At 65.9% G+C, this 56,613-nt stretch carries 49 protein-coding genes and 1 tRNA gene (1 of these 50 running past the window's edge); 24 read left to right on the top strand and 26 right to left on the bottom strand.

All coding sequences use genetic code 11. The features are described from left to right. The coding region (locus ACR80S_RS11220; RefSeq protein WP_435403215.1) for a nitrilase-related carbon-nitrogen hydrolase at positions 1-308 on the top strand (308 nt) is incomplete at its 5' end. After that, a complete protein-coding gene (locus ACR80S_RS11225) occupies positions 308-1,006 on the top strand; it encodes a pseudouridine synthase (protein WP_435403216.1) in 699 nt (232 codons plus the stop codon). The genes ACR80S_RS11220 and ACR80S_RS11225, both read left to right, overlap by 1 nt. A 100-nt stretch (positions 1,007-1,106) precedes the next feature. Here the strand turns inward: ACR80S_RS11225 and ACR80S_RS11230 are convergent, their stop codons facing one another. The 6 genes from ACR80S_RS11230 to gloB all read right to left on the bottom strand — a co-directional run bounded on the left by ACR80S_RS11230 (position 1,107) and on the right by gloB (position 8,953). Continuing rightward, positions 1,107-2,711 carry an ABC transporter ATP-binding protein gene (locus ACR80S_RS11230; protein WP_435399779.1) on the bottom strand — a complete coding sequence of 535 codons (1,605 nt, stop codon included), beginning with the start codon at positions 2,709-2,711 and terminating at the stop codon, positions 1,107-1,109. Beyond that, a complete protein-coding gene (locus tag ACR80S_RS11235; RefSeq protein WP_435399778.1) occupies positions 2,704-3,810 on the bottom strand; it encodes an ABC transporter permease in 1,107 nt (368 codons plus the stop codon). The genes ACR80S_RS11230 and ACR80S_RS11235 overlap by 8 nt, the downstream gene beginning before the upstream one ends. 4 nt (positions 3,811-3,814) lie before the next feature. Next, positions 3,815-4,885: a microcin C ABC transporter permease YejB gene (locus tag ACR80S_RS11240; RefSeq protein WP_435399777.1), complete on the bottom strand. Its 1,071-nt coding sequence runs from the start codon at positions 4,883-4,885 to the stop codon at positions 3,815-3,817. A gap of 34 nt (positions 4,886-4,919) precedes the next feature. Then, entirely contained in the window at positions 4,920-6,785 is a 1,866-nt protein-coding gene (locus ACR80S_RS11245) for an extracellular solute-binding protein (RefSeq protein ID WP_435403217.1), read from the bottom strand. A gap of 127 nt (positions 6,786-6,912) precedes the next feature. Next, complete coding sequence (locus ACR80S_RS11250) at positions 6,913-8,109, bottom strand: transglycosylase SLT domain-containing protein (protein WP_435399775.1); 1,197 nt, start codon at positions 8,107-8,109, stop codon at positions 6,913-6,915. 76 nt (positions 8,110-8,185) lie between these two features. After that, positions 8,186-8,953, bottom strand: coding sequence for a hydroxyacylglutathione hydrolase (gene gloB, locus ACR80S_RS11255; RefSeq protein WP_435400085.1), 768 nt, complete (start codon positions 8,951-8,953; stop codon positions 8,186-8,188). Between the two features lie 68 nt (positions 8,954-9,021). On the opposite strand from gloB, the gene ACR80S_RS11260 reads away from it, so the two are divergent. The 4 genes from ACR80S_RS11260 to nudC are packed head-to-tail and all read left to right on the top strand — an operon-like array spanning position 9,022 to position 11,872. Then, positions 9,022-9,825 carry a class I SAM-dependent methyltransferase gene (locus ACR80S_RS11260; RefSeq protein ID WP_435399774.1) on the top strand — a complete coding sequence of 268 codons (804 nt, stop codon included), beginning with the start codon at positions 9,022-9,024 and terminating at the stop codon, positions 9,823-9,825. Further along, entirely contained in the window at positions 9,818-10,309 is a 492-nt protein-coding gene (rnhA, locus tag ACR80S_RS11265) for a ribonuclease HI (protein WP_435399773.1), read from the top strand. The genes ACR80S_RS11260 and rnhA overlap by 8 nt, the downstream gene beginning before the upstream one ends. A 43-nt stretch (positions 10,310-10,352) precedes the next feature. Then, on the top strand, positions 10,353-11,102 hold the full coding sequence (gene dnaQ / locus ACR80S_RS11270) for a DNA polymerase III subunit epsilon (protein WP_435399772.1): 750 nt from the start codon (positions 10,353-10,355) through the stop codon (positions 11,100-11,102). Next, a complete protein-coding gene (nudC, locus tag ACR80S_RS11275; RefSeq protein ID WP_435403218.1) occupies positions 11,102-11,872 on the top strand; it encodes an NAD(+) diphosphatase in 771 nt (256 codons plus the stop codon). The genes dnaQ and nudC overlap by 1 nt, the downstream gene beginning before the upstream one ends. An 80-nt stretch (positions 11,873-11,952) precedes the next feature. Here nudC and ACR80S_RS11280 read toward each other — a convergent pair whose 3' ends face one another. Continuing rightward, on the bottom strand, positions 11,953-12,264 hold the full coding sequence (locus ACR80S_RS11280) for an SCP2 sterol-binding domain-containing protein (RefSeq protein ID WP_435399770.1): 312 nt from the start codon (positions 12,262-12,264) through the stop codon (positions 11,953-11,955). 164 nt (positions 12,265-12,428) lie between these two features. Here ACR80S_RS11280 and sohB point away from each other — a divergent pair, with 164 nt between their 5' ends. Next, positions 12,429-13,469, top strand: a complete 1,041-nt coding sequence (sohB, locus tag ACR80S_RS11285) for a protease SohB (RefSeq protein WP_435403219.1) — start codon at positions 12,429-12,431, stop codon at positions 13,467-13,469. Here sohB and ACR80S_RS11290 read toward each other — a convergent pair. After that, positions 13,466-13,789 (bottom strand): ArsR/SmtB family transcription factor, encoded by a 324-nt coding sequence (locus ACR80S_RS11290; protein WP_435399768.1) that lies wholly within the window; start codon positions 13,787-13,789, stop codon positions 13,466-13,468. The genes sohB and ACR80S_RS11290 overlap by 4 nt on opposite strands. A gap of 277 nt (positions 13,790-14,066) precedes the next feature. Here ACR80S_RS11290 and ACR80S_RS11295 point away from each other — a divergent pair, with 277 nt between their 5' ends. The 3 genes from ACR80S_RS11295 (at position 14,067) to ACR80S_RS11305 (ending at position 17,678) form a co-directional block, all read left to right on the top strand. Further along, complete coding sequence (locus ACR80S_RS11295; RefSeq protein ID WP_435403220.1) at positions 14,067-15,977, top strand: propionyl-CoA synthetase; 1,911 nt, start codon at positions 14,067-14,069, stop codon at positions 15,975-15,977. A 203-nt stretch (positions 15,978-16,180) separates the two neighbouring features. Continuing rightward, the gene (locus ACR80S_RS11300; protein WP_435399766.1) at positions 16,181-16,864 is read left to right on the top strand and encodes a 7-cyano-7-deazaguanine/7-aminomethyl-7-deazaguanine transporter; all 684 of its coding nucleotides are present in this window, start codon (positions 16,181-16,183) and stop codon (positions 16,862-16,864) included. Between the two features lie 34 nt (positions 16,865-16,898). Next, entirely contained in the window at positions 16,899-17,678 is a 780-nt protein-coding gene (locus ACR80S_RS11305) for an alpha/beta fold hydrolase (RefSeq protein ID WP_435403221.1), read from the top strand. On the opposite strand, the gene ACR80S_RS11310 is transcribed toward ACR80S_RS11305, so the two are convergent. Together ACR80S_RS11310 and ACR80S_RS11315 are read right to left on the bottom strand one after the other, a co-directional pair. After that, a complete protein-coding gene (locus ACR80S_RS11310) occupies positions 17,675-19,093 on the bottom strand; it encodes a 3'-5' exonuclease family protein (RefSeq protein WP_435403222.1) in 1,419 nt (472 codons plus the stop codon). The genes ACR80S_RS11305 and ACR80S_RS11310 overlap by 4 nt on opposite strands. Next, the gene (locus tag ACR80S_RS11315; protein ID WP_435403223.1) at positions 19,093-20,415 is read right to left on the bottom strand and encodes an ABC transporter substrate-binding protein; all 1,323 of its coding nucleotides are present in this window, start codon (positions 20,413-20,415) and stop codon (positions 19,093-19,095) included. The genes ACR80S_RS11310 and ACR80S_RS11315 overlap by 1 nt, the downstream gene beginning before the upstream one ends. A gap of 149 nt (positions 20,416-20,564) precedes the next feature. Between ACR80S_RS11315 and ACR80S_RS11320 the strand changes: the two genes are divergently transcribed. Then, on the top strand, positions 20,565-22,271 hold the full coding sequence (locus ACR80S_RS11320) for a potassium/proton antiporter (protein ID WP_435399762.1): 1,707 nt from the start codon (positions 20,565-20,567) through the stop codon (positions 22,269-22,271). Here ACR80S_RS11320 and ACR80S_RS11325 read toward each other — a convergent pair. After that, on the bottom strand, positions 22,265-22,819 hold the full coding sequence (locus tag ACR80S_RS11325; protein ID WP_435403224.1) for a YaeQ family protein: 555 nt from the start codon (positions 22,817-22,819) through the stop codon (positions 22,265-22,267). The two genes, ACR80S_RS11320 and ACR80S_RS11325, sit on opposite strands and share 7 nt — an antisense overlap. A gap of 265 nt (positions 22,820-23,084) precedes the next feature. Between ACR80S_RS11325 and ACR80S_RS11330 the strand changes: the two genes are divergently transcribed. The 4 genes from ACR80S_RS11330 (at position 23,085) to ACR80S_RS11345 (ending at position 28,455) form a co-directional block, all read left to right on the top strand. Further along, positions 23,085-25,796, top strand: a complete 2,712-nt coding sequence (locus tag ACR80S_RS11330) for an EAL domain-containing protein (protein ID WP_435403225.1) — start codon at positions 23,085-23,087, stop codon at positions 25,794-25,796. A 54-nt stretch (positions 25,797-25,850) separates the two neighbouring features. Beyond that, the gene (locus ACR80S_RS11335; RefSeq protein ID WP_435403226.1) at positions 25,851-26,954 is read left to right on the top strand and encodes a sensor domain-containing diguanylate cyclase; all 1,104 of its coding nucleotides are present in this window, start codon (positions 25,851-25,853) and stop codon (positions 26,952-26,954) included. Positions 26,955-27,030: 76 nt separating this feature from the next. Beyond that, positions 27,031-27,588 (top strand): YqhA family protein, encoded by a 558-nt coding sequence (locus ACR80S_RS11340; RefSeq protein WP_435403227.1) that lies wholly within the window; start codon positions 27,031-27,033, stop codon positions 27,586-27,588. A 111-nt stretch (positions 27,589-27,699) separates the two neighbouring features. Next, the gene (locus ACR80S_RS11345) at positions 27,700-28,455 is read left to right on the top strand and encodes a phosphatase PAP2 family protein (RefSeq protein WP_435399757.1); all 756 of its coding nucleotides are present in this window, start codon (positions 27,700-27,702) and stop codon (positions 28,453-28,455) included. On the opposite strand, the gene ACR80S_RS11350 is transcribed toward ACR80S_RS11345, so the two are convergent. Both ACR80S_RS11350 and ACR80S_RS11355 read right to left on the bottom strand, forming a co-directional pair. After that, complete coding sequence (locus ACR80S_RS11350; protein WP_435403228.1) at positions 28,441-36,936, bottom strand: GH36-type glycosyl hydrolase domain-containing protein; 8,496 nt, start codon at positions 36,934-36,936, stop codon at positions 28,441-28,443. The two genes, ACR80S_RS11345 and ACR80S_RS11350, sit on opposite strands and share 15 nt — an antisense overlap. Before the next feature lie 725 nt (positions 36,937-37,661). Next, a tRNA-Ser gene (locus tag ACR80S_RS11355) sits at positions 37,662-37,749 on the bottom strand. 119 nt (positions 37,750-37,868) lie between these two features. Between ACR80S_RS11355 and ACR80S_RS11360 the strand changes: the two genes are divergently transcribed. The 7 genes from ACR80S_RS11360 to ACR80S_RS11390 all read left to right on the top strand — a co-directional run bounded on the left by ACR80S_RS11360 (position 37,869) and on the right by ACR80S_RS11390 (position 41,194). After that, entirely contained in the window at positions 37,869-38,315 is a 447-nt protein-coding gene (locus tag ACR80S_RS11360) for an NUDIX hydrolase (protein WP_435399746.1), read from the top strand. A gap of 93 nt (positions 38,316-38,408) precedes the next feature. Further along, positions 38,409-39,077: a Bax inhibitor-1/YccA family protein gene (locus ACR80S_RS11365; protein ID WP_416140616.1), complete on the top strand. Its 669-nt coding sequence runs from the start codon at positions 38,409-38,411 to the stop codon at positions 39,075-39,077. A 76-nt stretch (positions 39,078-39,153) separates the two neighbouring features. After that, on the top strand, positions 39,154-39,546 hold the full coding sequence (gene tusD / locus ACR80S_RS11370) for a sulfurtransferase complex subunit TusD (RefSeq protein WP_435400084.1): 393 nt from the start codon (positions 39,154-39,156) through the stop codon (positions 39,544-39,546). Positions 39,547-39,555: 9 nt separating this feature from the next. Continuing rightward, on the top strand, positions 39,556-39,939 hold the full coding sequence (locus ACR80S_RS11375) for a DsrE family protein (protein ID WP_435403229.1): 384 nt from the start codon (positions 39,556-39,558) through the stop codon (positions 39,937-39,939). Positions 39,940-39,970: 31 nt separating this feature from the next. Then, positions 39,971-40,261, top strand: a complete 291-nt coding sequence (tusB, locus tag ACR80S_RS11380; protein ID WP_435399744.1) for a sulfurtransferase complex subunit TusB — start codon at positions 39,971-39,973, stop codon at positions 40,259-40,261. Next, positions 40,261-40,614 carry a TusE/DsrC/DsvC family sulfur relay protein gene (locus ACR80S_RS11385; protein WP_435399743.1) on the top strand — a complete coding sequence of 118 codons (354 nt, stop codon included), beginning with the start codon at positions 40,261-40,263 and terminating at the stop codon, positions 40,612-40,614. The genes tusB and ACR80S_RS11385 overlap by 1 nt, the downstream gene beginning before the upstream one ends. A 7-nt stretch (positions 40,615-40,621) precedes the next feature. After that, positions 40,622-41,194: an acyl carrier protein phosphodiesterase gene (locus ACR80S_RS11390; RefSeq protein WP_435399742.1), complete on the top strand. Its 573-nt coding sequence runs from the start codon at positions 40,622-40,624 to the stop codon at positions 41,192-41,194. A gap of 12 nt (positions 41,195-41,206) precedes the next feature. Here ACR80S_RS11390 and ACR80S_RS11395 read toward each other — a convergent pair whose 3' ends face one another. The 11 genes from ACR80S_RS11395 to ACR80S_RS11445 form a co-directional block, all read right to left on the bottom strand. After that, positions 41,207-42,412, bottom strand: coding sequence for a molybdopterin molybdotransferase MoeA (locus tag ACR80S_RS11395; RefSeq protein WP_435403230.1), 1,206 nt, complete (start codon positions 42,410-42,412; stop codon positions 41,207-41,209). Further along, entirely contained in the window at positions 42,405-42,926 is a 522-nt protein-coding gene (gene moaB / locus ACR80S_RS11400; RefSeq protein ID WP_435399740.1) for a molybdenum cofactor biosynthesis protein B, read from the bottom strand. Before moaB ends, ACR80S_RS11395 begins: the two co-directional genes overlap by 8 nt. Further along, positions 42,926-43,243 carry a DUF1244 domain-containing protein gene (locus ACR80S_RS11405; protein WP_435399739.1) on the bottom strand — a complete coding sequence of 106 codons (318 nt, stop codon included), beginning with the start codon at positions 43,241-43,243 and terminating at the stop codon, positions 42,926-42,928. Before ACR80S_RS11405 ends, moaB begins: the two co-directional genes overlap by 1 nt. A 124-nt stretch (positions 43,244-43,367) precedes the next feature. Beyond that, positions 43,368-44,429 (bottom strand): formate dehydrogenase subunit gamma, encoded by a 1,062-nt coding sequence (locus ACR80S_RS11410; RefSeq protein WP_435399738.1) that lies wholly within the window; start codon positions 44,427-44,429, stop codon positions 43,368-43,370. Between the two features lie 9 nt (positions 44,430-44,438). Further along, positions 44,439-45,053 (bottom strand): formate dehydrogenase FDH3 subunit beta, encoded by a 615-nt coding sequence (gene fdh3B / locus ACR80S_RS11415; protein ID WP_435399737.1) that lies wholly within the window; start codon positions 45,051-45,053, stop codon positions 44,439-44,441. Between the two features lie 29 nt (positions 45,054-45,082). Beyond that, positions 45,083-47,935: a formate dehydrogenase subunit alpha gene (locus tag ACR80S_RS11420; RefSeq protein ID WP_435403231.1), complete on the bottom strand. Its 2,853-nt coding sequence runs from the start codon at positions 47,933-47,935 to the stop codon at positions 45,083-45,085. A gap of 28 nt (positions 47,936-47,963) precedes the next feature. After that, entirely contained in the window at positions 47,964-48,170 is a 207-nt protein-coding gene (locus ACR80S_RS11425) for a twin-arginine translocation signal domain-containing protein (RefSeq protein WP_435399735.1), read from the bottom strand. A 19-nt stretch (positions 48,171-48,189) separates the two neighbouring features. Then, positions 48,190-48,792, bottom strand: coding sequence for a TorD/DmsD family molecular chaperone (locus tag ACR80S_RS11430; RefSeq protein ID WP_435403232.1), 603 nt, complete (start codon positions 48,790-48,792; stop codon positions 48,190-48,192). 2 nt (positions 48,793-48,794) lie between these two features. Further along, a complete protein-coding gene (locus ACR80S_RS11435; RefSeq protein ID WP_435403233.1) occupies positions 48,795-50,504 on the bottom strand; it encodes a 4Fe-4S dicluster domain-containing protein in 1,710 nt (569 codons plus the stop codon). A gap of 30 nt (positions 50,505-50,534) precedes the next feature. Then, positions 50,535-51,119, bottom strand: a complete 585-nt coding sequence (locus ACR80S_RS11440) for a DUF3306 domain-containing protein (protein ID WP_435403234.1) — start codon at positions 51,117-51,119, stop codon at positions 50,535-50,537. Beyond that, complete coding sequence (locus ACR80S_RS11445) at positions 51,116-51,547, bottom strand: DUF3305 domain-containing protein (protein ID WP_435399731.1); 432 nt, start codon at positions 51,545-51,547, stop codon at positions 51,116-51,118. The genes ACR80S_RS11440 and ACR80S_RS11445 overlap by 4 nt, the downstream gene beginning before the upstream one ends. Before the next feature lie 121 nt (positions 51,548-51,668). Between ACR80S_RS11445 and ACR80S_RS11450 the strand changes: the two genes are divergently transcribed. Next, the gene (locus tag ACR80S_RS11450; protein WP_435399730.1) at positions 51,669-52,520 is read left to right on the top strand and encodes a formate dehydrogenase accessory sulfurtransferase FdhD; all 852 of its coding nucleotides are present in this window, start codon (positions 51,669-51,671) and stop codon (positions 52,518-52,520) included. 1 nt (position 52,521) lies between these two features. On the opposite strand, the gene ACR80S_RS11455 is transcribed toward ACR80S_RS11450, so the two are convergent. Both ACR80S_RS11455 and ACR80S_RS11460 read right to left on the bottom strand, forming a co-directional pair. Continuing rightward, a complete protein-coding gene (locus ACR80S_RS11455) occupies positions 52,522-53,154 on the bottom strand; it encodes a helix-turn-helix domain-containing protein (RefSeq protein ID WP_435399729.1) in 633 nt (210 codons plus the stop codon). 147 nt (positions 53,155-53,301) lie between these two features. Further along, the gene (locus tag ACR80S_RS11460) at positions 53,302-54,255 is read right to left on the bottom strand and encodes a histone deacetylase family protein (protein WP_435399728.1); all 954 of its coding nucleotides are present in this window, start codon (positions 54,253-54,255) and stop codon (positions 53,302-53,304) included. Positions 54,256-54,370: 115 nt separating this feature from the next. Between ACR80S_RS11460 and ACR80S_RS11465 the strand changes: the two genes are divergently transcribed. After that, positions 54,371-56,613 carry the 5' portion of a bifunctional acetate--CoA ligase family protein/GNAT family N-acetyltransferase gene (locus tag ACR80S_RS11465; RefSeq protein ID WP_435399727.1) on the top strand. The gene runs 505 nt beyond the window's last position, so only the first 2,243 of its 2,748 coding nucleotides appear in the window; its start codon is at positions 54,371-54,373; the stop codon falls past the right edge of the window.

Raw genomic sequence — 56,613 nt, forward strand, 5'->3', positions numbered from 1 at the left:
TGTGCGTGGCCAACTGGCCGGCGCCGCGGCGCCACCCCTGGCGCACCCTGCTGCAGGCGCGCGCCATCGAGAATCTCTGCCCGGTGATCGCCGTGAACCGCGTCGGCGAGGATGCCAACGGGCTGCCCTACGCCGGCGACTCCATGCTGATCGACGCCAAGGGCGAGGCGCTGATCGACGGGCCGGAGGGCAAGGCTTTCGTCACCACCGGGACCCTGTCGCTGGACGATCTCAGGGGTTTCCGCGAGAAGTTCCCCGCCTGGCGGGATGCCGACCACTTCACCCTTTCCGATGGAGTCGGCTTCTGATGCGTCTGGATCGTTTTCTCGCCGAGACCACCGAACTGACCCGCAGCCTGGCCAAGAAGGCCCTGCACCGCGGCGAGGTCAGCATCGACGGCGAGATCGTCAAGAACCCCGCCCTCCAGGTCGATGAGGCCAGCCGAGTGACCTGGAACGACGAGCCGCTGGCGCTGGTGGGACTGCGCTATCTGATGCTGCACAAGCCCTCCGGGGTGGAGTGCACCGCCCGGCGCACCCTCTACCCCCGGGCCATCGATCTGATCGAGCTGCCCAAGGGGGAGCGTCTGCAGACGGTGGGCCGCCTGGACGTGGACACCACCGGCCTGGTGCTGCTCACCGATGACGGCCAGTGGTCGCACCGGGTCACCTCACCGAAGCACCGCTTCGGCAAGGTCTACCGGGTGACCCTGGCCGAGCCGCTGGAGGGCGAGGCCCTGGAGTGGGCCGCCGCGGCCTTCGCCGAGGGCGTGCGGCTGGATGGCGAAGAGAAGCCCACCCGCCCGGCGGAGCTTTCCATGCGCGAACCGACCGTGGCCGAACTGACCCTCTTTGAGGGCAAGTACCACCAGGTGAAGCGCATGTTCGCTGCCATCGGCCACCACGTGGTAGCCCTGCATCGGGCATCCATTGGCCCGCTGGCGCTGGGCGACCTGCCCGCCGGCGAGTGGCGCGAACTAACGGCCGACGAGATCGCCGCGTTCTAGGCTCTTGTTCTTATACCGTTATCTTCAGATTCTCTTCCCAGTTCAAACAGCGTTGCCGTCTTGCCGCCAGCACCGTGGCAGTAATCAAAAACCACCGCGATCAGGCGCCAGCGGGCGAAAGCCTCGCGGCGGCCACCAATGCGCGGGTGTAGTCGCTCCTGGGATTCTCCAGCACCTCCAGGCAATCGCCTCTCTCCACCACTTCTCCCTCCTTGAGCACCATGATGCGGTGGGCCATGGCGCGCACCACGGCCAGGTCGTGGCTGATGAAGAGATAACTCAGGCCGCGGCGTGCCTGTAGGTCGCGCAGGAGGGACACCAGCTGCTTCTGGACGGTGCGGTCCAGCGCCGAGGTGGGCTCGTCGAGCACGATCAGTTCGGGTTCGAGGATGATCGCCCGGGCCACGGCGATGCGTTGGCGCTGACCGCCGGAGAACTCGTGGGGGTAGCGGTCGGCGCAGTCGGCGGGAAGCCCCACCTCGGCCAGGGTCTCGGCCACCCGGCGAGCCACCGCGACCTCCGTGAGCCTCGGCTGATGAAAGCGCAGCCCCTCGCTGACGATCTCCGAGACGGGAAGCCTGGGCGAGAGTGACCCGAAGGGGTCCTGGAAGACGATCTGCACCCGGTGGCGCAGCCGGCGCAGGGCGCCGCCGCTGAGGGTGTCCAGACGAGTGTCGCCGAAGGTGATCTCGCCGTGGCTCTGGGTAAGACGCAGCAGCGCCAGGGCCAGGGTCGTCTTGCCGGAACCGGATTCGCCGACGATGCCCAGGGTCTCGCCGGGGGCCAGGGTGAGGTCCAGCGGCATGACCGCTTCAAACGCCGGCGGGCGCTTCATGAACAGCTTCTTGGGGCGCTGGAAGCTGACCCCGAGGCCGCGGGCCTGAAGCAGCGGCTTACCGCTCGGTACCGCCACCGGGCGGCCCTCCGGCTCGGCGTCGAGCAGGGTGCGGGTATAGGCGCTGGCCGGTGCGTCGAAGACCCGCGCCACCGCTCCCGTCTCCTGCTCGCGCCCCTGATAGAGCACGCAGACTCGATCGGCGTGGCGCCGCACCAGATTGAGGTCGTGGGTGATGAACAGCATGCCCATGCCGTGACGGTCGCGCAGCTCCGCCAGCAGGGCGAGAATCTCCTGCTGCACGGTGACGTCCAGCGCCGTGGTGGGCTCGTCGGCGATCAGCAGCGCCGGGTCATTGGCGATCGCCATGGCGATCATCACCCGCTGGCGCTGGCCGCCGGAAAGCTGATGGGGCCAGACGTCGATCAGCTCCTCGGGGCGCTGCAGCTTGACCTGGGCCAGCAGCTCGATGATCCGGGCGCGGGCCGCGCGACCGTTGAGCCCCTGGTGCAGGCGCAGGGTCTCCCCGATCTGCTTGCCCACGGTGTGCAGCGGGTTCAGCGAGGTCATCGGCTCCTGGAAGATGAAGCCCACCCGACCGCCCCGCACCCCCCGCCAGTCGCGTCGCCGCAGCCGGGAGAGGTCGGTGTCGCCTAGCCAGCGAGCGCCGCTGACGGCGGCATTGCCCGGCAGCAGGTCCATGGCGCCCAGCGCCGAGACCGACTTGCCGGAGCCGGATTCGCCCACCAGCGCCAGGGTCTCTCCGCGGTTCACGATGAGCGAGAGCCGGTCCAGCACGGTGACGCCGTCGAAGGCGACGGAGAAGTCTTCAAGGCGCAGCAGCGGGGAGCGGGACGTGGGTTCAGGCATCGGTCTGGCTCCTGGCGACGGCCGTGGGGGTGGCGGCATGCTGGACATGGCGGGGGTCGAAGGCGTCGCGCAGCCCCTCGCCGATGAACACCAGCAGCGACAGCATCAGCGACAGGCTGACGAAGGCGGTGATTCCCAGCCAGGGGGCGTGCAGGTTGTTCTTGCCCTGGGCCACCAGCTCGCCCAGTGACGGCGAGCCAGGGGGCAACCCGAAGCCCAGGAAGTCCAAGGCGGTCAGGGTGGTGATGGCGCCAGTGAACAGGAAGGGCACGAAGGTGAGGGTGGCCACCATGGCGTTGGGAAGCACATGGCGCCACATGATCAGCCGTGGTGGCAACCCCATGGCCCGGGCGGCGCGCACGTACTCCAGGTTGCGGGCGCGCAGGAACTCGGCACGCACCACATCGACCAGTCCCAGCCAGGAAAACAGCAGCATGATGCCGAGCAGCCACCAGAAGCCCGGCTGCACGAAGCTGGCCAGGATGATCAGCAGGAAGAGCACCGGCAGCCCCGACCAGATCTCGGTGAAGCGCTGGCCGATCAGGTCGGTCTTGCCGCCGAAGTAGCCTTGAATGCCGCCTACCAGCACCCCCATCACCAGTGAACCGGCGGTGAGTACCAGGGCGAAGGCCACCGAGAGCCGGAAGCCGTAGATCACCCGGGCCAGCACGTCGCGGCCCTGGTCGTCGGTCCCGAGCCAGTGGCGGGCGTCCGGCGGTGCGGGCGAGGGCTGCATCATCTGCATGTCCAGGGTCTGGTAGGAAAACGGGATCGGCGGCCACAGTGCCCAGCCGTTCTCCTCGATCTGCGCTTGGACGAAGGGGTCGTGGTAGTCCGCAGTGGTGGGCAGGAACCCACCGAACTCGGTCTCCGGGTAGTCCACCAGCAGCGGCACGTACCACTGGCCGTCGTACTGCATCACCAGCGGCTTGTCGTTGGCGATCAGCTCGGCGCCGATGCTCACCACGAACAGCACCAGGAACAGCCACAGCGAGACCCGGGCGCGGCGGTTGGCCTTGAACACTGCCAGGCGGCGGCGGGTGATGGGAGAGAAGCGGTCCGTTCGGAACGTGAAAAGGGTCTGGAAGAAAGCGGCCATCGGCTCAGGACTCCCTCGTCTCGAAGTCGATGCGCGGGTCCACCCACACATAGGTCAGATCGGAGACCAGCTTCAGCAGCAGGCCGATTAGCGTATACAGATAGAGCGTGCCGAAGATCACCGGGTAGTCGCGCTGCATTACCGCCTCGAAGCCGAGCAGGCCCAGCCCCTCGAGCGAGAAGATCACCTCGATCAGCAGCGACCCGGTGAAGAAGATCGCGATCAGGGCGCCGGGCAGGCCGGCGATGATGATCAGCATGGCGTTGCGGAACACGTGGCCGTAGAGCACGACGCCGTCGCTTGCCCCCTTGGCCCGGGCGGTGAGCACGTACTGCTTGTGGATCTCGTCGAGGAAGCTGTTCTTGGTCAGCATGGTCAGGGTGGCGAAGCTGCCGATGGTCATGGCCACCACCGGCAGGGTGATGTGCCACAGGTAGTCCTTGACCTTGCCCCAGGCAGTGAGCTCGTGGAAGTCCGGCGAGGTGAGCCCGCGCAGCGGGAACAGATCCCAGTAGCTGCCGCCGGCGAACAGCACGATCAGGAGGATCGCGAACAGGAAGCCGGGGATGGCGTAGCCGACGATCACCAGCCCCGAGGTCCAGACATCGAAGCGTGATCCGTGGTGGAGCGCCTTGCGGATGCCCAGCGGAATCGAGATCAGGTAGACCAGCAGCGTGGTCCATAGCCCCAGCGAGATCGACACCGGCAGCCGCTCGATCATCAGCTCCACCACGGGGCGGTCGCGGAAGAAGCTCGTGCCGAAGTCGAAGGTGGCGTAGTCGCGCATCATGCCGAGGAAGCGCAGGTGGGCGGGCTGGTCGAAGCCGAACTGCGACTCGAGCTGTTCGATGAAGCGCGGGTCGATGCCGCGGGCGCCTCGGGATTCATCGCGCACCATCACCTCGCCGCCGGCCTCCAGTCGCGTGCTGGCCATGGCATCGGCGCCCTCGAAGCGGGCCAGCATCTGGTCAATGGGGCCACCCGGGGCAGCCTGCACGATGATGAAGTTGAGCAGCATGATCCCGAACAGAGTGGGGATCATCAGCAGCAGGCGACGCAGAATGTAGCGACTCACGAGGGCGGCTTCCTTGTTCGTGTCCGGGGCGGCGTCAGCGGCGACGCAGGCGCTGGTTGATCTCGTCTTCCTGCTCGGCGTCCACCCACCAGGCGGCGAGGTCCATGCCGTACTCGGGGAAAGGCTCGGGCCAGCCGAACTTGTCCCAGATGGCGATGCGGGTCTCGCCGGAGTAGTAGTGGGGGATCATCGGGAAGCGCCAACGCAGCACCCGGTCCAGGGCGCGGGCGGTGTCGTTGAGTTGATCGCGGCTGTCGGCGCGGATCAGCCGATCCACCAGGTCGTCCACCACCGGGTCGGCCAGGCCCATCAGATTGCGGCTCTGGGGCGTCTCGGCGGCGGCGCTGGTCCAGAAGTCACGCTGCTCGTTGCCGGGGTTGTTCGACTGCGGAAACTGACCGACGGTCATGTCGAAATCGAAGCTGCGCAGGCGGTTGAGGTACTGGTTGATGTCGACGATGCGGATGCTGCCGCGGATGCCCAGGCGCGCCATGTTGCGCAGCATCGGCTGGGTGACCCGCTCCATGCCGGTATCGAACAGCAGCACCTCGATGGTCAGCGGCTGGCCCGTCTCGCTGTGCACCAGGCGATCCCCTTTCACCCCATAGCCGGCTTCGCGCAGCAGGTCCAGCGCCAGACGCAGCCGCTCGCGCAGCTCAAGCGGGTGGTCGAAGGGCAACGATTCATTGAACAGCCGCTCGGGCAGCTCGTCCCGCCAGGGCTCAAGCAGGGCCAGCTCGTCCCCCTCGGGCAGCCCGGAGGCCGCCATCTCGGAATTCTGGAAATAGCTCTCGGTGCGCCGGTAGGCATCGTAGAAGAGATTGGCGTTGAGCCAGGGGAAATCGAAGGTCAGCGAGAGCGCCTCGCGCACTCGGGGATCGCTGAAGCTGTCGCGGCGCAGGTTGAAGATGAAGGCCTGCATGCGTGCCGGCTGGCCGTCCGGCACGGCCAGGCGCTTTACCAGGCCGTCGCGGTAGGCGGGGAAGTCGTAGCCAATCGCCCAGGTGGCGGCGCGGGCATCGATGCGGTAGTCCAGCACGCCGGCCTTGAAGGCCTCCCAGGCGATGTCGCGGTCGCGGTAGTAGTCGTAGACCAGCCGGTCGATATTGTGGCGGCCGCGCTTCACCGGCAGGTCCCGGCCCCAGTAGTCGGGATCGCGCTCGTAGACGATGCGCCGGCCCGGGTCCATCTCGCCGATGCGATAGGGACCGGAGCCGGGGTGGGCGGCCAGCGTCGGGGCGGTGAAGTCGTGCTCCTGCCAATAGTGCCTGGGCAGCACCGGCAGCTGGCCGACGATGAGCGGCAGCTCCCGGGAGTGCACCTCGGCGAAGTCGAAGCGCACGGTGTGGTCATCGAGTGCCGTGACGCGCTCCACGTCGGCGTAGTAGGCGCCGTAGAAGGGGTTGCCCTGCTCGGTGAGCAACTCGAAGCTGAACACCACGTCGTGGGCGGTGAGCGGTTCGCCGTCGTGGAAGCGTGCCTCGGGGCGCAGGTCGAACTCGATCCACTCTCGGTCCGCGTCGAGGCGCATGCCGGAGGCGAGCAGGCCATAGACCGAAAAGGGTTCGTCGGGATTGCCCTCTACCAGGGTGTCATAGATCTCGAAAAGCCCCGCGGCCGGGGTGCCACGGATGATGAAGGGGTTGGTGGAGTCGAAGCTGCCGCCCACGGCCGCCTGAGTCAGGGTGCCGCCGCGGGGCGCCTCGGGATTCACGTGGGGGAAGTGGGCAAACCCCTCCGGCAGCGCCGGCTCATCGTAGAGGGCCAGACCGTGAACGGTGGGGATTTCGTCCGGGGTGGCCGCCGCCGCCGGGTGAGTCGAGACAGCGGCCATGAGAACGGCCACAGAAGCCGCCGTCAGCAGGTAGGCCAGGGGCAGGCGGCGCAGGGCGACGGGCATTGGCGACATCCTTGGTCGGTGGCAGCCGGCCCGCAGTGGGACCGGCAGTAGTCGGCCAATAAGGTGTCAGGCCCTCGACGGCTTGGCAAGCCTCTCGACGCCGCTCCCGTCGTTGCTCCCCTCCTTGCTAGCGAGAGGCAATGCTCTCACGGGGCAGGTCGAGGACCTGGCCGGGCTGTAGGACGTCGCCGCTGAGACCGTTGGCCTGACGGATCTGGGAGACGCTTACGCCCTGGCGGGAGGCGATCGCCGACAGGCTGTCGCCGTTCTGCACCACATAGGTGCCTTCGCCGCTGCCGGCCGGCGAGGAAGGTGTCACCAGGCGGGCCATCAGGGTGTCGGCACGGTCGGCCGGCACCAGCAGGACCCTGGCCTGACCGGGGTGGGCGGTGCCGTTGCCGAGGGCGGGATTAAGCTCGGCCAACTCGCCGCGGCTGGCGCCGGAGAGGCGGGCTGCCTCGTCCAGGCCGAGCGGGCGGTGCACGGGGATCTTGGCGAAGGCCGGCGCGTCCTCGATATCGGGGAGGGCGACCCGGTATTGGTCAGGATCATCGATGATGGCGGCGATGGCCTTGAGCTTGGGGACGTAGTTCATGGTCTCCCGGGGCAGGGAGAGGCTCCAGTAGTCCCCGGCCTTGCCGCTGGAGACGGCGTTGCGGCGGGCCCGGTTCACGGTGCCGGCACCGGCGTTGTAGGCGGCCAGCGACAGCTCCAGGTCGCCTTCGTACCACTGGTCGGCCTGAAGTTCGATGTAGTCCAGGGCGGCGCCGGTCGAGGCGACCACGTCGAGGCGGCCGTCATAGCCCCGTGCCCGACGCAGGCCCAGGGCGTCGCCGGTGCCGGGCATGAACTGCCAGAGCCCCGCGGCGCCACGGTGGCTGCGGGCGGTGGGGTCGAAGGAGCTCTCCACAAAGGGAATCAGGGCGATTTCGCCTGGCAGGCCGCGTGCCTCGACCTGCTCGACGATCCAGGCCAGCCAGGGGCGGGCGCGCTCTGTGATCTCGACGATGTTGTGCGGGCTGGCGCGGTAGTGGTCGATCCACTGCTGGACCCGCGGCTCATCGAGGCTCTCCTGCCACTGGAAGCTGGCGCGCAGCCGGCTCCAGGCATCGCGCGGCTCCAGCGCCAGGGCATCCCAGAAGTGCTGTTCAGTCGGCAGTTGGCGGGTCTGGTGTGTCGATGTCGCGGCGAACGGGGCGTTCTGGCGCTGCTCGGGGTTCAGGGTCGCGGCCTGGCTGTAGACGCTGCCGGCCAGCAGTGAGCCTAGCAGGGTAGTGGTGCTGGCAAGGCCTATCAGCATGCGTCGCTTGGTGTGGTAGGTCATCCGGAAGAATACCTCCTGGTCGTGTGCGGTCCCGCCGACAGCGGGGCAAACCGCATGACGTCCAATCGGGGCAAGGTCAAAAACTGTCTTTCCAGCGTCGCAGCGTGGCGAAGGTAGCCACGTCGCTGTCGGTGTCGCCATGGGCCGAGGCGGACTGTCGCACGCCGACATCCTGGCAGCGCAGGAAAGGATTGATGCGCTTCTCGCGGGCCAGGGAGCTCGGCAGCGTGGGGCGGTCGAGTTCCCGGGCGCGCTGGCACTCATCCATTGCCTTGGCCACATCCGAATTGTGGGGATCCGCGGCCAACGCGAAGCGCAGGTTGGCCAGGGTGTATTCGTGGGCGGCGAACACCAGGGTGTCATCGGGCAGCGCCGCCAGCTTGCCGAGCGATTCGTGCATCTGCTCAGGAGTGCCTTCGAACAGTCTACCGCAGCCGGCGCTGAACAGGGCATCGCCACAGAACAGCAGCGGAGGAATGCCGGCGGTGAAGAAGGCGATATGATCCAGGGTGTGCCCCGGCACCTCATGCACCTCGAACAGCCGGCCCATGGCGCGAAACTCATCATTCTCGCCCACTCGCTCGTCGATACCGGCGAGTTTGGGGTTGTCGGGGCCGATGACACGAGGCGCATAGCGCTCGATCAATGTCGGCAGACCGCCGGTGTGATCCTGGTGATGATGGGTGATCAGCACCGTGGAGAGGGTCAGTCCCTCACGCTCGATCAGCTCGATGACAGGGGCGGCATCGCCCGGGTCAACCACGCAGATTTCGGAACTCGTATCCTGGCGTAGTAGCCAGATATAGTTGTCGCCAAAGGCGGGAATCGGTGTCACGCTCAACATGGGAATGGCGTCCTGAATGGGCATGAACGGGTCGCAAAATCCGTCCAGAATGGAGGAGCCTGCTGTCGATGTCAATTTCCCCTACGGTTTCGTCTCTGGCCGCGCTGGTGCGTGAGGGTCGCCGCTTCTGGGTAACCTCCGGCGGTCAGGCGGTACGCCAGGCCGAGCGCGCCTGCCTGGGCCCGGTCTGCGAGCGACTGTTCGGCGTCCACAGCCTCGAGCTCGGCATGGATGGGCCCCTGGCAGACATGTGTCCGGTGCGCCATCCCATGGCCTGGGCCCCGACCCGGGAGTTGGCGGAGCATCCTGCCACCCTGGTCTGCTCGCTGGAGGCGCTGCCCCTGCCCGATGCCTGCCTGAGCCTGGTGGTGATCCACCATCTCCTCGAGGTGGCACCCGACCCCCATCGCGCGTTGCAGGAGGCCGCCCGGGTAACCCGTGACGACGGACGGCTCATCATCTTCGGCTGGATGCCGCTCTCGGCGGGGGCCTTGCCGCGGGTCATGCCCGGCCGTCGGCGTCGCCTGCCTTGGCGCGGCCAGTGGCGCACCCCGGCGCGCCTGCGCGACTGGCTGACATTTGTGGACTTCGAGATCGAGCGGGTAGACTACTGCGGCTTCCATCTGCCTGGCGCGCTGCCCTGCAACGCGGCCCTCGAGACCCTCGGGCGGCGCCACAATCTGCCGCTGGGCGACAGCTACATGATCCAGGCGAGTCGGCGCCCCCAACTGGCGCAGAGCCAGGGCTCGCGGCTCGGATTCGCCACGCCCTTCGGCGGCTCCGCCTTGGGCGCGACCCGGCTGGGCCAGTCGCGTTCCCTGCCCGACCCCTACCCCTCCAACGATCAGGAAAGGATGACAGAGGTTGACTGAGACGGTTATCGAGACAGTTAACGAGACGGGGGCCGACGCCTTGCCCGAGGTGATCATCTATACCGACGGTGCCTGCCGCGGCAACCCCGGCCCCGGCGGCTGGGGCGCCCTGCTCAAGAGCGGGCAGCATGACAAGACGCTGAACGGGTTCGAGGCCCGCACCACCAACAACCGCATGGAGTTGATGGCGGCGATCATGTCGCTGCGCGAGCTCAAGCGACCCTGTCGCGTTCAGCTGTGGACCGACTCGGAGTACCTGCGTCGTGGCATCACCGAGTGGATTCACAACTGGGTCAAGCGTGGCTGGAAGACGGCCGGCAAGCAGCCGGTGAAGAACGCCGAGCTGTGGCGCGAGCTGCTCGAGGAGACTCACCGTCACCGGATCGAGTGGCACTGGGTCAAGGGCCACAGCGGCCATCCCGGCAACGAGCGCGCTGATCAGTTGGCTAACGAGGCCATCGATGAGTCTCGCACCCGGGCCTGAGCAGCGCGTCGTAGTCCCTATTTCTTGAGGCAGAGAGTTCGTCATGCGTCAGATCATTCTCGATACCGAGACCACTGGCATCGACCCCCGGGAAGGCCACCGCCTGATCGAGATCGGGGCGGTGGAGATGGTCAACCGCCGGCTCACCGGCAACTCCTATCACCAGTACATCAACCCTGAGCGGCAGATCGAGGCCGAGGCGGTGGGGGTGCACGGCATCACCGACGAGCGGGTGGCGGGCGAGCCGCTGTTCGCCACCATCGCCGATGCATTCTGGGCATTCATCGAGGGCGCGGAACTGGTCATCCATAATGCTCCCTTCGATGTCGGGTTCATCGATCACGAGTTCGATCGGCTCAACCGGGCGCGCGGCGAGCCGCGGCTGGGGCCGGTCGCGGCGCACTGCGGGATACTCGATACCCTGGTGATGGCCCGCGACAAGCACCCGGGCCAGCGCAACAGCCTCGACGCCCTGTGCAAGCGCTACGAGATCGACAACGGTCACCGGGTGCTGCACGGCGCCCTGCTGGACGCCGAGATCCTGGCCGATGTCTATCTGGCCATGACTGGCGGCCAGACCGCGCTCTCCCTGGACGCCTCCGGCGCGGGCGAGAGCGGCGCGGCCGGCAGCGGCGGGATGGCGATTCGCCGCCTCGCGTTGGCGCCGGGTCGCCTGACGGTGCTGTCCCCCAGCGAGCAGGAGTTGGTCGCCCATCGTGCCAAGCTGTCGAAGATTCGCGAGGCGGCCGGTGAGTGTCACTGGGACCGCATGGGCGAGGGGGTGGTGCACTGATGTTGCGCCGTGAGCTGCCCCTCCAGGCGTCGGCCGGGCGGGTCATTCACCTGGCCCAGGGGCGCATCGCCCCGGGGCCGGATGGCGACCTGCTGCAGCCGCTGCAACCCTGGACAGTGGCCATGCAGCCGCTCTGCTACTGGAATGACGAGCCGGTAGCGCTGTTGCTGGAGGCGGTGCCGGGGGAGGGTTGGCAGGACGGGCGGGGCTGGCTGGCCACGTTACCGGAATCGCACTTCGCGTTGCTCTCCACTGCCCTGCAGGTGGGGGCCTGGCTGCGTGATCACCGCTTCTGCGGGCGCTGTGGCGCCCCGGCCGAGCGTCTCGATGCCGAGTTCGCCATGCACTGCCAAGGTTGCGGCCATCGCAACTACCCGCGCATCTCGCCCTGCATCATCACCCTGGTGACCCATGGCGATGCCCTGCTGCTGGCGCGCAGTCCGCGCTTTCCGCCGGGGCGTTATTCGACCCTGGCCGGCTTCATCGAGCCCGGCGAGTCCGCCGAGGAGGCGGTGCGCCGTGAAATCTTCGAGGAGGTGGGGCTGCAGGTGGGCAGGGTCCGCTACTTCCGCAGTCAGGCCTGGCCCTTCCCGCATTCGCTGATGCTGGGCTTCTTCGCCGAGGCGGCCAGTCGCCGAATCCGCATCGACGGCGTGGAGATCATTGACGCGGCCTGGTACTCGCCACGGCGCCTGCCGTCGCTGCCGCCGCTCTATTCGATCTCGCGGGCGCTGATCCAGACGCACCTGGACGAGGTGGCGGCGCACTAGACGTATGGCGTCAAGAGCGTTGCGCCAGAAATGCATCGGTCCGCTGGTGGCGGCCCGAATGGGGAGTCCAACAGCGGGGCTCAGCTTGCGGGGAACAGGCTGGTCAGCTTGGTGGCCAGCATGACGTTGCCGGTGGCCTTGAGCTTGCCGGTCATGAAGGCGGTCATGCCGTTGACCTCGCCGTTCATGATGCCCTTGAGAGTGTCGGTGTCCATGCTGAGGCTGACGGAGGGGTCGTCATGCTCGCCCTCCTGGACCTCTAGGGTGGCGTCCTTGATCACCAGGTAGTGGCTGCCGGCATCGCAGAAGTGAAACTGGAAGACGTCATCCATGCCCTGGGCGGCCTGGGCGTCAAAACGGGAGGTCAGCTTGTCGAGGGTGGAGAGGCTCATCGGGATTCCTGGCGTGTGGGGGGGGGGGGGTTGCCTTTCAGGTTATTTCAAACGATTGTTTCATTCAAGTGCCTTGACGCCGACGAGAGCGCCTGGCGTCTCGGTCCGCTCAGGAAGAGACGCCCGGACGAGACCATTCGCCCGAACAGGGAGAGGAGAGACGCATGAACGATTGGCTGGCCGATTTCGGTATGTTTCTGGCTCAGCTGGTGAGCCTGGTGGTGATCATCGCCCTGGCGGTGGCGCTTGTGGCCCGGTTGCGCGGCGAGGCCACCGATCGCACCCGGCTGCGCCTTGATGAGCTCAACGACACCCGCGACTACCGCCGCCGGCGCCTGACCCTGGCCGCCTGTGAGCCCGGGGCGCGCAAGCGTCTCATCAAGGGCTTTCGCCGCGAGGACAAGGCCCGCGACAAGACCGGTCGCAAGGGGGAGGCGGGGCGGAAGCCCATCGCCTGGGTGATCGATTTCCACGGGGATATCCGCGCCAGTGCCACGGGGCGACTGGCCGAGGAGGTCTCGGCGCTGATCGAGGCCGCCGACAACGGCGACGAGGTGATCGTCCGGCTGGAGTCGGCCGGCGGTCTGGTGCACGCCTACGGGTTGGCGGCCGCCGAGCTTGACCGACTGCGCGAGGCGGGCCTCAGGACCACGGTGTGCGTGGACAAGGTGGCCGCCAGCGGCGGCTACCTGGTGGCCTGCGGCGCCGACCAGCTGCGCGCTGCGCCCCTGGCGGTGGTGGGCTCCATCGGCGTGGTGGCCCAAGTGCCCAACGTGCATCGCCTGCTCAAGCGCCACGATATCGATGTGGAGGTGCTGACCGCCGGACGCTACAAGCGCACCCTCACCGTGTTCGGGGAGAACAGCGAGGAGGGACGCGAGAAGTTCGTCGACGAGCTGGAGGGCGTCCACGAGCTGTTCAAGCGTCACGTGGCCGAGCGGCGCCCGGCGCTGGATATCGAGGCGGTGGCCACCGGGGAAACCTGGTATGGCCGCGACGCCCTCGAGCAGGGCCTGGTGGATGCCCTGGGCACCAGCGAGGCCTACCTGGTGGAGCGCATGAAGGACGCCCGGGTCATCCGGCTGCGCCTGGAGCCCCGCCGCCGACTGGCGGATCGGCTGGGGGCAGCGGTCTCGATTGGCGTGGAGAGGGCGCTAGAGAAGGGCCTCGAGGTGCTGGAACAGAGCCCGCTGCGCCGCCATTAGTCGGCCAGCCCCAACTGGCCGAGGGCATCGATGATTGTCCGGGCGCTGTCGCCCTGCCAGGAGTAGTAAATGGTCTGGGACGCCCGCCGGGTGGTGACCAGGTTCTCCCGGCGCAGTATCGCCAGATGCTGGGAGAGTGCCGACTGGCTGAGGGTCAACTGGTTGTTGAGCTCGGTCACCGAGAGCTCCCGCCCGTCGAGCAGACACAGGATGCGCAGCCGGTTGTCGTTGGCCATGGCCTTGAGCAGCGCCGTGCTCCGGTCGATGGCGGCGTCACCCCCGGCGAGGAGGCGCGCTGATGTGCTGTTGGAATTGCCCATGTCGATTCCCCGCGCTGGTCAGGCCATCCTTTCTGCTCGATGGCGAGCGTGCTTTCCTGATTTAGCACTTGATTAAAGCATAGACCAACTGACTGGGAGAGGGAGGGGGGCTCCTCACCATTGAGTGAGGGTTGGCTCAACGCCATGTTGTTGACAATGTGGCTCGGGATATCTCCACCTTTTGTCGAAAGTTAGCCTATCGTATGAGGGCGTCGGCGGCGAAGTGCATTACAGTGTCAACAATCATTCGATGTCACTGACCTGCCACGGGACGATCATGAGCACCTACGCCAACGAATTTCGCCGCTCCATCGAGCAGCCGGAGAGCTTCTGGGCCGAGCAGGCCCATCGTATTCCCTGGTTCAAGGCCCCTACCCAGATTCTTCACTACGACGAGGCCAACCACGCGCGCTGGTTTGCTGACGGCGAGCTGAACATCTGTCACGCGGCGCTGGACCACCACGTGGAGCAGGGGCTCGGCGATCAGCCGGCGATCCTCTGGGACTCGCCGGTGACTGACAGCAAGCGCACCCTGACCTATCGGGAGATGCGCGATCAGGTCGCCAGCTTCGCCGGTGCCCTCAAGGGCCTGGGCGTGGAGAAGGGCGACCGCGTGGTGATCTACATGCCCATGGTGCCGGAGGCGCTGGTGGCCATGTATGCTTGCGCGCGCCTGGGGGCCGTGCACTCCGTGGTGTTCGGCGGCTTCGCCCCCCACGAGCTCGCCGTGCGCATCGACGACGCGACGCCCAAGGTGGTGGTGGCGGCCTCCTGCGGGGTCGAGGTCAACAAGGTGCTGCCCTACAAGGGGATCATCGACTCGGCCATCGAGCAGAGCGGCCACAAGCCCGATGCCTGCGTGATCTTCCAGCGCCAGCAGTACACCGCCGAGCTGGGGGCTCGCGACCACGACTGGGCGACCCTGATGGCACAGGCCGAGCCGGCCGACTGTGTGCCGGTGAAGGGCACCGATCCGCTCTACGTGCTCTATACCTCCGGCACCACCGGCAAGCCCAAGGGCGTGGTACGCGATACCGGCGGCTACGCGGTGGCACTGGCCTACTCCATGGACGTTATCTATGACGTGGCGCCCGGCGAGGTGTTCTTCTCGGCCTCGGACGTGGGCTGGGTGGTGGGCCACTCCTACATCGTCTACGCACCGTTGCTGCGCGGGGCCACCAGCGTGGTCTACGAGGGCAAACCGGTGAAGACCCCGGATGCCGGCGCCTTCTGGCGGCTGATCAGCGAGTACCAGGTGAAGAGCTTCTTCACCGCGCCGACGGCGTTTCGGGCCATCAAGAAGGAGGATCCGGACGGCAAGTTGCTCGAGCAGTACGATATCTCTTGCATGAAGGCGCTGTTCCTGGCCGGTGAGCGCCTCGACCCGCCCACCTTCCACTGGCTCGACGACCTGCTCGACGTGCCGGTGATCGACCACTGGTGGCAGACGGAGTCCGGCTGGCCCATCGCCGCCAACCTGCATGGCCTCGAGCCGATGCCCACCAAGGCGGGCAGTGCCACCGTGCCGGTGCCGGGCTTCGACGTGCAGATCCTCGACCGCGAGGGCGAACGGATGGGGCCAATGGAGCAGGGCAGCGTGGTGATCAAGCAGCCGATGCCGCCGGGCTGCCTGGTGGGGGTCTGGGGTGACTCGCAGCGTTTCCACTCGGCCTACATGGCGGCCTACCCGGGCTACTACCTGACCGGGGACGGGGGCTACGTAGACGAGGACGGCTACCTGTTCATCATGGGCCGGACCGATGACGTCATCAACGTGGCCGGCCATCGACTCTCCACCGGGGAGATGGAAGAGGTCGTCGGTGCCCATCCGGTGGTGGCCGAGTGTGCGGTCATAGGCATCCACGATGCCCTCAAGGGGCAGCTGCCCATCGGCCTGGTGATTCCCAAGGATGGGTTCGAGGGCCGTGAGGAGGACCTCGAACAGGAGCTGATCGCCCTGGTGCGTGAGAAGATCGGCCCCATTGCCTGCTTCAAGCAGGTATTGGTGGTGGATCGCCTGCCCAAGACCCGCTCCGGCAAGATCCTGCGCAAGTTGTTGCGCAGCATCGCCGACGGCAAGGAGTTCGGCATCCCCTCCACCATCGACGACCCGGCCAGCCTGCAGGACGTGCACGAGGCGATGAAGGCCCGCGAGGTGGGCGCCGCCCACGAGGCGCGCCAGGTCTGATCGCTCGGCAGCCGTCTCGGTATCCGCCCCCGACGGCATCCGCGATAGCCGTACCCTCCATGACGCCGCCCTTCGGGGCGGCGTCTGCGTGGATGGGCATGGCCAGCGGCGGGCGCGGTCCGTATAATGCCCGACCGCACGCTGCCCCCGGCAGCCCGTTCCACGAGGGTTCCCTCACCCCTCCTGAAAAAAAGGATGCCGCCATGTTTGTGCTTTCCGATACCCAGCAGCGCCGCCTGCTGGTGATGCTGATCACCTTCCACATCGCGGTGATCGCCGCCAGCAACTATCTGGTGCAGTTGCCGTTCACCCTGTTCGGCTTCCACACCACCTGGGGGGCCTTCAGCTTTCCGTTCATCTTCCTCGCCACCGACCTGACCGTGCGGCTGTTCGGCAAGGATCCCGCCCGCGCCATCGTGATGCGTGTCATGCTGCCGGCGCTGGTCATCTCTTACGTGGTGTCGGTGGTGTTTCCGCGGGGCAGCTACGCCGGCCTCGAAGCACTGGGGGAGTGGAACCTGTTCGTGGCGCGCATCGCGGTGGCCAGCTTCATGGCCTACCTGCTGGGCCAGCTTCTCGATGTGCACGTGTTCGATCGCCTGCGCGGCCTCAAGGCCTGGTGGGTGGCGCCGGCGATCTCCACGTTATTGGGCAACCTGGCTGATACCTTCGCCTTCTTTTCGATCGCCTTCTACAACAGCCCCGACCCCTTCATGGCGGCCAACTGGCTGGAGATCGCCTGGGTCGACTATGTCATCAAGCTGATCATCAGCCTGCTGTTCTTCGTGCCGCTGTACGGCGTGCTGCTGGCGACCCTGAGCCGTCGGCTAGTGGCGGCCACCGAAGCCCAGGCGTCGGCCGCCTCGGTGGCCCGACCCCGTAACTGACGTTGGCCGGGGAACCGGCCGAGGAGATAGTGCCATGCCCGTAGAGCTCAACTATCAGGACACCGGCGGCGATGGTGTGCCGCTGGTGGTCATCCATGGCCTGTTCGGCAGCGCCGACAACTGGCGCTCCCACGTCAAGGCGTGGCAGGAGACGCTCCGCGTGGTCACCGTGGACCTGCGCAACCACGGCCGCTCCCCCCACGCCGAGGGCATGGGCTACGACACCATGGCCGAGGATGTGATCCAACTGCTGGATCGCCTGGCGATACCGCGCGTCCATCTGCTCGGCCACTCCATGGGCGGCAAGGTGGTGATCACGCTGGCCCGGCTGGCGCCTGCGCGGGTGGCCTCGCTGATCGTCGGCGACATCGCCCCGCTGGCCTATGGCCACGACCACGACACGGTGTTTGCCGGCCTGCGCCGCCTGGAGGATGGCCGGCCGGCCAATCGCCACGAGGCCGACGCCCTGCTGGGCGAGCATGTCAAGGAGCGGGCGGTTAGGCTGTTCCTGGCCACCAACCTGGAGCGTGTCGAGCAGGGCGGTCTCAAGCTTCGCCTGGGACTCGACGAGATCCAGGACGACTACGAGACCATCATGGGACCGCCGGCGGGCGAGGGCACCTTTCCGGGGCCGACTCTGGTGCTGCGTGGCGCTCATTCCCACTACGTCACCGATGAGATGCTCCCTGCCCTGAGGGAGGTGCTGCCAGAGGCCGAGGTGGTGACCCTGGACGCGGGCCACTGGCTGCATGCCGAACAGCCCGAGGCCTTTCGCGAGTCGGTGGAGGTCTTTCTCGCCCGGCACGCGGCCTAAGCAAGGGGGGCGGGCCCGGTCTGGCGGGGCAGGGTGACCAGCGTCAGCCGTTCGGCGCTCTCACCGTCGAGGAATCGGCGCAGGATCCGGTAGGTGTCCACGTCGAAGCGCCCCCTAGCGTCATCGGGCTCGGCAATCTCGTTGAGCCCCGCGAGGGAATCGGTGCTGGCCAGGTGGCACCAGTGGTCCACCAGGTGCCAGGCCTGCGCGTCCGTGGGACCCCGCTCGCCGATGGCCAGGCGCCCCTCCCAGGGCCAGTGATGGATCTGTAGCCGCGACAACGCCTCCCTGGCGCGTGCGGCGTGCTCTGTCGGGGACTCAACGCCCCGGCAGGCGCCTCGGCAGCGGCCCAGCTGGCTGGCAAAGCATGCACCGCGTCCCGCTTCAAGCCCAAGCAGGCGGAGGCAGAGTCGCTGGTCGGCAGCGATCTGGCGCAACGCCTCCTTGGCATCCCGGGCGCTGCGGAACAACCCCATCATCTCCTCGGCCTCCCTGCCGGTGAGGGCATGGGCGCGACGCAGTTCGGGGCGGCTGGCGCCTTGCGGCCAGGACCACCCCGTCAGTCGCCCGGCGCGGCGCAGGCGCCGGTTCAGAATCGGCTGGCGCTCCTTGACCAGTCGCGCCTCGAGCAGCTGTGCGCCCAGGTCGCCGGCCGTCTCCTGCCAGTCGATGCGACGCACCTGCTGGGCCAGACGCATTTCGCGCTCCTCGCGATGGTCGGCTTGGAAATGGCTCATGACCCTGGCCCGCAGGTTCACGCTCTTGCCGATGTAGAGGGGCAGGTCGTTCTCGCCATGCATCAGGTAGACCCCGGGGGTCTGGGGGAGAGCCTGGATCATGCCCGGGTCGAGGTGGGCCGGCAGGCTGGGTAGGCGGCGCTGGCGCTGTGCCTCTTCCTCCAGCCGCGCGGCGGAGTGCTCCCTTTGCCAGCACTGCCAGAGGGCGAGCAGGGCCTCGGCGTCGGCCATAGCGTGGTGGCGGGTGGCTGACGCGATGCCGTGGCGTTCCAGCAGGGCTGCCAGATTGTGCTCGCGATGCTGTGGCGCCAGGCGCCGCGAGAGCCGCAGCGTGCAGATCACCTCGGCGCTGAAGTCCCGACCGGCCCGCCGGTAGGCGTTACGCAGGAAGCCATAGTCGAAGCGGGCGTTGTGGACGACCAGCGGGGCGTCCGCCAGCCACTTACTGAGCTCTGAGGCGATCTCGCTGAAGGTGGGGGCATCCTCGACCATGGCGTCGTGAATCCCCGTCAGCTCGCTGATGGGCGCGGGGATGCGCATCTCGGGGTTGATCAGGCGGTGCCAGCGGGCGGTCACCACGCCCTGCTCGAGGCGCAGGGCGGCGATCTCGGTGATGCGGTCCCGGGTGGTGCGTATCCCGGTGGTCTCGAGGTCGAGGAAGATCAGTGGGCCATGCATCAGGGCGCGCCCAGGTCGACGGCAAGCTTCTCCACCGGCGTGAGGGTCTCGAGCAGGCCCCGCTCGTGCAGGAAGGCCTCGAAGCTCGCGTAGCCGCCATGGTCCAGGGCGGCAGGGCGGGCACTCAGGCGCAGCAGCATGGCCAGCCAGGTGTCCCGGTTCGCCGGGGTGTCCAGGGTAGGCTCGTTTTCGGCCAGCAGCGCCCAGGCCGCCTGTGGATGCTCCAGGATCCAGGCGGAGGCCTCGGTCAGGGCCTCGAGCAGCCGCCGCAGGCTCTCCTTCTGGGCACCGAGCCGGTCGCGGTTGGCCACCAGGATCAGCCCCTCATGGCGCGGTATGCCGTGCTCCTCCAGCGCCAACAGCCGCGTGGTCACGCCCTCGTCGCCCAATCGCCGTGGCAGCGCGAGGCGCTGCGGTGTCATCACGCCGTCCAGTTCCTCATCGACCATCTGGATGACGGCACTGAAATTGACGTCCACCAGCTCCAGCTCCTCGAGGGTAATACCGTGGGGCTTGAGCAGTGCGGGCAGCAGCAGCTCCCGACTCTCCTCCATTGAATAGCCGATTCGCCTGCCCGCCAGCTGGGCCGGCGACTCCATGATGCCGTCGTCTCGCAGCAGCAGCCCCGCCAGGGGAAGGTCGACCAGGGTGCCGACCCGAAGTAGCGGCAGCCCGCGATCCACCTGGAGATGCAGCAGCGGCTGGCGACTCACGGCCAGGTCGATGCGGCCGGAGGTCAGCAGCCGGGTCGGCAGGGTGGGGTCGGCGGGGGTGGTCAAGGTGACCTGCAGGCCATGTCGAGTGAACGTGCCCCGGTGCTGGGCGATCAGCAGGGCGGCATGCTGGGGGCCGGGATACCAGTCGAGCATGATCTCCAGGGGTTTGAGCGGCGGCGGCTCGAGTGGCTGGGGGGGCATGAGCGTCACCCTGGGGCCCTGCTCGACGACCGCGGCCGGCGCGCTGACCTCGTGAACCGGCGCTGTGCCATCGGGTGCCATGGCGGCGTCGGCGTCCCTCTCGCCGGTATCGTCGGCAGGGGATGGATGCGTCTCGGCATCAGCCTCCCGGGGGAATACCTGGGCCATCTCCGTGATCTGATCGTCGATGTCTGCCTCAAGCGCCGGGATCTGGAATACCCTGACGCGGGTATTCAGCCCGTCCGGGCGGCGTTCTGGCACGGTCAGGGGCTCGGCCTCCCTGGCCTCCTCGGCCACCACGGTCGGGGCTCTCGTCATCAGCGCCGCTGCGGTCAGCGTTGCCATCAGCAGGGTGAGGGCGGAGACGACGACGGACGGGAACCTGGGAGGGGCGGGATCGGGCATGCGGGGGCTCCGGCAGTGATGTCGGTACGCGACCGGCCGACGGCAGCAAAGTGTATCCGTTGCCGGGAAGGGCTGACCAGTCCTGCCGGCGGCGTCGCACCGCTGCGGGCCTCGTGCGATAATGCCCGGTAAGCCGCAACGAGGATGCCATGGATACCGTCAATACCCTCTTCATACTCAGCGGCCTACTGATCGGGCTCAGCGTCCTGGCCAGCCGTCTCTCCAGCCTGGTGGGATTCCCCCTGCTGCTCATCTTCCTGGGGTTGGGCATGCTGGCGGGGGAAGAGGGCTTGCTTGGCATCCAGTTCGACGACTATTCCCTAGCCTTCGTCATTGGCCACGTGGCGCTGGCCATGATCCTGCTGGACGGTGGGCTGCGTACCCGCCTCAAGACCTTTCGGGTCGGCTTTCGCCCGGCCCTGTCCCTGGCCACATTGGGCGTCTTCATCACTAGTGGGATCGTCGGCGTATTGGCCATGTGGATCTTCGACCTCAGTCTGATGCAGGGACTGCTGGTCGGCGCCATCGTGGGCTCCACCGATGCCGCGGCGGTGTTCTCGATGCTCAGTGGCCGCGGTGTCAACCTCAATGAGCGGGTGGGCGCGACACTCGAGATCGAGTCCGGCACCAACGACCCCATGGCGATCTTCCTCACCCTGGTGCTGGTGGAGATGCTGGTCGGGGAGCTGAGTGGCACCGTTGATACCCTGCTGCTGCTGGTTCGGCAGTTCGGCCTGGGGATGGTGATCGGGGTGGGCGTGGGTTGGCTCAGCGGCAAGCTGCTGCGTTGGGTAGACCTCGCCCCCGGCCTCTATTCCCTGATGGCCCTCGCCCTGGGCTTCGGTGTGTTCGGCATCACCAGCTTCCTTGGCGGCAGCGGCTTCTTGGCGATCTATCTGGCGGGGCTGATGATCGGTAACCAGCCCGGGCGGCATATCAACTTCATCCTGCCGGTTCACGACGGCCTGGCCTGGCTGAGTCAGATCGGGCTGTTCCTGGTGCTTGGCCTACTGGTCAACCCCCATGAACTGTTCGCGGTTGCGCTTCCCGCCAGCCTGGTGGCGCTGGCGCTGATCTTCGTGGCCAGACCTCTGGCGGTGCTGATCAGCATCAAGCCCTTCTTCAAGTTTCGTTGGCGGGAAATCGGTTTCATCTCCTGGGTGGGCCTGCGCGGTGCCGTGCCTATCGTACTCGCGATCTTCCCGGTGATCGGCGGGGTGGAGAACGCCTCGCTCTATTTCAACGTGGCCTTTGCGGTGGTGCTGCTCTCGCTTCTGATCCAGGGAGGCACCCTGGGGTGGATGTCGAGGCTGATGCGGGTGCAGGTGCCGACCTCCGTGACCCCGAACCGGCGTGGCCCGCTGGGCATTCTCCCGGAGAACGACTTCGAGATGTTCGTCTACGAGGTGGAGAACTCAGACCTGGAGGATGTGCCGATTCGCCTGCTGCGCTTTCCGTCCGGCGCACTGATCTCGGCACTGTTCCGCGATCATGTGATGTTGCACCCCAAGGGCAGCACCCGCCTGCAGCTGGGCGATGTGATCTGCGTGATCGGCCGCAGTGAGGATCTGCCGGCGCTGAATCGACTCTTCAATGGTGATGCCAAGCTCAAGCAGGAGCGCGCCTTCTTCGGTACCTTCACCTTCGACGGTGAGGCCCGCATGCAGGATATCGGCGACGCCTATGGCTTGACGCTCAGCCCGGCGGAGAAAGACATGACCCTGGCGGAGTTTATCTCCCTGCGGGTAGGCGGGCACCCGGTGGTGGGGGATGACGTGGACTGGCACGGCATTCACTGGGTGGTCAGCGAGATGGAGGGCAACCTTGTGACCAAGGTGGGCCTGAGGCTCTACTGAGTCGTTGCTGCCTGCTGGCGAATCTCGACGCTGACTTCCACGGAGGCTTCCGGCGTCGCCAGCCACATCATGCCATCCTGAAGCGTCGCATTGAGTTCCATTCCCCTGGCCGCCAGGCGGCCGAGCTCGGTTACGCTCTGCGAATCGACGTCGATGACGGTGAGGTTGGACAGGCTGCTCAGCTTGCCTTCCAGCGGTTCCCACCAGAGTCGCGATCCCTGGCCGCCATAGGTGTAGATCACCACCTGGTGCGCACGGCCGCAGGCCCGGCGAATCTCCCGTTCATCCGGTTGACCGAGCTGAATCCACAGCTCAATCTCGCCAGTAAGACTCCTTCGCCACAGGTCCGGCTCGTCATCGGCGCTGACGCCGCGCCCGAAGGCCAGGTCCGGATGGGCGTGACGCGCAAACGCCAGCAGACGCAGCATCATGCGCTCGTCGGTCTCGGACGGGTGGCGGGCGACGGTCAGCACATGCTCGCCGAAATAATGACGGTCCATGTCGGCGACCTGCAGCCGCGCCTTGCAGATGGTTGCCTTCAGCGCCATGGCGAACTCCTGAAAATGGTGGGCAGTATACGCGAAAACGTAACAGGCACCTGAGGCGCGCTGACGTGATATTCCGCCTTGTCGGCTGGGCGGATCAGGGGCACGGTGTCCTGCTTGTGCTCGGGGTAGAGCGACAGCATACCCGAGCCGGGTAGCTGGAGGCGATGCAGACGTTTTTTCCATTGGTCCCTATTGCCTTGCTTCGTGATAGCGTTGGCGTTGAAGCAACGATAATCGAGCTATCAACCGACATGGATGCCGTGCCATGAAAGCCCGCATGACCGCCGAGGAAGCATTTCGCCTCCTGGCCGATGGGATGTCGCGTACCGGAACGGAGGCGTTCTTTACCACCCTGGTGGAGCACCTGGCGGCGATTCTCGATGTCGACCATGCGCTGATTGCGCGAGTCGGCGATGACCGGCGGGCCCATACCCTGGCGGTGTGGTCCCGGGGCGCTTGCCGCCCCAACTTGAGCTATGACCTGGCCGGTACCCCCTGTGAAACCGTCAGCGGTCGGCAACCATGTCTCTACGCCTGCGATATCCAGCAACGCTTTCCGGATGATGCCCTGCTGAGGCAGCTCGACGCCGAGAGCTACCTGGGAGTGCCGCTGTTTGCCCTGGAGGGTCGACCACTGGGGTTGTTGGCGGTGCTCAAGAACACCCCGATGTCGCTTTCCGGGCTGGAGGAGGAGATCCTTCACATCGCCGCTGCGCAGGCCGGGGCGGAGATGGAGCGGGCTCAGGCTACCCTGGCGCTGCGCGACAGCGAGGCCTGTGCCCGAGAGAGCGAACGGCGTCTGGATACGCTGCTCAACCACCTGCCGGGCATGGCCTATCGCTGCCAGAACGATCATGACTGGACGATGCTGGTGATCAGCCAGGGAGCCTTAGCCCTGACCGGCTATGCGCCGGACGCGCTGCTGCATAACCGCGTGGTGAGCTATGCCTCTCTGATCTACCCGCCCGATCAGCAGAAGGTGGTCGACGCCGTGGCGAGCGCGGTGGCACAGCAGACTCCCTTTCGCGTCATCTACCGGCTGCGGACGGCGAACGGTCAGCTGCGCTGGATGCTGGAGCAGGGGCAGGCGATCTACGACGCCCAGAGGGCGGTCACCTGCCTGGAGGGTTTCGTCACCGATATCAGCGAGCAGTACGAGGCCCAGCGCGTGCAGGCTGCCGTGGCGAGGGTGGCCTCGGCGGTCACTACGCGGATCGGCGATGACTACTTCCACCATCTGGTGCGCCACCTGGTGGAGATCCTGGAGGCCGATGCCGGGGTCATCGCCACCCTGGACACTACCCCCGAGACCGTGCTGGCGACAGGAGGAACCCCACCCAGCCACCTGAGCACCGTGAGTGCGTTTGCCGAAGGGCGCCCCCTCGACAACTACGCCTTCGACCTCATCGGTTCGCCCTTCGAGAGGCTGGTCGACACTCAGGAGGTCGCCGATCGGGAGGAGAAGCCGGCCTGGCTGCCCGGTGTGCACGGTGAGTATTCCGCCTGGATCGGGCGCCGTCTGGAAAATGCCCGCGGTCAGCCGGTGGGGGTGATCATGGTGCTCTACCGCGAGCCACCGGATACCAACGCCTTCGCGACCTCGGTGCTGCGCATTCTGTCGACGGGCGCCGCGGCGGAGGTGGAGCGCCGCCAGGATCATCGCCGCATGCGTCAGCTGGCCTACTTCGATGGCACCACGGGGCTGGCCAACCGGGTGCGTTTCATGGAAGACCTCCAGCAGATGCGCCGCATCGCGGAGCGCTGTCAGCAGCCCCTGGCCTTGCTGCTGCTGGATCTCCGCCGCTTCAAGGAGATCAACGACTTGCATGGCCACCAGTTGGGTGATCAGCTGCTGGCTACGGTCGCCGGCCGCCTGCACCGGGCGGTAGCCACGGGCGAGGCGCTGGCGCGGCTCTCGGGAGACGAGTTTGCCCTGCTGGTCCCGACCGCATCGCCCGAAGTCGTGGAGGCCAGCGTGGCCCGCATGCGCGATACCATTGGTCGGCCCATCCAACTCGGCCACCGCACCTTCTCGCTGAAGGTCTCGATCGGCCTGGCCCGCTACCCCGAGGACGCGCTGAGTGCCGGAGACCTGTTCAAGGCGGCGAGCATTGCCCTGTACCACGCCAAGCAGGAGGATGAGGGCGTCTGCCCCTTCACGGCCTCGATGACCCATGCCCTGGAGCGTCGCCAGCAGATGACCGAGCGTCTGGAACGGGCCATCGCCGAGGACGCCCTGGCCTTGCACTATCAGCCCCAGATCAACCTGCGTACGGGGCAGCTGACCGGCGCGGAGGCCCTATGCCGCTGGCATGACGACCAGTGGGGCTGGGTGAGCCCAGGGGAGTTCATCCCGCTGGCTGAGGAACGAGGCCTGATTCGCCCGCTGGGCGACTGGGTGCTGCAGCATGCCACCCAACAGCTGCTGGCGTGGCGCCGCACCGGGCGGAGACTGCCCGGCCGGCTGTCGCTGAACATCTCCGCCCAGCAGTTCGCCGACCCCCATCTCGCCGAGCATATCGTGCAGTTGACCCGTGGCCTGCCCACCTCGGCCATCGCCCTGGAGCTCACCGAAAGCGATTTCATGCGTGATCCCGAACAGGCGGTGACGATCACCCGAGCCCTGAACCAGGCAGGTATCACCCTTGCCATCGATGACTTCGGGACCGGCTATTCGTCGCTGGCCTACCTGCGACGGTTCGCTGCCGACACCTTGAAGATAGATATCTCGTTCGTGCGGCACATGCTGGAGAGCCAGCACGATCGCACCATCGTCGAGACCATCATGGCCATGGCCAAGGCACTGGGCATGACAACCGTGGCGGAAGGCGTCGAGACCGCCGAACAGGCTGCGGCCCTGACCGACATGGGCTGCGACGAGGCCCAGGGGTTTTATTTCGATCGTCCGCTCTCGGCCGAGGACTTCGCCGAGCGCTGGGGCGATCACCTGCACGACAACCCGAAGGATTCTAGATGACGCTGAACGTTAAGCGGGCCTCGGTGCTGCTGGAGTGTCTGGAGGACGCCGCCCATGCCTGACCTCACCGATCGATGCTCAGCCGAGCACGAAGCGCAACGACTGCAGGCGCTGGCCGACTACCGGATCCTCGACACCCCGGAGGAGTCGGCGTTTGATGAGATCGTCGAGGTGGTGTCGATCATCTGCGAAGCACCCATCGCCGTGATCAACTTCGTTGACCGCGATCGCCAGTGGTTCAAGTCGGAGAAGGGGCTCGGGGTGCGCGAGACTCCGCTGGATATCTCGATCTGTGCCCATGCCATCCTGCAGTCGGGGCTGTTCATCGTGCCCGACACGACCCGGGATCCACGTTTTTCGAGCAATCCGCTGGTGACCGGCGAACCCAACCTGCGCTTCTATGCCGGCGCGCTACTGGAAAGCCGGGAGGGCTATCCGTTGGGCACACTATGCGTACTCGACTATCAGCCCAGAGACTTGACCGAACGTCAGCGTTTCGCGCTTCAGGCTCTCGCCAACCAGGTAATGGCGCACATGGAGCTGATGCGGGCCCACCGCGAACAAGCCGAGCTGATATGCGAGCTCGAGGCGACGCGGCACGAGCTGGCCAAGCGGGCCGCCACCGATCCGCTCACTGGCCTGCTCAACCGTCGGGCCTTCGAGCAGCGCCTCGATCAGGAAGTCGCGCTGATTCAGCGAGGCGCGCCCCCAGCCGCCCTGATGTTGATCGACCTGGACCATTTCAAGAGGGTCAACGACACCCTGGGTCACCAGGCCGGGGACGAGGTCATCGTGCGCTTCGCTGAGCTGTGTCGTGAGGTGTTCCGGCAGGCCGATGTGATCGGCCGCTGGGGTGGCGAGGAGTTCGTAGTCATGCTGCCAAGGGCCAGCGTGGCGGAAGCGCGGCATGCCGCCGAGCGGCTCCACCAGCGCCTGGCGATTACCTCAATGCGAGCCGACAGCGCCACGCCGCTCTATATCTCAGCCAGCATCGGCATTTGCTCGCTGAGTGGCGTCAGCAACATGGATGAGTGTTTGCACAGAACCGACGAGCTTCTCTACCAGGCCAAGGAGCAGGGGCGCAACCGTTCGATCTGTGAGCCGGAAGGAGTGCCTGCTCACCGCTCGTTTGGGATGGACTCATCATTCCGCCCATGAGCCCAGCGCGTGATCCGTTGCAAAGGGGCCTATATGCCCCGTGCCAGGCGTTTCAATCGGGCACCAGGAGAACAACATGACGCAGGAGCGGGAACAAGAAAGTAAAATAGCACCTTCCCGGCAAGGACGATGGGAGGGACGTGTGGAGCGCTGGCTCTGGAACTCGCGTTTCCTGGTGATGCTGGCGGTGATACCGAGCCTGCTGGGGGCGTTGGTCCTGTTCGTGATTGGTACCATGGATATCCTGAAGCTGGTGATTACCGCAATTTCCTATTATCTGGTCGATGGGGCCGTGGACATTCATGACACTCTGGTGCCGAGCATCGTCATGGCCGTGGATATCTATCTGGTGGCCATCGTGCTGCTGATCTTCGGGCTCGGGGTCTACCGGTTATTCATTTCTCCTATCGAGCAGGCTGAGGTACATGCCTCCAAGCACCCGTTTAATGTCGCGTCCTTTGATGAGCTCAAGGACAAGATTGCTCGGGTCGTTATCCTGGCAGTGATTATCGAGTTCTTTCGTGCGGTCGTGGACATTCGTTTCCAGACGCCGCTGGAGGCGATCTACCTGGCACTTTCGGTATTGGCACTGGCCGGTGCGCTTTACCTGATGAGTCTGACTCATCGCGGCTAGCATTTGCCCGGGCTATTCCAGTGAGCCCGATCAGAGCATCGCGCCTGGTCCGAATCCGAACCACAGCAGAGCAACGGGTTGGCGTGTGGCTTTCACAGCAATGGAGTTGCTATGCATCGTTTCGAAAAGACTGAGCATGTGGGACGTCAAGGCCTCTCCATGCTGGCTCGTCTCGCCCGCTACGAGTTTACGGCACTGCTGTGTGTCCTGGTACTTTCCGGTGGGATATGGGGGTTCATTGAATTGGCCGATGAAGTCTCCGAGGGTGATACCCAGAGCATCGATGAAAGGCTGTTGCTCTCCCTGCGCGACCCTGCAGATCACACTGATCCGCTCGGCCCGGCCTGGGTAGAGGAGCTTGGGCGGGACTTTACCGCACTCGGCGGTGTAGGCGTGCTGGTGCTGATCTCGCTGGGCGCCCTGGGTTACCTACTACTCGCCCGGCGCTATCGCGCGGCGCTCTTTGCCTCGGTCGCGGTGCCCGGCGGGGTATTGCTAAGCACACTAATGAAAATTGGCTTTGATCGCCCTCGACCCGATCTTGTTCCTCATGAATCCATCGCCTACACCGCCAGCTTTCCCAGCGGGCATGCCATGATGTCTGCCGTGACCTATCTCACCCTTGCCGTTCTGCTTATCCGCATACAGCCTGAGCTGAGGCTGAAGGCATACATCATGGTGCTTGCGATCATGCTCACGCTGCTGGTCGGTATAAGCCGTGTCTACCTCGGAGTCCATTGGCCTACAGATGTTCTTGCTGGTTGGACCGCCGGGGCTGCCTGGGCGGCGCTGTGTTGGCTCGTGATGCGCTGGATGCAGCGACGGGGGCAGGTGGAATCAGAGGAGAACTGGTCAGACACCGAATAGCTGCATCTCGACATGGTGCTCCCGGCCATCATCACATAGCGTAATGATTGGATCTGGCTGGCTGACCCCGTCGAGGCGAATGATCGATGGGTGATGCCCAGACTCTGGGGTCTGTCGGACAGTGATGCAGTAGGGGGTACCGTGAAAGCGATAACGCACCTTGACTTGCGACCAGGCCGCGGGCAGGCAGGGCGTTATCGTCAGGGTGTTGCCGGCCTGATGCAGGCCGAGCAGCGACTCACTGATGAGGCGATACATCCATCCCGCCGCGCCGGTATACCAGCTCCAGCCGCCGCGCCCCACATGGGGCGGCATGGCATAGATGTCGGCCGCCATCACGTAGGGTTCCAGCCGGTATCTGGCCATGCCGGATGCCGATTGTGAGTGATGGATGGGATTGAGCATATCCAACAGCAGCCAGGCACGCTCGCTCTGACCGAGGCGTGCGTACGCCATTGCCGCCCATATCGCCGCATGGGTGTACTGACCGCCGTTCTCCCGCACGCCTGGCACATAGCCTCGAATGTAGCCGGGTGTCGGGCTTGCCTTGTCGAAGGGCGGGGTGAGCAATTGGATCAGCCGTTGCTCGGGGTGCACCAGGTGGGTGAAGACTGCCTCCATCGCCTGCTCAGTGCGATCTCCGTCGCCGGCACCTGAGAGCACCGCCCAGCTTTGCGAGATTGAGTCGATGCAGCATTCGCTTCCTGTCGCCGTGCCCAGCGGAGTGCCGTCATCGAAGTACGCTCGGCGATACCAGCCTCCGTCCCAGCCGTGCTGGTCCAGGCTGTCGCGTAGCGTAAGGCGTGAAATTCGGCAGCTTTCGGCCGTCTCGAGATCACCATAGCGGTGAGCCAACTGACTGAACTCCTCGAGTACCTGGCACAGGAAAAACCCCAGCCAGACACTTTCACCGCGGCCCTTGATGCCAACCAGGTTCATTCCATCGTTCCAGTCCCCCGAGCCCATCAGTGGCAGGCCATGCTCTCCGAACCTCAGTCCGTGACGAAGGGCCAGCCAGGCATGCTGGTAGAGGCTGGCGTTACCTGGTGCAATGCCAGGCAGGTCGTAGTAGGCATCCATCTCTTCGCCTACGGCGCGTCCCTCGAGGAATGTGACCAGTGCGTCGAGTACGTCCATGTCATCGGTGATTCGCACATAGCGACAGAGCGCCAGCGGCAGCCACAGGTAGTCGTCGGAACATCGTGTCCGAACACCGCGTCCCTGAGGTGGGTGCCACCAGTGCTGCACGTCCCCTTCAAGAAACTGCCGACTGGCACACAGCAGCAACTGGACGCGCAGGCACTCGGGTGCGGCATGCGCAAGTGCCATGCTGTCCTGCAACTGATCGCGAAAGCCGAAGGCGCCGCCGGACTGATAGTAGCCGCTGCGCGCCCACAGTCGACAGGCGAGGGTCTGGTAGAGCAACCAGCCGTTGGTCATCACATCCAGCGCCGGGTCGGGGGTCTCGATCTGAAGCGCGCCGAGGGTATGTCGCCAGTGCGCCTGGACCTCCTCGAGGGCCTGGCTGGCCGCCCCTGCGACGCGATAGCGCTGGATCAATGCGTTGGCCTGCTCAAGATCACTGCCCACCCCGAGTCGGAAGATTACCGTCCGGCTTTCGTCTGGTCCCAGCGTGAGCTTGACCTGCAATGCGGCGCACGGGTCGAGACCGGCCCCTACCATGCCGGAGAGATGGGTACGCTGCAGGGCGGCAGGCTGGCGCAGGCTGCCGTTACGCCCAATAAACTCCTGGCGGTCGCCGCTTAGCGTGCGAGCAGGATCGTCGACATCGAAGAAGGCCACCTGCTCGCCCAGTTCGCTGTGATACACGTTGCGGGCCAGCAGGGCCCCACTCGCCGTGGCGACCTCGGTGGCCACATGCATGGCCGTCTTGGCAGGTAGGTCGCCGAGGACCCATTCGACGTAGCCGGTCACCGACAGGTGGCGCACCCGCGCCGACAGATTACGCAGCTTGAGCACGGAAAACTTGATACTGGCATCAAGCGCCACATAGACCCATAGCTGCGTGCTGATACCGTCCTGTTCGGACTCGAACACGCTGTAGCCAAAACCGTGGCGCACCAGGTAGCCGGCGGTGCTATTCACGGGGAGAGGTGTGGGAGACCAGACATGACCGCTCTCTTCATCGCGAAGATAGATCGCTTCGCCACTGGTGTCGCTGACCGGATCGTTGTGCCAGGGCGTCAACCGGTTTTCGTGGGCATTGAGACTCCAGGTGTAGCTGCCACCGCTCTCCGATATCACGCAGCCAAAATCGGGATTGGCGATCACGTTGACCCAGGGCGCCGGAGTGTGCTGGTCGGGTCCGAGCCGGATGACATACTCCTGCCCGTTGGCACTGAATCCCCCCAGCGGGTTGCTCAGGATAATTCCCTGTGGTGCTGCCGGGGTGGCGCTGGGTGCGGAGGGGCGGCTGTCCGTGACTTTCAACAGGGGCGGCCTGGCATCATTGCGCTGGCGCTGATCGAGCTGCTCTTCCAGAGTGCCGCGGCTGTCGAGGATGATGGCGCGGGCCACTGCCTGAAACAGCAGGCGATCTTCGCCTGATATCTGTTCCAGTGGGCGCACGAAGATACCACCGGGGCGGTCGATATGGTTGGTGCCGCTGCCCGAGGCAATCAGTCCCAGGATCTGTTCCTGCAACTGTTGGCGGTAGACCGCGTGCTCCTCGTTCCAGATCACCAGGTCGACGGCGAGACCCTGCAGACGCCAGTGGGCATGCGCCTGTATAAGCTGCCGCACCAGGGGGAGGCTGGTGCTACTTCCGATCCGCAACAGCACGATGGGCAGATCGCCGGAAATGGCATAGCTCCACAGCGCGGATTGACCACGACGGTTGGCGGTGATGATGGCAGGCTCGGCGCGCAGTGCGGGATGCGCATAGACGACGGCACTGGCCAGCCGCGCATGCAACTGGGCGTCGGCTTCGGTGGCATCCAGCTGCTCGAGGACCACCTGGCGATGGGTCCAGGTGAGCTCGAAGACGCGATCGGCCAGATGGCGATCCTGATACTTGGCGATCAGGCACTCGGCGTCGGCACGCGAGCCCGCCATGCCTGTCACCAGGTCCAGCGTCACAGCGTGGTGGGGCTCGATGCTGAAAGATCGGCGGATGGCGGCGATTGGGTCGAGCACCGCGCCGGCATTGCCGGACAGCTCACCGGGTCGGTCCATGGCCTGCGGTGCCACGGAGTCTCGACAGCGACCAACAAAACCAAGCCGATCCGTTTCATAGGAGGCCGCAGGACTAGGTGCGTCACGCACGATCAGCAGTTGGAACATCCATGCCGAGATGTCCTCCGGGGCTCGCGAGCGACGGTGGCAGAGGATCGCGCTGTGGGGCGCGATGATCTCGGTCTGCACGAACAGGTTGCTGAAGGCGGGATGGAGCTCATCCGTGGCCGCGGGGGCAATGACCACCTCAGCATAGCTGGTGACCTCGAGCTTGCGACGCTGCGAGGTGTGGTTGGTGAGGCGTATCCGGCGCAGCTCGATGTCATCCTCGGGTGATACGGCGATCTCGGTATAGGTCTCCACCTCGCCGCTGCCGACGCTGTCACGGCGTCGGTACTCGGCGCGCCCCTCGGCAAAGATCGCCTGATAGTGGCTGCTGGAAGAGCGCGTAGGCTGATAGGCATTTGACCAGACATGGCCGCTCTCGAGGTCCCGCAGATAGCAGAAGATGCCATGGTGGTCGCGGGTCGGGTCCTCGCGCCAGCGCGTCACGGCGAGGTCACGCCAACGGCTGTACCCTCCGCCGGCATTGGTGACCATGACGTGATAGCGGCCATTCGAGATCAGCTGCACCGCCGGCGTCGCGGTATCAGCGCTGTCGAAGACACGTATCGGAGGGTCGCCGCGGTTGCTGGCGGCATGTACTTCCGCCAATCGTGCAACGTGCGTGAACAGGGGGCTGGCTCGGGGGATTCGCTCCTGCAACAGCAGGAGTATGGCCTGTACGTGGCGATCAGCGCTGAAACGGCGCTGCATCGGCTGCTCCAGCAGCAGGTAGGCCAGGGCCAGCAGGCTCATCCCCTGGTGGTGGGCCATGAACGAGCGCACCAACGTCTTGTGCGAGCCACGGCGCTGGCGCGAAGGACTGTAGTCAACCGCCTCGAACAGCCCGAATTTCCCCATGACCCCCTCACGTGCCAGGCGCTGCAAGTTGTAGCAGGCTGCGACCGGCGCCACCATCAACGCCATGACCGAGGCGTAGGGGGCGATGACCAGGTCCTCCGCCAGGCCACGCTTCAGCCCCAGGCCGGGTACGCCAAAGGCGCGATACTGATAGTTGAGCTTGGCATCAACGGTGTTGTAGCCAGACTCGGAAATCCCCCAGGGCACGCCGCGTTGCCTGCCATAGTCGATCTGGCGCGCCACGGCCGCGCGGCAGGTCTGGTCGAGCAGCGTATTGGGGTAGGTCGGCATCACCAGCATCGGCATCAGATACTCGAACATCGAGCCGCTCCAGGACAGCAGTACCGGTTTCCCCCCGGCGCGGGTCAGCAGTCGGCCGAGGCTGAACCAGCTCTCCTTGGGTAGCTGTCCCAAGGCAATACCCACGAAGCTGCTCAGCCGTGATTCCGATGCGAGCAGATCGTAATAGCCGGTATCGAGGCGCTCCTCGGTGACGTTATAGCCGATGGCGAGCAGGTGCTTGGTTGGATCGAAGAGGAAGCCATACTCGACCTGGGCGAAATCAACGCAGCGGGCGGCGAGTTGTTCGAGCGTCGCGATACGCTGCCGTGCTCGCCCCCTGGCGTGGCCGATCGCATTGCGCAGCGGAGTCGTCTGGTCGTCACCGATGGCGTGCTGCGGTGGTGCTGCCGTGACGCTGCCGAGAAGCCTGTCAAGCGTGGTGATATCGCGAAGCGAAGGCAGCATCAGTGTCTCGAGTGCCCTGCCGAGCGGGGAGTCACCCAGCCGTGCCGATTGTGCCAGCCAGGGGGCCAGCTCGGCGAGTTCATCAAGCATAGCCTGGGTCTGCTGATGCAGGCTGAGAGCCCACTGATGAGCGCTCTCTTCCAGCAACGACGCTTGCGCTAAGGCGCTGGCCTCGGGCTGCACCGGCTGGGCAAGGGGGCGCATGGCGTCGGTCAGCACGACGCTGGCTTCGCCTAGCCGGGTGAGCGCCTGGTGCCAAGTCGCGAGGCTGTCTTGCGGCGTCGGACAGGTGGTCTCCAGCACCTGCCGGTAGGCATCCAGCGGAACCTGCATGGCGCCACCGCCACACTCCTCGATGAGCGCCAGGGTATCGCGCAGCCCTTGCCAGCAGCGCTCTGGCAGGATCGGCGAGTCCACCACCTCGAGCAGGCCGCGGCTCAGGGTCAGCAGGTGGCCTGACAGGTTGCCGCTATCGACGCTCGAGACATAGTGCGGTGTCAGTGGCTCCAGGGTCTGGGTGTCATACCAGTTGTAGAAATGACCGCGGTACCGGGGCAGGATTCCCAGTGTTCCCAGAGTCTGTTCGCTGCGTGTTATCAAGCCCGCTGCACTGAGGTAGCCGAAATCATAGGCCGCCAGGTTAGCCAGCAGCGCCATTCCGATATTGGTCGGCGAGGTGCGATGGGCCAGCGAGATCTGGCGGTACGCCTGGAGGTTGTCGGGTGGTAGCCAGTGATCCTCGGCGTTCAGGGTCTGTTCGAAAAACGCCCAGGTGCGTCTGGCCAGAGCTTGCAGGAACCGGGTTTGCCCCTCATCCAGCTGTGATGGACGCGGCCGTTGCGGTCGGCTCAGCCACCAGGCTAGACCCGGCGCTGCTCCCCACAGCAGCAGGAGGGGGGCTACTGCAAGCAGCGTCATTGGCTGGGCGATGGCCAGCACCAGGGCCACGCTGACGGCCAGTGCGGGGGCGAGCCACATCTGCCTGAACATGCCACGCAGGCCCTCGACGCCGTCGCCTGGGGTGCCCACCCGGCAAGCACTCGAAGGCACCCACTCCAGCAGATGACGGTGGCTGACATGTCGTCGCCACAGGGTACGCAGGATGGCGTCCAGATGTATGTAGGCCTCAAACGGCAGGCAGCTGAGCTGGAAGCCAACTTGGCCAGTGCGTCCGATCAGGTCGTATGAGGTGCACGCCAGGTGCTGCCAAAGTGGACGCTCGTCGGGTTTGCTCAATAAGTCGCGGATGACGTCGGCGATCGAAGGAACCAGCAGCAGCGCGGCAGCGGCGATGGTCCAGACCCAGGCGGTCACTGGCTGGGTCCATCCCACCAGTAGTAGTGCGGTCAGGGCGATGGGAAAGAGGCTGCGTCGCAAATTGTCCAGCAGCTTCCAGCGTGACAGCAACGGCAGCGCGTTGACGGTCTGGCCGCTCGGTTCCCTATCACACGTGGGGGGGTGCCGCCCCAGCCAGGCGGCCAACTGCCAATCGCCGCGTATCCAACGCTTGCGGCGTTTGATGTCGTCGAGGTAGTGGCTGGGATGATCCTCGTAGAGAATGATATCGCTGACCAGTCCGGAACGGGCATGGCAGCCTTCAAGCAGGTCATGGCTGAGGATGAGGTTCTCGGGAAAACGTGTGCCAACCGCTCGCTCGAAGGCATCGACATCGTAGATCCCCTTGCCAATATAGGAGCCCTCGCCGAACAGGTCCTGATAGAGGTCGGAGATGGCCTGAGTGTAAGGATCGATGCCCGCCTCACCGCCAAACAATCGCGCATAGCGTGACCGGTTGGCTCCCTCCAGGCTAGCCGCGACGCTGGGCTGAAGAATGCCGTGGCCATCGACAACCAGACCCGTCAGGGGCGAATGACGGGGGCGGTTGAGCGGATGGGCCATGGCGCTGACCAGTTGGCGAGCAGCATCGCGTGGGAGCTGCGTATCGCTGTCCAGGGTGATCACGTAGACCACTTCCAGCAGCGGTGAGGTATCACCGACAACCCGTGAAAAGCGCTCTCGACCCTGGGCCTGTGGTCTGCCGCGAAGCAAGGCGTTGAGGTCCGAGAGCTTGCCGCGCTTGCGCTCGTATCCCATCCAGCAGCGTTCCTGGGCGTTCCAGCAGCGCGGGCGATGAAAGAGATAAAACGGTGTCCCGTCACCGCCGAGGGCGCGCCACTGTTCCGCATAGGTGGTGTTCAGCCGCGAGATGCCCTCCTGAGCCAGCGTCAACAGGGCATCGTCATCGGGTAGTGTGGCCTGCTGTGCATCGTTGAAATCGGTGAGCAGGGCACTATGCAGATAAGCATCCTGGTTGGCCAGGAAGCGCACCTCGAGTGATTCCAGCAGGGAGGCTATGCCGACGGCGTCGGTCAGTAGGGTCGGCGTGACAACCAGAGTGCGGCACTGCGCGGGGATGCCACTCTTGACCTCCATGCGTGGCAGCGTGCGTGGTTTCACCATCATTGCCGTCAGCCGATTGACCAGCGAGACCGAGGTCTGACTGCTGACCAGCAGTGCCAGCACAGTGACGCTCAGCATCCAGGCCAGTGGCGCCTGGTCAGTGAGTCGCGACCAGGCGGTAAACAGCACACCGGCGCTGATCAGCAGCGTGAGGCCAGCGATACCGACAAGATAGAAGGACAGGGCTCTCTGCCGCATGCTGATGCCCAGGCGATGGAGCAGTGAACGGCGCACGCTGGCCTGTCGGGTCAGGTCGGCCAACCCACCGCCGATCAGGTAGTAGCCGACGTGACGAGCACGCTCAGGATCGGCGTTCGCCTGACCAGCAGAAGTGGCGAGCCCAATGGCGAGGCCCGCAACCTCGCTTTCGCTAAATCTTGACTGACTGGCAAGCGTTTCCACCACATGGCGATAGCGGTCACGGGTGGCAAAGTCCATGCGTGGATAGACCCCGCTGGGGTCCTCTTGCAAGGCCTGCTCGACAGCGCTTTGCGACTCAACGAAGTCTTGCCAGTCGATGGCACCGATGGTCCTGAGGCTGCCGATGCTGTTGCTCACCGATACCTGGTCGGACGCCTGGTGCTGATTGGCCAGCAAGATGTGCTGCTCGATACTGGTGCCGGAGTCGGACAGTCGCTGCTTGACCCATGAGAGCGGTAGCGTGAGGGCCGGGCCTCGCCCCTGCAATCGTCGTGACAGCACGGCCACGAACTCGCTGCTCATCAGGGGCTTCGAGCGGGCCATGTCGGCCACCTGCAGGATCAGATTCTTGGGGTCGCCCTCGGCGGTTACGACCATGCGCTCTGCCCAGGCCTCGGCCAGCTGGCGTTCGCTGAGTACTGCATCGAGACGGTCGGCCACCTGGCGCAGGTTCTCGATCAGCGCCAGGCGCAGCATGATGGGGATTGCCCACAGCTCGCCCAGCGTTAACGTGGTGTTGCGCTGATAGGCGGTCACGAAGCGGTTCAGGTTGTCTAGAGCCAGATGACCGTCACTGTGGGCGATGACTTCCATGGCGATATCGTAGGCGCGGGGGCGTCCCGCGGAGGGGCCGGTCAAGAGCCGAGGGAGTGCCTTGCTGTAGCCAGGTGGCAGGTGCCGCTTGGCGGTCAGCATCTGCTCTTCGAGAAGATGGAAGTTATCCAGTAAGCCCTCGCCTGCTGGAGCGATGCGGTGCTCCTCGGCGACTGCTGCGGTTAACCGGTTGCAGCTACCGACCAAGGCCTTCTCATTGTCTCTCAGGCGGGGGAGCAGTAGGTCGGGCGCGTATCCTTTGGCGAGATGATGGCTGCCGGCAAGCCACGAGCCGTGTACCTCCATCTGCGCAGCACTGAACAACTCCGCGGGAGGTATTGAGGTGATCTCGCCGTTAGAAGCAGTCTGACGTCTGGCCTGTAGCCATTGTCCAAGGCGGTAGCTGAGCTGGCGGAAGGCGCCGAAGAGAGTCATCGAGAGCGCCTGTTGTCAGTTCAGGACCGATAGCACTGCCGGCATCACAACCACAGCGCTGATGACCCGAAGGATATTTTTCATAGAAGTTCCATTCGTCATCAGTGGCCGATATCGAGGTCAATGTCGGTATGCCGTCTGATGGCTATTGGACTCTAGGTTGCCGGTCGCGCAGGGTCGGTGCGCTGGCGTACATATAAGTCGCCGAGTGAGACGATTGCCAGGGTCGCCACTCCCAAGTTGCGGTCAAGTGGCGTTTATTGTTCAGCCATGGCCTGGCATTGCTTAAGGTGCGACTCGAAACAGGAAGGTTGGCGCTATGAGGCCGAGGTACGGGCGGAGGGGGTAAACCAAAAAAAACCAGCCACAGCTGGCTGGTTTTTAAGATGTAATGGCGGAGGGGCAGGGATTCGAACCCTGGGAACCTTGCGGTTCGTCGGTTTTCAAGACCGGTGCAATCGACCACTCTGCCACCCCTCCGGCTTACGGCGATGAATATTACCAGTTTTCGGTGACGGGTCAAGAGGGCTATCGGATCAAGGCGTTAGCCAGGTCGCCGACGGGGTGGCACACTGGCCCCTGCAACGCCGGAGCCTGCCATGACCCAGACAAAGAGTATGCCTTCGTTACCGGTAGCCGCCATCTCCTGCGCGGTGGAGAGAGAAGGGCGTCTGCTGATGGTGAGGCGGCGCAACCCGCCCAACGCCGGGCGGCTGGCGCTTCCCGGGGGCAAGGTGGAGCCCGGCGAATGCCTTGCCGATGCCGCGGCGCGCGAACTGCTCGAGGAGACCGACGTGCGGGCCACGGCTTGCCAACCGCTCACCGCATTCGACATCATCGAGCATGATGACGATGGCAGGCTGGGCTTCCACTATGTCGTGGTGGTCATGCAGATGTCCTGGGAAGCCGGTGAGCCAACGGCCCGGGATGACGCCACGCACGCCTGCTGGATGGACCTCGAGGCCATCATGGCGGCCGCAGGTGATGTCTGCGCCACGGCGTCCGAGGTGGCCATGCTCCTGCTTGGTGCAACGAATCATCGTTGAGCCATGCCCGGTCAAGGGCTTGCGCGGGGAACCTCGAGTGGGCATTCTAGGTCCATTGTCACGATCCATCAAAACACAGGGAGCCCTGGACCCATGGCATACCAAGACACTCAGCTAACTCGCCCGCAGAGCCAGGCGATCGGCACCAACAAGGTGCTGCGCAACACCTATGGCCTGCTCGCCATGACGCTGCTGTTCTCGGCGGTCACGGCCGGTGCTGCGATGGCCATGGGCGTCGAGCGCATGAACATCTTCGTGTTCTTCATCGGCGCCTACGGCCTGATGTTCCTCGTCCACAAGACCGCCAACTCGGCCCTTGGCCTGCTCACGACGTTCGCCTTCACCGGCTTCATGGGCTTTACCTTGGGGCCGATTCTCAACGCCTACCTGGCACTGCCCAACGGCGCGGCGCTCGTGATGAATGCCCTGGCCATGACCGGCCTGACCTTCATCGGCCTCTCCGCCGTGGCGCTGATCTCCAAGAAGGACTTTAGCTTCCTGGGCAATTTCCTGATGGCCGGCGCCATCGTGCTGATCCTGGCCATGGTGGCGGGCCTGGTCTTTCAGATTCCCACCCTGATGCTGATGGTCTCCGCCGGTTTCGTGCTGTTTGCCTCGGCGGCGATCCTCTACCAGACCAGCGAGATCGTGCACCGGGCCGGCGAGACCAACTACATTCTTGCCACCATCACCCTCTATGTGTCGATCTACAATCTCTTCATCAGCCTGCTCTCGCTGCTCGGCATCATGAGCAGCGACTGAACCTGGCCGGTCACGAGGTCCTCGGCTGGCCCCGCCTCGGCGGGGCCAGCCTGTTTGTGGAGTGTCGAGATCCATGATGCGTTACGGGATTCTGCTGATGGGCGCACCCTACAGCAGCCAGGCCGCTCACTCCGCCCTGCGCTTTGCCCGGGCGGTGGCGGGGCGAGGGCACCGCCTGGAGGGGGTATTCTTCTACCATGACGGAGTTCACAACGCCGCGCGTCTTGCGGCGCCGCCCCAGGACGAACCGCACCTGCTGGATGGTTGGGCGGCACTGGCCGACGACCATGGCGTGTCGCTCCAGGTGTGTATCGCCGCCGCGCTCCGCCGCGGCCTGCTGGATGAGCGTGAGGCCGCCCGACACGGCAAGCAGGGCCATAGCGTCGAGCCTCCCTTCGAGCTGACCGGGCTTGGCCAGCTGGTGGATCTCGGCCTGCGCTGCGATCGCCTGGTGACGTTCGGACCCTGAGGAGGCGGCATGGTAAACGACAAGGCGCAATGCATCGAGGGTGATCTGCTGGTGATCCTGCGCCATGGCCCCCACGGCTCGAGCTGGCTGCGCGAGGGTCTGGATGCCGCCCTGGTCGCCGCCGCCTTCGGGCGCCGGGTGACGCTCCTGTTCATGGGCGAGGGCGTCACCGCCCTGGTGCCCGGACAGAATAGCGGCCCCCTAGGGCAGAAGGGCACGGCGCCGACGCTCGAGATGCTTGAGATGTATGATATCAATACCCTGCTGGTGGAGGCCGCTGCCCTGGCCCGGTTCGGGCTCCGTGGCGATGGGCTCATGCTGCCCGCGAGGGCAGTGGGGTCCCTCGAGCTGTCCATGCTGGCCTCGAGGCATGCCTTGGTACTGACCTTCTGAGGGTGGCGGTGCCGCCTGGAGAGACACAATGATGACGCTGCATATTCTCAATCGCTCGCCGGCTACTAGCGAGGTTTATCGTCAGGCGCTTTCGGCCATGGGGCCGGCCGATCGACTGCTGCTGATCGAGGACGGCGTTCAGGGCGCATTGTGTGCGCTGGTTGACCGCTTCGACGACCTCCAGGGCCGACTTTATGCTCTGGAGGAGGATCTCCGTGCCCGCGGACTGGAGCCGCTGTGCGATGCCACGGTGGTGCGGGTCGACGTGGAGGGTTTCGTGACCCTGACCGAGGAGGCAGAGCGCACGGTGAGCTGGTTCTGATGGCAAGTACAGAAATATACCGTTATCTACATACTACACACGTTCAGGTGCCACTGGATGCCGAGGGCTACCTGATCAATCTAGGAGACTGGAGCCCCGATGTCGCCAGGATGATGGCCGCCGAGGAGGGTATCGAGCTGAGCGATGAGCACTGGGAGGTCATCCGGGTTCTGCGCGACTTCTACGCGCGTTTCGAGCAGGCGCCGGCGATGCGGCCGCTGGTGAAGGCGGTGACCAAGGCTCTGGGCGAGGAGAAGGGGCGTTCGATTCACCTGATGCACCTCTTCCCCGGTAGCCCTGCCAAGCGCGGCGCGCGCATTGCCGGGCTGCCCAAGCCCACCCACTGCCTGTGAGCACCGCGTGAATTTCCTGGCTCATGCCTGGCTGGCCCGTGGCGGCAGCGATGAGTTCCTGTGGGGCAACCTGATCGCGGACGGGGTCAAGGGAAGTGACCTGTCGGCCTGGCCTGGTGACGTCGCGGTCGGAATTCGCCACCACCGTCGGGTGGACGCCTTCGTGGATACCCACCCGGTGGTGGCCGAGATACGGCGCAGGACGCCGGACCGCCAGCGCCGCTATGCCGGCATCGCCCTGGACCTGGTGTGGGATCACTTCGTGGCGCGTGAACTGGCTTTGCAGACGCAACCGTCGCCACTGATTGCTCGCACCTACCGGGTACTGCAGGCCCAGCCGGCGCCGGCGCGTCTGGCCACCTTGGTGCCGGCACTGGTGGAGCAGGACTGGCTTCACCGCTATGCCGATTTCGCCTTCACCTGCCGCGCCATTGCCGGTATTGGACAGCGCCTTGCCGGCCCCAACCGACTGGCCGAACTGGTGCCCTGGCTCGAGGAAGAGCGGGTCCGTCTGGAAGATGACTTCCAACGCCTGTGGCCGGAGGTCCGCCAGGCACTGGAAGTGAGGAAAGGGCAGTGAAGGGCGAGAGCTTCAGCCCCCGTTGAGCCATAGGCATTCGATACTGTCGCCCACCTCGATGCGGGACTCTGGCGGGATCAACGCCAGGGCGTCAGCGTTGATGCATGAGCTGAGCACGCCAGAGTTCTGGTCACGAAAGGCCTTCGCGACAATCCCCTCTGTCGTGAATGCCAGTGCCACCCGCATGTAGTGCTGACGCGGTCCGGTGGTGGTGGTGAAGTCGGCCCGCGCCGAAAGTTGCGGCAGTGACGCCAACGACGGAGCGCCGAGCAGGGCGCCCATCAGCGGCCGCAGAAACAGCCAGGCCCCCACGAAGCTGGAGACGGGATTGCCCGGAAGGCCCACGAAGCGCGTTTCGCGTTCACCGGCGGGGAGCCGACCCAATGCCAGCGGCTTGCCGGGCCGGATGGCTAGGCGCCAGAGATCCAACTGCCCCAGCGTCTCCACCGCGGCCTTCACATGATCCTCCTCACCGACGCTGACGCCGCCGGTGGTGATGACCACGTCTGCCTCCCGGGCCGCTCTCGCCAGGGCACGTCGGGTTCCCTCGGCATCGTCGGGAATCGACGCCACTCTCACCACCTCGGCGCCGAAGCGCTCCAGCAGCCGCCTGAGCATAGGACGGTTGGAGTTGTAGATCTGGCCCGGGCACAGCGGCTGACCGGGATCAATGATCTCGTCCCCGGTGGAGAGCAGCACTACCCGGGGACGGCGTTGTACCACCACCTCGGTGATGCCCTGGCCGGCGAGATGGCCGAGTGCCGCAGCCTCGAGGGGCTCACCACCGGGCAGCAGCTCGTCACCCGCGCTGACGTCGCGGCCGCGGCGGCGAACGTTGTCGCCGGCCGGAACCTCCGGCGGGATCAGGACGAGCTCTCCCCCGAGCGCGCAGCGCTCCTGCATCACCACGCAGTCGGCCCCCAGGGGCATGGCGCCCCCGGTGAAGATGCGTGCGCAGGTCCCCCGCGCCAAGGGGCCACCGGTGGCGCCTGCGGCGATGCGCTGGGTCACCTTGACCCAGCCGCCGGCGTCGCCGTGATGGAGCGCATAGCCGTCCATGGCGCTGTTGTCGAAGGGGGGCACGTCGAGACGTGCCGATACCGGCTCGGCAAGGATACGCCCGGCGGCCGCTTCGCAGGGCAGCCGCTCCCCGGGCAGCGGCTGGACCCCGTCCAGCAGCGCCTTGACTGCCGCCTCGACGGGGTTTAGGTCAGCCATGCTGGCCTCGCTCGGGGATCACCAGGTTCGCGAAGTTGCACGGCTTGTGCCTGCTGTCGAGCTGCTCGGCGAGGATGCCGTCCCACCCGGTGCGACAGGCTCCGGTGGAGCCTGGCAGGCAGAACACCACTGTCCCGTTGGCCAGGCCGCCCAGGCAGCGGCTCTGCACCGTGGAGCTGCCGATCTCCTCCCGGCTGAGCTGGCGGAACAGCTCGCCGAAGCCTTCGATCGGCTTGTCGAGCAGCACCTTGACCGCCTCGGGTGTGGAATCCCGGCCGGTGAAGCCGGTGCCGCCGGTGGTCAAGATCACCTGTACCTCGGGATCGGCGATCCAGCCCGCGACCACGGCGCGGATCCGGTAGATATCATCCGGGACGATCTGCTTGTCGGCAAGGCGATGCCCGGCGGTGGAGAGCCGTTCCACCAGCGATTGGCCGCTGCGATCGGTGGCCTCGGTGCGGGTGTCGGAGATGGTCAGCACGGCCACCGAGAGGGGGATCATCGGCTCGCTCATCAGGCTTTCTCCTGCTTCTTCGCCTGCCGGGCCTCGAGGGCGGCCAGCTGCTCGGGCGTGGCCTCCTGCTGGTGATGTTTCTTCCACTCGGCGTAGGGCATGCCGTAGACGTACTCGCGAGCAACCTCGTAATCGAGGTCGGCATCGCGCTCCTCGGCGGCGCTGACCAGCCACTTGGAGAGGCAGTTGCGGCAGAAGTCGGCAAGGATCATCAGGTCGATGTTCTGCACCTCCTTGTGCTCGTCAAGGTGCTTGACCAGGCGGCGGAAGGCGGCGGCTTCGAGTTCGGTTCGGGTGGCGTCGTCCAGATGTTCCATGGCGGGTACTTCTCCTTGGCGTGAGGGTGGCGTAGCGGTGGCGTGAGAGGGCGGAAGCGTCGCCCCAGCATAACAAAAGACACCGCCCGAAGGCGGTGTCGCATGGGGAGTGAATCAACACGAGTCAGCCGGGACGAGAGGCCGTTTCGCTGCCGTCGCCGGCAGGGGGCTTGTGGGCGCTGAGCGCCTCCTCGGGCACCGCCTGGTCCTTGACCTCCTCATACCAGAGGTTGTGGTGATCCTTGGCCCAGGTCACGTCCACGTAGCCGGTGGTCATGCCCTCCAGCGAGCCTTCCGAGCCTATGGTGCCAATGTAGATATGCCCGAGTGCCACCGCGGTGAGCCCGAGTGCGCCCACGGCGTGGATGATGTTGGCCCACTGCATGGTGTCGCGGCTCTGCCCGTAATTGGGGAAGTCGAGTACGAAGCCACTCGCCACGACCACCAGCCCGGCGGTGGCCAGCAACCAGAACCATGCTTTTTCCCCGCCATTGGCGAAGCCTGCATCGGGGTGGCCCTTGCCCACCATGCCGCCACCCTGCTTGAACCACTCTAGGTCATGGCGCTTCGGCCAGTTGTGCTTCAGTACCCGGACAAGCAGCACCACCAGCAGGATGCCGAACAGCGGGCCCAGGTAGTTGTGGAGCAGCTTGGAGGTCGAGATCATCCAGGCCCAGAACGCATCGCCGAACAGCGAACGAAAGACGAACTTTCCAAAGAGCAGGTTGAGGCCGGTCAGCGCCAGGACGATGAACAGCGTGGCCACGGTCCAGTGCAGTGAGCGCACGAACAGCGGCCAGCGCATGAGCTTGCGCCCGGTGCGAGGTTCGCTGAGTTCCTTCCCGCCGATGATCACATGGAACAAGGCGATCACCACGATCATGCCGCCGATGGCGATCAGACCGAAGGGCGAGACCCAGCGGTTGCGCAGCTGACGCCAGCGTTCACCGCTGGCGTTGACCAGGTTGTAGTTGGAGTCCGCCCGGCTGTCGCGAAAGTTGGCGTCCACTTCGCCACTTCGCACCTGCCGCCAGACGTCCGGGGAGGCCCCCACCACGGCAGTGGCGGCCTCCCGTTCTGGCTCGGCCTGGGCCAGGGCGGGAGAGGCGAGGAGGCTGCACAGTGCCAGCAGCAGGGCCAAACAGACGCCCTGCCAGGGTATAGGCCAGAGGTTGGTACGGATCATGATGCCTCCTTACCCCTGTTGGGTGGCGTCGTAGGCCAGGCTGTCGGCGGCGGCCTGTGGGTTGTTCGACCAGGCGCCGTCGGGGTGGCCGCGATGCACCACCCGCTGGCGGAAGATGTCCGCCACCGTCTGGGCATCGCCGGCCAGCAGCGCCTTGGTGGAACACATCTCGGCGCACAACGGCAGCTTCCCCTCGGCAATGCGGTTGGCTCCGTACTTCTCGTACTCCTCCTCCCTGCTGTCCGCCGGCCCGCCGGCGCAGAAGGTGCACTTGTCCATCTTGCCCCGCTCGCCGAAGGCGTTCTGTTTCGGGAACTGCGGTGCACCGAAGGGACAGGCGTAGAGGCAGTAGCCGCAGCCGATGCACAGGTCCTTATCGTGCAGCACGATGCCGTCATCGGTCTTGTAGAAGCAGTCCGTGGGGCAGACGGCCATGCAGGGGGCATCATCACAGTGCATGCAGGCCACCGAGATCGAAACCTCCTCGGGTTGGCCATCGTTGAGAGTCACCACTCGCCGGCGCTGGATGCCCCAGGGAACATCGTTGGCGTTCTTGCAGGCGGTGACGCAGCCGTTGCAGTCGATGCAGCGTTCGGCGTCGCACATGAATTTCATCTGTGCCATGTCTTGTTCTCCTGTTCGCTGTCGATCGCTCAGGCGCGCTCGATCCGGCAGATGGTGCACTTGGTTTCCTGCATCAGGGTGACAGGATCATAGCCGTAGGTGGTGACCGTGTTGGCCGCCTCGCCCAACACATAGGGCGCCGCCCCCTCCGGATAGCGGTCATGCAGGTTCTCGCCCTGGAACATGCCGCCGAAGTGGAAGGGCATGAAGGCCACGCCGCGGCCGACCCGGGGCGTCACCATCGCCTTGACCCGCACGCGACCTCCCTCGGCCCCTTCGACCCAGACGGTGTCGCCGTCGCCGATGCCGATATCGTTGGCGTCGGCCGGATTGACCTCGACGAACATCTCCTGCTGCAACTCGGCCAGCCAGGACATGGAGCGCGTCTCCTCGCCGCCGCCCTCGTACTCCACCAGACGCCCCGAGGTGAGGATGATGGGGTAACGGTCGGAATTGTCGTTATCCTGAATGCTCTTGTAGAGAGTCGGCAGCCGGTACAACGAGCGGAAGTCGTCCCAGGTGGGGAACTGTTCGACCAGATCGCGGCGGGTGGTGTAGAGCGGTTCTCGGTGCTTGGGCACCTGATCCGGGAAGGTCCACACCACGGCGCGAGCCTTGGCGTTGCCGTAGGGGGCGCAACCGTGCTCGATGGCCACCCGTTGAATGCCGCCCAGCAGGTCGGTCTTCCAGTTCTCGCCCTCGGCGGCGACCTTCTCCTCCTCGGTCAGATCGTCCCACCAGCCCAGGTCCTTGAGCATCTGATCAGTGAACTCGGGGTAGCCATCGTCTAGCTCGCCCTGAACCGGAGCGGAGCCCTCCGCCAGCAGGTTCACGCCGTCACGTTCGATACCGAAGCGGGCCCGGAAGCCCATGCCGCCTTCCTTCACCGGCACGCTGGGGTCGTAGAGATTGGGTGAACCGGGGTGGGCGAATTCTGGCGTCCCCCAGCAGGGCCAGGGCAGGCCATAGTAGTCGCCGTCGGCAGGGCCGCCCTGGGCACGCAGGTTCTCGAAGCTGAAGGTATGCCAGTTCTTCTGGTGCTCCTTGAGGCGCTCCGGGCTCTGGCCGGTGTAGCCGATGGTCCAGGTGCCGCGGTTGATCTCGCGAAGGATGTCATCGATCAGGGGCTCCTTGCCGTTGACCTGGATGTTGCGGGTCAACTCATCGGCGAAGCCGAGCTTCTCGGCCAGCAGGTACATGATCTCGTGGTCGGGCTTCGACTCGAACAGCGGCTCGATCACCTTGTCGCGCCACTGCAGCGAGCGGTTGGTGGCGGTCACGCTGCCGGTGGTCTCGAACTGGGTGCAGGCCGGCAGCAGATAGACCCCGTCGGTGCGATCGTGCATGACCGCCGCCACCGTGGGGTAGGGGTCGACGATCACCATCATCTCGAGCTTCTGCATGGCGCGGCGCATCTCGGGGCCGCGGGTCTGGGAGTTGACCGCGTGGCCCCAGTAGAACATCGCCTTCAGCGCGCTGCGCTGGGAGATCGCCTCGTCATCCTCGAGTACCCCGTCGACCCAGCGCGACACCGTGATGCCGTTGCTGTTCATGGGGTAGCCGTCGTGATACTCGGTCGGATCGAAGCGAGCCTTGATCCATTCGTAGTCGACGTCCCAGACCCGCGCCCAGTGCTGCCAGGCCCCTTCGGCCAGGCCGTAGTAGGCCGGCAGGGAACTGGAGTCCAGTCCCAGGTCGGTGGCGCCCTGGACGTTGTCGTGGCCGCGCAGGATGTTGGCGCCGCCGCCGGACTTGCCGATGTTGCCCAGGGCCAGTTCCAGGATGCAGTAAGCGCGGGTATTGTTGTTGCCGGTGGTGTGCTGGGTGCCGCCCATGCACCAGACGATGCTGCCCGGCTTCTTGGTGGCCAGGCGCTGGGCCACGTCAAGCATGGTGGCTTCCGGCACGCCGGTGACGTTCTCGACTACCGAGGGGGTGAAGGTGGCAACTTCGGCACGCACCTCATCCATGCCGTAGACCCGCTGCTGGATGTACTCGCTGTCCTCCCAGCCATTCTCGAAGATGTGCCACAGCAGGCCCCAGATGAAGGCGACATCGGAGCCGGGGCGAATGCGCACGTGGGTATCGGCCTTGGCCGCGGTGCGGGTGAAGCGCGGATCGGCGACGATGATGTCGCAGTTGTTGCGCTCTTTTGCGATCAGGAAATGCTGCATCGCCACCGGGTGGGCCTCGGCGGGATTGGAGCCGATGAACAGGATGGAGCGACAGTTCTGCATGTCGTTGAGCGAGTTGGTCATCGCCCCATAGCCCCAGGTATTGGCCACCCCAGCGACGGTAGTGGAGTGGCAGATGCGCGCCTGGTGGTCGGTATTATTGGTCCCCCACAGGGAGGCAAACTTGCGTAACAGGTAGGCCTGTTCGTTGCTGAACTTGGCCGACCCGAGCCAGAAGACGCTGTCAGGGCCGTACGACTCGCGCAGGGCCAGGACCTTTTCGCCGATCTCCTCGATGGCGTCGTCCCAGGTCATCTGCTGCCACTGGCCGCCCATCAGCTTCATGGGGTGCTTCAACCGCCGGCTGGAGTGCCCGTGCTGTCTGAGCGAGGCCCCCTTGGCGCAGTGGGCGCCGCGATTGATGGGGTGGTCGAAGGCGGGTTCCTGGCGGGTCCAGATCCCCTCCTGAACCTCGGCGTAGGTGCCGCAACCCACGGAGCAGTGGGAGCAGATGGTTCGCTTGACCTCGGCCGGCGAGTCGAGCACCGGCGTCTTGCCGCTGGCCTCTACCGGTCGCAGCATGCCGTGTCCCATGAAACCCGCGGCGGCCAAGCCGCCGGTGGCGGCGCCGCTGCGCTTGAGGAACTGGCGACGGGAGATGCCCAGGCCGGCGCTGCGCGGGGCGTCCTGTTTGCGTGTCAGACGCATGATCACTTACCTCCGGTGGTGGCAGCGCTCAATCGCGCAGGGTGGCGTAGTAGGCACGCACATGGTCGGTTTCCCGATAGTGCTTGTCGGCATCGCCGGGGGGCGTGTCGTCGCGTGGGACATCGGCCTGGGAGAGGCTGACGTGACCGATCACGGCGGCGGTGCCGGCGAGGGCACCGCCGGTGCCCATGGCGCGTAGGAAGCGGCGGCGTTTGGGGTCATGGGAGCGGGACATGGCGAACTCCTCGGTGGGGTCAGTTATTGTGATTGTGGATCCTGAGGTGGTGGCGCTCTCGTTCGAGAAAGCGCAGGCCGAGACGTCCTGTCTCAGCGTAGAGGCCGGGGGAGGCCGCTGCCAGTTGCGCGAGGCAGCGTGGCGCCCACGGCGCCAGGTGGGATTCGAAGAAGGGGAGCTGGGCGGGATCGTCACGCTCGACCAGCAGGGCCATGGCCTCGCAGAGGGCGCCCAGGTGGTCCTCCGGTTCGCGGCTCTCCTCGGCCCGGGCGATGCCCAACCGGCGCAGGTCGCGGCGCAGGGCAACCAGGGGCTCGTCCATGAGGGTGCCGTGCAGGTACCAGGAGGCGTAGGGGGTGATCTCTCCCTGGATCACCCCGACCAGCAATTCGAAATGGGCGTGGGTGGCGGCCTCGGGGGAGGTGGCCCGGGCCGCCTGAGCGAGGCCGCGCCAGCCGTCGGCCATCTCGTCGTCTTCCTCGTCGGGTTCCAGATGGGCGAGAAAATCGAGCAGGTCGGCGTCCGGCGGGGCGAGGAGGAGCCTAGCGAGCAACCGATAGATGTCGGCCCTCAGGGCGTCTGTCTCATCCTGCACTGCAACGGACTGGAGGTTGTCGTGCATGGCTACACCTTTAACTGACGTTCGGGGTCACGGGCGAGCTCCTGCCAGACGTCCTGGACGCGGCAGTCCTCGCACATCTCGAGGCGTGCACGGGCCTCGCCGGCAAAATAAGGGTGGTCGACCAGCTTGCGCTGGATACTGGCGATGGTGCTGGCGGTGGCGAAGGGCTTGCCGCAACGAATGCAGGTGAAGGCGGGCTCCTCCTTGACCACCCGGGTCTCGAGCCGCTCCGGCGCGGCGAGAAAGCCCGGTGCCAGGGTGATCGCCTGTTCGGGACAGCCGGAGGCGCACAGCCCGCACTGGATGCAATCGGCCTCGCGAAAGGCCAGGCGCGGGGTGGTGTCGTCACCGCCGGACAGCGCGGGGGTCGGGCAGAGCGCCACGCAGCCCTGGCAGAGCGTGCAGCGCTCCAGGTCGACCTCGATGGCGCCGAAGGGGGCGCCGGCGGGCAGGGCATGGCGTTCCCCATGAGGGGAGCCCTGGGCGGCCAGCCAGTCGAGGGTGGCGTTGAGACGCTCGCGCTTGCCTCCCGCCAGGGTCGGCTGGGGACGTGCCACCAAGGGAGTCTTACGGGGCAAGGCATCGCGAGCGCTGCCGTCGTCCTCGAAGGGGATCCACGCCAGTCGATCGGGGGAATGCCCCAGCGCTGCGAGCAGTTCCCTGGCCTGGGCGAACTGGGCCTCCAGCTGACGCTGCAGGGTTGCCGGGGTGGCGGCATCGCGCTGCAGCCGCACCTCGGCGGCGCCGGCCGCCAGGGCGGCGAGCCAGTGATCGAGACCGGCGGCGCCGAGTTCCTCCAGTTCGATGTCGAGCACATGGCCGGCCGCCTCGTTGGCCTCCTCCAAACGGCGCGAGGCGGTGACGACACGCACTACCGGATGCCTCCCCTCGGCTTCGCGATAGGCGGCGAGCAGGCCGGCCAGGTACCCCTCCAGGGGGGCGGGGCGCGGCAGGTTGAACTCGATGGCGCCGGTGGGGCAGGCGCTGGCACAGCTGCCCGCTCCATGACAGCGGTTGGGATCGACCTCGATCCAGGCCTCGACGCGGCCCTGGCGGCTGGCCAGGGCGTCGGCCGGACAGGTCTCCAGGCAACGGGTGCAGCCGGGCTGGCCGCTTCGCTGGTGAGCGCAGAGTTCGGCGTTGACGCGCACGTGGCGAGGGGTTTCGAAGATACCGACTGACTCCGCCAGCGTCTCCAGTGCCTGCTCGCCCTCGGGACTGCCCCAGTGCACTGCATGGTAGCCCGGCGGGGTGAGTTCGAGCGCCAGGTGGGGTTGAGCCCCCAGGTCAAGGACGAGATCGAAACCGGGGCGATCCAGGGTGGCCTGGGCCAGGTTCACGGACTCCCCCTCTACGGCGAGGGTGGCCAGGAAGCGTCCCAGATAACCCTCGAGGTGCAGGGCATTGGCACCGGCGGCTCTGTGGCAGGGCAGGGCGTTAGTGGCATTCCAGATCTCCTCCAGGGAGGGATCATCCTCGGCGCTGGAGCGCTCGGTCACCAGCAATGTAATGCCGGGCAGCCGGTCGACCAATCGCGCGGCGGCGCGGCGGGCGTCGAGCTCGCCGCCCAGGATCAGCAGGTGGCCCTGGCTCTCGAACTCGACGGTCTCAGGAGCCAGGTTCGCTGGCCAGGAAATTCGGCGCCTGGCCGCCTCCCGGGCGGCACGATTGCGCCGATCATCCAGGGACGTCAGGGCGATGGGGGCGGGCATGAATACCTCAGTCTTGGGGTAGGATATTAATCATTTATAACGATTATCACTAATATTTTGTATACCACTATGGTCGCCCTCAACACGTCCTTCGATCCCCCGGTCGCCCTCGTCAGGGGCGTCTACCGCAGGATCATCGGCAGGTGGCTCAGCGGCGGAGGCGACCCGCTCCTCGACCGGAACAGTGGGATTCTCGGCGTCGTCTGCATCGGCCTCCAGGGCGTCACCGACCCTGCGACTCCAGTGGCGCAGCCCCTCGGCGACCTCCCGGCCCATGGTCTCGAGTTGACTGTAGTCGCCGTCGTAGTCGTCGAGGCCATCGCGCACCTGATAATGGTCGGACTGCCAGAGCCGGCGCAGGGCGCGCCGGCGCAGCACCTGGCTCACGCCCTCCTGGAGGTAGCGGCTGAAGTCGCTGCCGGGCGGCAGGCTCTCCGGATCGGGGAGGGTGTCGTCCAGAGGGGGGGGCGGCTCGGAATCGGCGGGCTCCTCTACCCGAGGGGGGTCGGCCGGAGAGGACTCGACGGGGGGCGGGGCAGGGGAGGTCGTGCCCGTCGTGGTGGGGTCGGCGTCGAGGCCGCGCTTGCGTCGAGACCAGCGCTCCAGTCGGCTCATTGCTGGATCTCCCGGGCGCGCCCGGCACCCTTGCGTTTCTTCTTGCGCTCCTCCACTGGCGCTTCGCCGTGGCGGGAAAGATAGGCCTCGATCCATACCTGGATGGCCAGGGGCATGGGGGCCTCGAGTACCTGCTGCTCACCGTCCATCCAGGCGGCGGCCACGTCCTGGCTGGCGGTGATGGCGCCGGGCTCGGCGGGCCCGCCGGTGAAGCCGGCACGCACGAACAGGCGCGGGTTACCCGAGGTCAGGTTGAAGCGGTAGGCGGCGCGCTCGGTCATGGTGAGCTGCAGCCACAGGGTGGCGTCGCCGCCCGGTTTCGGGCTCAGCTCGGTGATTTCCCACTGGGTGGCCCGGAACCCGTTGATGGCATGCTCCCGGGCGACCAGGGTGATGTTGATGGGGCGCAGATTGTGGGCGTCTGTCACGGCGCTGTCCTGTTGTTGTGATGAGTGCAGTGATGCAGGCGGTACTGCAGACAGTAAGACGCCAGCCTGCCATGATGGTCAAGTCGCCGTCGGCGCCCACCCACAACAGACGAGACGCGTCATGCCGTTGACCCGCAGCCACGCCCGCCTGCCTGCCACCCTCGAGATCGAGGTTCTCGACGAGTTCGGCGACCCCCGTCGGCAGGCGATTGCCGCCGAGCGCGCGCTGACCCTCTACCTTAACAAGCGCGAGATTGTCACCCTGATGACACTGGGCGACGACCCCGAGGCGCTGGTGGTGGGCTATCTGCGCAACCAGGGACTGCTGACCTCCGGCGAGGATCTGGTGGCCGTGCACGTGGACTGGGAGGTCGAGGCCGCGGCGGTGGTGACCCGACACCTGCCCGAGGATCTCGAGGAGCGCCTGGGGCATCGCACCGTGACCACCGGCTGCGGCCAGGGCACCGTGTTCGGCCGGCTGCTCGACGCCGTGCCGCGCCAGCCGCTGGCCGAGACGCCGCTGCGCCAGTCGACGCTCTACGCGCTGCTGGAGAACCTCGGCGAACATAACGAGACCTATCGCAGTGCGGGGGCGGTGCATGGCTGTGCGCTTTGCCACCAGACGCGAGTGCTGGACTTCGTCGAGGACGTGGGGCGCCACAACGCCGTTGATACCCTGGCGGGACGACAGTGGTTGGCGGAGGCAGACTCGGAAGGGGCCGATATCTTCTACACCACCGGCCGGCTGACCTCGGAGATGGTGCTCAAGGTCGCCCAGATGGGTATCGGCGTGCTGGTCTCGCGCTCCGGGGTGACCCAGAAGGGAGTCGAGCTGGCCAACCGTTTTGGGGTGATGCTGATCGCACGCGCCAAGGGGCGACACTTTCAGGCGATCCATTCCGCCGGACGCCTGGTGCTGGATGCGGTGCCGCCGCGCCGCCCGGGTGATCGCGCGGCCGGCAGCGGGCGCTGAATCAGGCGGCGTCGACCCGCGTGCAGACCGACAGCACCACGGCATCCGCCTGGCTCACAGACACCAGGGCATGGCCCATGTCGCTGTCGAAGTAGATGCTGTCACCCTGCTCGAGACGCAGCGGTTCGTAGAACTCGGTGTAGAGCAGGACCTCGCCGTCGAGAACCATCAGGAACTCCTCGCCGTCGTGGCGCACCCACTCGATGAACTCCTCGAAATTGTGCGCCCGCACGATGGTCTTGAAGGGAATCATGCGCTTCTGGGCCAGTTCGCAGCTGAGCAGTTCGTGCTCGTAGGTGGGCGTTGGGTGCAGCTGGCCCTGGCCGCTTCGAGTCAGGTCGCGGCGCCCCATGGTGCGGCTCTGCTGGCGAGGCGGCGTGAGCAGCTGGGGCAGGTCGATACCCAGGCCGCCGATCAGCTTCTGCACGGCCATGAAGGTAGGGGAGATCTGGTCGTTTTCGATCTTGGAGAGCGTCGAGCGGGCCAGGCCGGTTCGTTGGCTAACGTCCTCGAGGGTCCATTGGTTGGCCAGGCGTATCTCGCGCAGGCGCTCGCCGAGGCGCAGCGGTTCGACGAGCGGCTTGCGCCCGGAGGCGATGCGCAGGGCGGCGTCCTGATCGGTGGTGGCGGTCATCGGCAGAAATTCACTATCGGAAACAGGTTTCCTCGAGCTTACCACAGCCTGGCGGCGTTAACGCCGCCGCCAGGCCGTCTTGGCAGTTCCGCCGACAAGGTACGTTTCCCGCCGCCGGGAAACTCCCGCGCAGTGATCGTCAGGCGACTAGATCGAGGGAGCCGGTGCGTCGCTGAAGGGTTGGCCCAGCAGCGCCTTGAGGTGGGCCTCAACGCTGCGCCCGAGGGAGTCGAGGTGGTAGCCGCCCTCCAGCACCGAGACCAGGCGGTTATCCGCGTAGAGCGCGGCGATCTCCAGGGCCATGTGGGTGACCCAGTAGAAGTCCTCCTCCTCAAGGCAGAGCTCGGCCATCTCGTCTTCCCGGTGGGCGTCGAAGCCCGAGGAGAGCAGCACCAGCTCCGGCTTGAAGCGATGCAGGGCGGGGAGCCAGTCATCCTCGATGGCACGACGGAAGGCGGCGCTGTCGGTCCCCGCCTCCAGCGGCGTGTTGATGACGTTCTGCCACTCGCTGCGCAGGTAGCGCCAGGGGTAGAAGGGGTACTGGAAGCTGGTGCAGACCAGCACGTCGGGATCATCCTTGAAGATGTCGATGGTGCCGTTGCACTGGTGGACATCGAAGTCGAGGATCGCGATGCGCCGTGCGCCATACTTCTCGCGGGCGTGGGCGGCGCCCACGGCCACGTTGTTGTAGAAGCAGAAGCCCATGGCGTCGGTGGCTTCGGCGTGGTGCCCGGGAGGGCGCACGGCACAGAAGACGTTGTCGGCCTGGTGGCGAAAGACCTGATCGACGCCGCGTATCACCGCACCCGCGGCCACTCGGGCGGCGCTGAGGCTGTCCGGATTCATCATGGTGTCACTGTCCAGGGTGACGATGCCCTCTTCCGGGACACACTTGTCCAGGGCGCGAAGATGTCGCAGGGGGTGAACCCGAGCCAACTCCTCCTCGGTGGCCTCGCGGGCCTCGGACTGCATGGTCTGCTGCAGCAGCCCGGACAGAGACAGCCTGGCGCGAATCGCCTCCAGCCGCAGCGGGCTCTCGGGGTGCTCGGGACCCATGTGATGAAGCATGCAGTGGGGATGGGTGATGTAACCGGTGATCATTGGTGCCTCCAGGCTGACTGGGATCACTTTACTTTGCCCAATCCCTTGCCAGACAGTGTCAATAGGTCGTACACAATAGGCAGCCATTCCAGCCATAAGCTGTCGGGAGAGCATCGTGAGCACCCGTTTCCTGCGTCACTTCTTCGAACCCAAGACCATCGCGGTGATCGGCGCCTCGGAAAAGCCCGATTCCCTGGGCGGGCTCGTGATCCGTAACCTGCAGGAGGCCGGTTTTCCGGGCACCCTCTGGGCCGTGAACCCCAAGGGTTACGCGAGCGTCTTCGGTCAGCCTGCCTTCTCGCGGATCGGCCAACTTCCCGAGGCGCCCGATCTCGCCGTCATCTGCTCACCGGTGGCCACAGTGCCCGGACGCATCGCCAGGCTCGGCAGCATCGGAGTGCGCGCCGCCCTGGTGCTATCTGGCGGCTCTCACCTGGACGAGGCCCGCGACGGCAAGGCCTCGATCCGCCAGCGCATGCTGGATGCCGCCCGGCAGTCGGGAATTCGTGTGCTGGGGCCGGAGTGCATGGGCCTGATCGTGCCGGGGCGCAAGCTCAACGCCTCCTACGCCAACCGGCCGATCAAGGCCGGCAGGGTCGCCTATCTGGGACAGTCCGGCATGCTCGGCACGGCGATGATCGACTGGGCGGCGGGGCGAGGCGTAGGCTTCTCGCACCTGATTACCCTCGGCGACAGCGTCGACGTCATGCTTCCCGACCTGCTCGACTACATCAACCAGTTTTCGCCCACCCAGGCGATCCTGCTTCACCTGGAGAAGATCCTCGACGCCCAGCACTTCATGACCGCGCTGCGCGACGCCTCGCGCAACCGCCTGGTGCTGGCCATCAAGAGTGGGCGGACCCCCCAGTCGGATCTCACCGGCCTGCCGCCCACGCCGGGGGTCGCCAACCGCGACCAGATCTTCGATGCGGCCTTCTCGCGAGCCGGGGTGGTGCGGGTGCACGACTCCGACGATCTGTTCGATGCGCTGATGACCCTTTCGCTCATGAAGCCACTGCGCGGTGACCGCCTGGCCATCGTCTCCAACGGCCTGGGGCCGGCCATGCTGGCCATCGACAAACTGATCCACGCCGGCGGCAAGCTGGCCGAGTTCACCGAAGAGACGCGGGCGGCGCTGAATCGCGGCGACTTCGACATGAGCAAGCCAGGAGAGAACCCGGTGGACATGGGCGGCAATGCCACCCCCGAGAAGTTCGTGGAGGTCATCGAGATCGTCGCCGCCGACCCCGGCGTCGACGCCGTGCTGGTGGTGCATGCGCCGACCCGCATGGCACCCTCCAAGACCACTGCCCAGGCGGTGGTGGCCAATCGCAAGCGCTTTCGCCGCAACCTGTTGACCAGCTTCATGGGGCTTGAGGAGGCTCTCTCCGCGCGTCACGAGTGCAGCCTGGCGGCCATTCCCACTTACGTGTCGCCCGAGAAGGCCATCAATGCCTTCATGCACATGGTGGACTACCAGCGGGTCCAGGCGCTGCTGCAGGAGACCCCGCCCAGCCTGCCGTTTACCACTACCCCGGATATCCGCGCCCGCTGCCGCACCCTGATCAAGGAGGCCAAGGCGAAGGGGCGTGAATCGCTCTCCCACTCCGAGACCGCCCAGGTGCTGGAGGCCTACGGAATTCCGGTCGCCCATAGCCGCTATGTGACCACCCCCGAGGAGGGCGCCGCCGCCGCGGCGGACTTCGAAGGCGCCATGGCGCTGAAGGTGGTGCATGAGGGGAACTGCCGGCCGTTCCGCTATCGCAAGCACCCCCATCGGGTCTCGGCGGGACTGCTGCAGGACCTCAGGAGCCCCGAGCAGGTGGCCGAAGGGGTCACGCTCCTTCGTGAACAGGTGAGCGAGAAGTATCCCGCCTTCAAGGTTCGTGAGTACTGCCTGCAGCCCATGCAGCGCGGAAAGCATTCGTTGCAGACCTGTGCCGGGATCACCCGGGATCCGGTGTTCGGCCCGGTGATCGTGTTCGGTATCGGCGGCTACAAGGTCAATATCCTGGCCGACCGCCAGGTCGCGCTGCCCCCCCTCAACATGACACTGGCCGAGGACATGGTGGATCGCACCCACGTGGCGCGGTTGATCCATGAGCACTCCGGCGACCCCGGTCGGGATATCGAGCGGCTCTGCCAGATGCTGGTCAAGCTGTCGCAGATGGCCAGCGATCTACTCGAGCTGCGTGGGATAGAGATCAACCCGCTGCTGCTCAACCGTGACGACATGGTAGCGGTGGACTTCGCCATGGACCTGGGCACGCCGGCACGCTTCGCGATCATGCCCTACCCGGAAGAGCTGCGTGAGTGGGTGACCCTGAAGAACGGCTGGGAGGTAGAGGTTCGTCCGAT

Origin of the sequence: Halomonas salsilacus, assembly GCF_051216275.1 — a bacterium.
Taxonomy (GTDB): domain Bacteria; phylum Pseudomonadota; class Gammaproteobacteria; order Pseudomonadales; family Halomonadaceae; genus Halomonas.

Coding starts and splice junctions, on each gene's coding strand:
- ACR80S_RS11340 (WP_435403227.1), top strand. CDS start 27,031: ATGACGCAGGAGCGGGAACAAGAAAGTAAAATAGCACCTTCCCGGCAA.
- ACR80S_RS11405 (WP_435399739.1), bottom strand. CDS start 43,243: ATGGAACATCTGGACGACGCCACCCGAACCGAACTCGAAGCCGCCGCC.
- gloB (WP_435400085.1), bottom strand. CDS start 8,953: ATGTTGAGCGTGACACCGATTCCCGCCTTTGGCGACAACTATATCTGG.
- ACR80S_RS11305 (WP_435403221.1), top strand. CDS start 16,899: ATGCCCGTAGAGCTCAACTATCAGGACACCGGCGGCGATGGTGTGCCG.
- fdh3B (WP_435399737.1), bottom strand. CDS start 45,053: ATGGCACAGATGAAATTCATGTGCGACGCCGAACGCTGCATCGACTGC.
- ACR80S_RS11320 (WP_435399762.1), top strand. CDS start 20,565: ATGGATACCGTCAATACCCTCTTCATACTCAGCGGCCTACTGATCGGG.
- ACR80S_RS11290 (WP_435399768.1), bottom strand. CDS start 13,789: ATGGGCAATTCCAACAGCACATCAGCGCGCCTCCTCGCCGGGGGTGAC.
- moaB (WP_435399740.1), bottom strand. CDS start 42,926: ATGAGCGAGCCGATGATCCCCCTCTCGGTGGCCGTGCTGACCATCTCC.
- tusD (WP_435400084.1), top strand. CDS start 39,154: ATGCGTTACGGGATTCTGCTGATGGGCGCACCCTACAGCAGCCAGGCC.
- dnaQ (WP_435399772.1), top strand. CDS start 10,353: ATGCGTCAGATCATTCTCGATACCGAGACCACTGGCATCGACCCCCGG.
- sohB (WP_435403219.1), top strand. CDS start 12,429: ATGAACGATTGGCTGGCCGATTTCGGTATGTTTCTGGCTCAGCTGGTG.
- ACR80S_RS11225 (WP_435403216.1), top strand. CDS start 308: ATGCGTCTGGATCGTTTTCTCGCCGAGACCACCGAACTGACCCGCAGC.
- ACR80S_RS11365 (WP_416140616.1), top strand. CDS start 38,409: ATGGCATACCAAGACACTCAGCTAACTCGCCCGCAGAGCCAGGCGATC.
- ACR80S_RS11385 (WP_435399743.1), top strand. CDS start 40,261: ATGGCAAGTACAGAAATATACCGTTATCTACATACTACACACGTTCAG.
- nudC (WP_435403218.1), top strand. CDS start 11,102: ATGTTGCGCCGTGAGCTGCCCCTCCAGGCGTCGGCCGGGCGGGTCATT.
- ACR80S_RS11435 (WP_435403233.1), bottom strand. CDS start 50,504: ATGCCCGCCCCCATCGCCCTGACGTCCCTGGATGATCGGCGCAATCGT.
- ACR80S_RS11235 (WP_435399778.1), bottom strand. CDS start 3,810: ATGGCCGCTTTCTTCCAGACCCTTTTCACGTTCCGAACGGACCGCTTC.
- ACR80S_RS11440 (WP_435403234.1), bottom strand. CDS start 51,119: ATGAGCCGACTGGAGCGCTGGTCTCGACGCAAGCGCGGCCTCGACGCC.
- ACR80S_RS11330 (WP_435403225.1), top strand. CDS start 23,085: ATGAAAGCCCGCATGACCGCCGAGGAAGCATTTCGCCTCCTGGCCGAT.
- ACR80S_RS11345 (WP_435399757.1), top strand. CDS start 27,700: ATGCATCGTTTCGAAAAGACTGAGCATGTGGGACGTCAAGGCCTCTCC.
- ACR80S_RS11335 (WP_435403226.1), top strand. CDS start 25,851: ATGCCTGACCTCACCGATCGATGCTCAGCCGAGCACGAAGCGCAACGA.
- ACR80S_RS11310 (WP_435403222.1), bottom strand. CDS start 19,093: ATGCATGGCCCACTGATCTTCCTCGACCTCGAGACCACCGGGATACGC.
- ACR80S_RS11425 (WP_435399735.1), bottom strand. CDS start 48,170: ATGTCCCGCTCCCATGACCCCAAACGCCGCCGCTTCCTACGCGCCATG.
- ACR80S_RS11375 (WP_435403229.1), top strand. CDS start 39,556: ATGGTAAACGACAAGGCGCAATGCATCGAGGGTGATCTGCTGGTGATC.
- ACR80S_RS11250 (WP_435399775.1), bottom strand. CDS start 8,109: ATGACCTACCACACCAAGCGACGCATGCTGATAGGCCTTGCCAGCACC.
- ACR80S_RS11395 (WP_435403230.1), bottom strand. CDS start 42,412: ATGGCTGACCTAAACCCCGTCGAGGCGGCAGTCAAGGCGCTGCTGGAC.
- ACR80S_RS11245 (WP_435403217.1), bottom strand. CDS start 6,785: ATGCCCGTCGCCCTGCGCCGCCTGCCCCTGGCCTACCTGCTGACGGCG.
- ACR80S_RS11450 (WP_435399730.1), top strand. CDS start 51,669: ATGCCGTTGACCCGCAGCCACGCCCGCCTGCCTGCCACCCTCGAGATC.
- ACR80S_RS11315 (WP_435403223.1), bottom strand. CDS start 20,415: ATGCCCGATCCCGCCCCTCCCAGGTTCCCGTCCGTCGTCGTCTCCGCC.
- ACR80S_RS11455 (WP_435399729.1), bottom strand. CDS start 53,154: ATGACCGCCACCACCGATCAGGACGCCGCCCTGCGCATCGCCTCCGGG.
- ACR80S_RS11300 (WP_435399766.1), top strand. CDS start 16,181: ATGTTTGTGCTTTCCGATACCCAGCAGCGCCGCCTGCTGGTGATGCTG.
- ACR80S_RS11410 (WP_435399738.1), bottom strand. CDS start 44,429: ATGATCCGTACCAACCTCTGGCCTATACCCTGGCAGGGCGTCTGTTTG.
- ACR80S_RS11350 (WP_435403228.1), bottom strand. CDS start 36,936: ATGCTGACCGCCAAGCGGCACCTGCCACCTGGCTACAGCAAGGCACTC.
- tusB (WP_435399744.1), top strand. CDS start 39,971: ATGACGCTGCATATTCTCAATCGCTCGCCGGCTACTAGCGAGGTTTAT.
- ACR80S_RS11295 (WP_435403220.1), top strand. CDS start 14,067: ATGAGCACCTACGCCAACGAATTTCGCCGCTCCATCGAGCAGCCGGAG.
- ACR80S_RS11420 (WP_435403231.1), bottom strand. CDS start 47,935: ATGCGTCTGACACGCAAACAGGACGCCCCGCGCAGCGCCGGCCTGGGC.
- ACR80S_RS11260 (WP_435399774.1), top strand. CDS start 9,022: ATGTCAATTTCCCCTACGGTTTCGTCTCTGGCCGCGCTGGTGCGTGAG.
- ACR80S_RS11430 (WP_435403232.1), bottom strand. CDS start 48,792: ATGCACGACAACCTCCAGTCCGTTGCAGTGCAGGATGAGACAGACGCC.
- ACR80S_RS11460 (WP_435399728.1), bottom strand. CDS start 54,255: ATGATCACCGGTTACATCACCCATCCCCACTGCATGCTTCATCACATG.
- ACR80S_RS11325 (WP_435403224.1), bottom strand. CDS start 22,819: ATGGCGCTGAAGGCAACCATCTGCAAGGCGCGGCTGCAGGTCGCCGAC.
- ACR80S_RS11280 (WP_435399770.1), bottom strand. CDS start 12,264: ATGAGCCTCTCCACCCTCGACAAGCTGACCTCCCGTTTTGACGCCCAG.
- ACR80S_RS11360 (WP_435399746.1), top strand. CDS start 37,869: ATGACCCAGACAAAGAGTATGCCTTCGTTACCGGTAGCCGCCATCTCC.
- ACR80S_RS11230 (WP_435399779.1), bottom strand. CDS start 2,711: ATGCCTGAACCCACGTCCCGCTCCCCGCTGCTGCGCCTTGAAGACTTC.